We start from the raw sequence: 54,993 nt of genomic DNA on the forward strand, positions 1-54,993 counted from the left end.
GGGGGGGGGGGGGGGGGGGGGGGGGGGGGGGGGGGGGGGGGGGGGGGGGCGGCGCCCGCCCCCCCGGCCCCCCCCCCCCCCCCCCCCCCCCCCCCCCCCCCCGGCCGACTAGCCGACTACGCGATCACGCGGTCTCGGCGATGTCCGCGTAGCCCTCGATCTCCTGCGGGTTGCGCCGCCCCGGCCCGGTGTAGCGGGCCGACGGCCGCACCAGGCGGCCCGTGCGCTTCTGCTCCAGGATGTGCGCCGACCAGCCGGCGGTACGGGCGCAGCTGAACATCGACGTGAACATGTGCGCCGGGACCTCGGCGAAGTCCAGCATGATCGCGGCCCAGAACTCCACGTTCGTGGCGAGCACCCGGTCGGGGCGGCGCGCGTGCAGCTCCTCGAGCGCGGCCTTCTCCAGCGCGGCGGCCACCTCGTAGCGCGGCGCGTCCAGCTCCTTGGCGGTGCGCCGCAGCACACGGGCGCGCGGGTCCTCGGCGCGGTAGACGCGGTGCCCGAAGCCCATCAGCCGCTCGCCCTTGTCCAGGGCCTTCTTCACGTACGCGACGGCGTCGCCGGTGCGCTCGATCTCCTCGATCATGCCGAGCACGCGGGACGGCGCCCCGCCGTGCAGCGGTCCCGACATGGCGCCCACCGCGCCGGACAGCGCGGCGGCGACGTCCGCGCCGGTCGACGCGATCACCCGCGCGGTGAAGGTGGAGGCGTTCATGCCGTGCTCGGCGGCCGAGGTCCAGTAGGCGTCGACGGCCTTGACGTGCCGCGGGTCGGGCTCGCCCCGCCAGCGGATCATGAACCGCTCGACCACGGACTCGGCCTTGTCGATCTCCCGCTGCGGCACCATGGGCAGGCCCTGGCCGCGGGCGGACTGGGCGACGTACGACAGCGCCATCACGGCCGCGCGCGCGAGGTCGTCGCGGGCGGTCTGCTCGTCGATGTCCAGCAGCGGTTTCAGGCCCCACACGGGGGCGAGCATGGCGAGCGCGGACTGGACGTCGACGCGGATGTCACCGGAGTGGACCGGAATGGGGAAGGGCTCGGCGGCCGGCAGGCCCGGGTTGAAGGCACCGTCGACCAGCAGGCCCCAGACGTTCCCGAAGGAGACGTGGCCCACGAGGTCTTCGATGTCGACGCCCCGGTAGCGGAGCGATCCGCCTTCCTTGTCCGGCTCGGCGATCTCCGTCTCGAACGCGACGACCCCTTCGAGCCCGGGTACGAAGTCGGACATCAGGCGGCTCCTCAGATAGTGCGAACACGCGCGGCTCCCGGCGTGACTCGCGGTCCGGCGCGGTCATCCCCGTTGATGCCCGGCACGGCCGTTGGTCACCCGCTCGGGGACCTTCGGACCGGCCCCAAGATTTTGGCCGCTCGACCCCGACTGCGGAAGCGTGACATACGGCACACCGCCACCGGTCCGGCTGCGGCAGGATGGCCAGCGTGACCGATCAGGACATTGACCCCGCCACGATGCGCAAGCAGTACCGCTCGGAGATCGTCGACGAGGGGAGTCTCGCCGAGAGCCCGATGGACCAGTTCGCCCTCTGGTTCCAGCAGGCCGCCGACTCCCACCTCTTCGAGCCGAACGCCATGGTCGTATCGACGGCCACCCCCGACGGACGGCCCAGCTCGCGGACGGTGCTGCTGAAGCAGTTCGACGGCCGGGGCTTCGTCTTCTTCACCAACTACGCCTCCCGCAAGGGCCGTGAGCTGGCGGCGAACCCGCACGTCGCCCTGCTCTTCCCCTGGCACGCGATCGCCCGTCAGGTGATCGTCACCGGTACGGCTTCCCGTATCGGCCGCGACGAGACGGCGGCGTACTTCCGCTCCCGCCCGCACGGCTCCCGGCTGGGCGCCTGGGCGAGCGAGCAGTCCAGCGTGATCGGATCCCGCGCGGAGCTGGACGACCGCTATGCCGAGCTGGAGGCCCGCTACCCGGACGGTGAGCCGGTGCCGGTGCCGCCGGAGTGGGGCGGCCTGCGCGTGGTCCCGGAGGCGGTGGAGTTCTGGCAGGGCCACGAGAACCGTCTGCACGACCGTCTGCGCTACGTCCTGGAAGGGGACAAGTGGCGGGTCGAGCGTCTCTGCCCGTAGCCGCGCGAGGGGGAGCGGGAGCGCAGACGCAGACGACCCGCGGGCTCGGGTCTCTCCCCTGCAGTGGGAGAAGCCGGCCGGACGTACCGGCGAGCCCGCGGGTCGGGTGACTGCTTGGGATTGGCGCCTGGCGATCCCGCCGGGCACCGCACTGGGTGCGTGCGACGACGGGCGCTTAGCCCGCAGCCACCTCACGCGTCCGGTTTCCGTACATTTCGGGAACCACCTCCCTTCTCGTGTACGGCAGAGCCTAGGAGCACCTCCGGCGCGGCACAAGCAAATATTTCCCCAGGATCGAAATGGATCATTACCGGACATTCAGGGGAACGGGATGTGGGCTGCGTCACGTTCCAGTTCAATGATCTGACGTGCCGCACACGCGAACACCTGCAGGGGGTGCCAGGTGACTGCTTTCGGACGTAACGAGGCCACCGACGATCTGCTCGCAGCCTTGCTCGACGGGATGGACGCCGCACTGTGCGCGTTCGACTCCGACGGCGTGATCACCCACTGGAACCGCGAGGCCGAGCGGATCCTGGGCTGGACCGCCGCCGAAGCCGTGGGGCGCAAGGGCTTCGAGGGATGGGCGGTGCGGGCCGCCGACGCGCACGATGTCCAGGACCGGCTGATGGCCGCCCAGCACGTGCCCGGTCGGCAGGTGCACGAGTTCGCGCTGCTGACCAAGGACGGCGGGCGCGTGCTCGTGCGGACCCAGTCCGCCGGAGTCCCCGGCGCGGACGGGAAACCCGCCGGGGTGTACTGCGCCTTCAGCGAGGTGCACGCCCAGATCGACCTGGAACGCTCCATCGCCCTGAGCGAGGCACTGATGGACGACGCCTCGTGGGGCGTCGTCCTGGTCGACGTCGACCTGCGCCCCGCCGTGGTCAACGCGCACGCCGCCCAGGCCTTCGGGACCGGCCGCACCGCACTGCTCGGACGGCCGCTCGGGGAGCTGCTGGCCCAGGGCGTCGAGGAGCTGGAAGGCGCCCTCCAGCACGTGCTCGCCGAGGGGGCGCCGCCCGCGCCGGTCGAGATGTGGGTGTCGGTGCGCACGCCGGAGGGGGTGCGGCGCCGGTGCTGGCGGTGCGGGTTCCTGAGGCTGGCCTCGCCGCTCGCGGAGGAGCCCGTACCGCTGGGCGTCGGCTGGCTGTTCCAGGACGTCACCGAGGCCCGTCAGGAACAACTGGACACCGCACAGCTGCGGTTCCGTTCGCACCAGCTGCACCGCGCGGGACGGGCCGCCGCCGAGTGCGAGGACCCGGCCGAGGCGGCCGCCGTACGCCTGGACTTCGCCCTCGCCGGCTTCGCCGAGCAGGCGCTGCTTGACGTACTGGACCCCGCGGCCGACCCCGAGCGGCGAAGGCTCGTACGGTCCGCCGCGTCGCCGCCGGTGCTGCCCGGCCCCGGGTCGATCCCCGTCCGGTACGCGGCCGGGCATCCGGCGCTGCAGGCGCTGGACCGGATCGGCTCGGTGCGGACCAGCGGCCCGCGCGGGGAGGCGGACGCGGAGTGGGCGCGGGCCCGCCAGTGGCCCGAGGGCGCGGCGCACGCGCTGTGCACGGTGCTGCGGAGCCGGGGGCGGACCCTGGGGGCGCTGACGTTCCTGCGCGGGCCCTCGCGGGCCGCCTTCGAGCGCGCGGACGCGGCGTACGCGGAGGAGGTCGCGGCCCGGGTCGCCGCCGACCTGGACCTGGCAGCGGCCCCCGCCCGCCCGGCGAGGGACTGAGCCGGAAGCTCGGCTCCGGGCCCGGCTGTGGCGTCGGCGTCGGCTTCGGCTTCGGGGGCGGGGCGGTTTCCGGCGCGGGGAGGGGTTCAGGCCCGGGTTCAGTGCCGGAAGAAGATCCGGTCGCCGTACTCCTGCATCACGCGGCCGTTCCACTCGTGGCCGCCGTCGACGTTGCCCGAGCGCAGCAGCGGGGGCTCCACCCCGCGGGCGACGAGCTCGCCGGCCGCCGCCGCCATGACCGCCTGCATGATCGCGCTGGTCACGACGGTGGAGGCGGGGGCGAAGGGCGCGTCGATGCCGTCGATGCTCAGCTCGGCGTCACCGACCGCGATCTTGCTGTCGAGGACGACGTCGCAGTGGTCCTTGAGGAAGGTGCCCGAGACGTGCCGCGACTTCGTCCCGGTCGCGTACGCCACCGAGGTCACGCCGATGACCTTGAGGCCGATGGCGCGGGCGTTCATCGCCATTTCGACGGGCAGGGCGTTGCGCCCGGAGAGGGAGATGATCACGAGGACGTCGCCGTCGGAGGCGGGGCTGCTGTCGAGGACGGCGCCGGCCAGGCCGTCGACCCGTTCCAGGGCGCTGCCCAGGGTCGCGGGCATGACGTCGATGCCGGCCGTGCCGGGGACGGCGAGGAAGTTCATCAGGGCCAGGCCGCCGGCCCGGTAGACGACGTCCTGGGCGGGCAGCGAGGAGTGCCCGGCACCGAAGGCGAAGAGCCGGTTGCCCGCGGCGACCGCGTCGGCGACGAGGGATCCGGCCTCGGCGATGTGTGCGGCCTCCTCGTCCCGTACCCGCTCCAGCAGGCCGATGGCGGCATCGAAGAACTGACCGGCCAGCTTGCTCTCGCTCATACGCCGAGGGCCCTTCCAGGGGTGGGGAGCGTCCGTGTCCGCCGCTCACCGTGCGGTCTGGACCAAGGGCGTGTCAATACGAACGTCAATCCCGCGCCGAAAGCTCTGGTCACGTGCCCCGGACATCCCCGGACGATCTTCCCGGGGACGTCCGGGAGATGTCCGGGAGGGGTCTTGACCCCCGGTACGGGACGGTTGTCGGCCGGATGCGTCAGAATTGGGTGCAGGGCCAGCGCACGCAATCCGAGGGGCACGAATGTCCGGACTGATCGATACCACGGAGATGTATCTCCGCACCATCCTCGAGCTGGAAGAGGAAGGCGTGGTCCCCATGCGCGCCCGTATCGCCGAACGGCTCGACCAGAGCGGTCCGACGGTGAGCCAGACGGTGGCGCGGATGGAGCGGGACGGCCTGGTGGCCGTCGCCAGCGACCGGCACCTCGAGCTGACGGAGGAGGGCCGCCGGCTGGCTACGCGTGTCATGCGCAAGCACCGGCTGGCGGAATGCCTGCTCGTCGACGTCATCGGCCTGGAGTGGGAGCAGGTGCACGCGGAGGCCTGCCGCTGGGAGCACGTGATGAGCGAGGCGGTGGAGCGGCGGGTGCTGGAGCTGCTGCGTCACCCGACCGAGTCGCCGTACGGCAACCCGATCCCGGGGCTGGAGGAGCTGGGCGAGAAGGCCGAGGCGGACCCGTTCCTCGAGGACGGCATGGTCAGCCTGTCCGAGCTCGACCCGGGTAGCGAGGGCAAGACCGTGGTCGTCCGCCGGATCGGCGAGCCGATCCAGACGGACGCCCAGCTGATGTATACGCTCCGGCGGGCCGGGGTACAGCCCGGCTCGGTGGTGAGCGTGACCGAGTCGCCCGGCGGCGTCCTGGTCGGCAGTGGCGGCGAGGCCGCCGAGCTGGACGTGGAGGTCGCCTCGCACGTGTTCGTGGCGAAGCGCTGACGTCTGTCGGACGGCTTCGTCAGGTGGATTCCTCCGGACGGGACCCGATCCGCGGGTCGTGACCCGTACGGCTTGGTGCGGGCGGTCCCGGCGCCTTTCGGCGCCGGGACCGTTCCTCCCCTTGTGACCTGGAGCCCCGAGCTCTCAAGGTCGTCCCCTCGGACCGTCTTCCCCGAGCGGCCCGCCTCCCTGTTGAAAGGATCTCCATCGGCAGCGGCGGTCAATCCTTGAGCAAGGTCACTCGAAAGAGCGGTGTTGTGGGCGAGAAACCCGTTTTCGAATACGGGTTCGATAGTCTGGCGGGGAGCGAAGGGGGTGCATCTGCGGTGGTACAGCGCGTCGATGTGACAGGGGCCGAGGGCGTCCGCCTTGCCGCCTGGGAGTTCCGCGAAGCAGAGGCCGAGCCCGACCCCCGCCCCGGGGTCCTGTTACTGCACGGTCTGATGGGCCGCGCCTTCCACTGGGCCGGCACCGCCCGCTGGCTCCGCGAGCGCCGCCGCGTCGTGGCCCTGGACCAGCGCGGACACGGCCAGAGCGCCCGCCCGCCCGCCGCCCCCGACGGCACCCCGACCTCCCTGGGCCGCGAGGCCTTCGTGGCCGACGCCGAGGCGGCCGTCGAGCAGCTCGGTCTCGCTCCCGTGACCCTGATCGGCCACTCCATGGGCGCCCTCACCGCCTGGCAGCTCGCGGCCCGCCGCCCCGACCTGGTCGAAGCCCTGGTCATCTGCGACATGCGCGCCTCCGCCCTGGGCGCGGCCTCCCAGCAGGAATGGGAGGAATGGTTCCACCACTGGCCACTGCCCTTCCCCACCCAAGACGCGGCCCGCCGCTGGTTCGGCGAGGACGACCCCCGGGTGGAACGCCCCGACCCCGGCCGCGGCGCCTTCTTCGCCGAGGTCATGCACGAGGCCTCGGACGGCTGGCGCCCGCTCTTCTCCCGCCGCCAGATGCTGACGGCCCGCGAGACGTGGGTCCACGACGCCCACTGGGAGGAGCTCGCCCAGGTCGGCTGCCCGACCCTGGTGGTCCGCGGCCTGGACGGCGAACTGGGCCGGGCCGAGGCCCAGGAGATGGTCCGCGTCCTCCCGGCCGGCCAGTACGCGGAAATCCCCGACGCGGGCCACTACCTCCACTACGACCAGCCGACGGCCTGGCGTGCCGTCCTGGAACCCTTCCTGGACGGCATCAAGGCCGAAGCCCCCTGACGAGCCGCCCCGCGGGCCGCTGTCGCACCGACAAGAAACGGGCCGGTCTCCGCTCCCGCAGGGGAGGGGAGACCGGCCCGTTTGGGTGTGGTCAGCCCTTGCTGACCGCCCACAGGATCTCCGGGAGCTTGCGCGCCACGGTCGGGGCCGCGAGCCGCAGGCCCGCCCACGAGGCCAGCGCGCCCCAGGCCACGCCCAGCGGGAGCACGATCCAGGAGAGGTCTTGGTGGTCACCGAAGTTGAGCCAGATCGTGAGGGCGATCACCGGGGCCGAGACCACCGCCGACACCAGCATTCCGCCGAAGATGCCCGCCCAGGCCAGCCCGGCCTGCCCCGGGACGACGTTCTTGAAGGCGCCCTCCGACGGGATCGAGTACGGGAAGCGGGCCGAGGCCAGCGCCCCCGTGCAGAGCATCGAGCCCAGCAGTGCCAGGGCCAGGCCCGTGGCCGCGGGGAAGCGGGACCAGTCGCCGATCACGGCGGCCGTCACCGCGGTGACGAGGACCGTGTACGGGACGGTGACCATGGCCAGCGCCGCGGCCCGGGCGCGCAGTTCCACGTACGCGTCGCGCGTCGACGAGATGGTCTGCGCGACCATCCAGAACGCCGAGGTGTCCTGCCCGAACTGGTTGTACATCTGCATGCCGAGCATGCCGGCGCCGAAGGTCGCGAGGTAGACGGATCCCGTGCCCTGGAGGGCGTTGAAGACGGGAACGATCAGGCCGATCGCCAGCGCGGTCACCCAGGACGCCTTGGTCTTCGGATCGCGTACGACGTAGCGCAGCGTGCGCTCGACGGCCGCGCCCGTCCGGCCGGCCGGCAGCAGCGACCGCCGGCCGCCCACGGCACGGTTCTTCGTCGGCCGGGCGGCCCTGATGGTCGAGCCGTCCGGGGTGACCATCAGCTTGGTCAGGCTCCGCTCCCACGACCACAGGAGGGCGGCCACACCGGCCAGGGTGAGGGCCAGCTGGGCGGCCGCCACCCCGTACGCGCCCTCGCTCGCCGAGTCCACCATGCCGACGGCGGTGGCCGGCGGCAGCCAGCGCACCACGGCCACGACGGGCTCCAGCGTGGCCAGGCCGCCCGCCTGGAACAGGCTCTGACTGGCGAAGTTGGCCAGCTGCGCGCCCACCGCGATCAGCAGGCCGCTGAGCAGGGCCAGGTCGCGCCCCTTGCGGCTGGTCAGCAGCCGTACGTTGGCCGTGGCCACCGCCCGCGCGAGGGTCACGCAGCCGAGGACCAGCAGGGGCGCTGCCACCACCGCGGCCACCGCACCGGCGGCGCCGCGCGCGACGGCCAGTACCGAGCCGACGGCCAGGCAGAGCGTGAACAGCGGCCCGATGCCGACCAGCGAGGAGACGAGCAGGGCCCGTACGAGAGGACGCGGGCGCAGCGGCAGCATGACCAGCCGGCTCGGGTCCAGGGTCTCGTCGCCGGTGGGGAAGAACAGCGGCATGCAGGCCCAGCAGAGGGCCAGGATCGCGGCCAGCAGGACGACGGCGGTGCCCGCCTGGGAGTGCCCGTGCAGCAGTGCGAGCCCGAGGGTCAGGAAGAAGCCGACCACCAGGGCGAAGGCGAGCGTCGAGAAGTAGGCGGCCTTGCGCTTGGAGGAGCCCTTCAGGCCGTTGCGCAGCAGCGACAGCTTGAGCCGGACGAAGATCGGGGTCAGCGGGACCGACGGGACGGATGAGGCCCCGGTGGCGGAAGCGGTGACTATGACGGCCGGATCGGCGGCCGGGTCAGCGGCCAAGTCGGCGGACAGGTCAGCGGCCAAGTCGGTGGCCGGGTCAGCGGACGGGTTGGCGGACGGGTTGGCGGGCGAGGTCATCGCGATCCCGCCCCGGAACCGCCGCCGAGCCACTCCAGCGAGTCCCCGGCCGCGTCGCGCCCGTGCGCGCCGACCAGTTCGAGGAACGCGGCCTGCAGGGAGGGCGCGGAGCCCCGTACGTCGGCCAGCGGGCCCGCCGCGCGGATCCGGCCGGCGGCCATCACGGCCACCCAGTCGCACAGCGACTCGACGAGCTCCATCACGTGGGAGGAGAAGATGACCGTGGCACCGGAGGCCGTGTAGCGCTCCAGCACCCGGCGGATGGTCTGCGCCGACACCGGGTCGACGCCCTCGAACGGCTCGTCCAGGAAGAGCACTTCGGGGTTGTGCAGCAGCGCCGCCGCCAGACCGATCTTCTTGCGCATGCCGGTCGAGTAGTCCACGACCAGCTTGTGCTGCGAGCCCGCGAGGTCGAGGACCTCCAGCAGCTGCGTCGCCCGCTTGTCGGTCTCCTCGCCCGGCAGCCCGCGCATCCGGCCCATGTAGCCGAGCAGTTCGCGCCCGGACAGCCGCTCGAAGAGCCGCAGCCCCTCGGGCAGTACGCCGATCCGCGCCTTCACCTCGGTCGGGTCAGCCCACACGTCGTGCCCCGCGACGTGGACCCGCCCCATGTCCGGGCGCAGCAGCCCGGTCACCATCGACAGCGTCGTCGTCTTGCCCGCCCCGTTCGGGCCGACCAGGCCGATGAACCGCCCCGCGGGCAGCTCCAAGTCGACCCCGGCGACGGCCACCTGGTCGCCGAACCGCTTCCACAGACCTTCCACCCGCACGGCGAGCGGCGCGGATTGTGCGCCGCCCACTCCGTACGCTCCACCCGTCGCATCGCCCTGGTCCGGCATGCGCCTGCCTCTCATTACGTCCCCGTTGGTCGTTCCTTCCTCACCATAGGAGGAGGGGGAGAGGCCGAGCAGTTACTTATGTCATCAGTTTCCGCCCCGAAATCACAGGTCAGCCCTGGCGTCGCTTCCGGTCCGCCGCGGCCTCGCTGCCGCACGCGTACGCCAGCGCGTCGATCAGCTCCTCCGTGTCCGGCAGCCAGCGGTTCGCCGGCGTGGGCCGCCGCGCCCACTGGACCGAGCCCCGGCCGCCGAAGCGGGTGGGCGGCGCCGCCACGTACTCGCCCTCGCCGCGCGCGACCAGGTCGATCGTGGCCGGCGGCCAGCCCAGCTTGCGCACCAGGTCGGGCACCTTGACCCCGGCGCCCGGGAGGACGAAGAAGAGCATCCGGTGGTCGGGCGTGAGAGTGACCGGCCCGAGGCTGCGTTCCATCCGCTCCAGCCGCGCCAGCGCGAGGAAGCCGGCCGAGTCGGGCACGTCCAGCGCGTCGAACGTCCGGCCGGTGGGCAGCAGGATCGAGGCCTGCGGGTGCTTCGCCCAGATCCGCCGGACCTGCACCGCGCTGCCGGTGGCCTGCGCCGCCCAGTCCTTCACCGCCGGGTGCGCGCCGGGCGCGGGGCAGTCCGCCGCCCCGCAGGAGCACAGCTCACGGCCGTCTCCGGGCTCCAACCAGGTGCCGGCGAAGACATCCCAGTGCCGTTCTTCCGCGTACCGCACGGCATGGTCCAGCAGCTGCTCGCCGCGCTGCTTGGGGATGGGTGCGGTCTCCGTGACTCCGATGGTCTCTTCCACGCCCATCACAACTCCCCGGGTCACCCGGGGTTACGGGCGTAAACCAGGCGGCGGGCGGAGCATCGATCCTGCATACGGGGCGCACTGGTGCACGGGTGGGGGCGCGTAGGAGGCCGGGGCGCCGCAGTTGGGTAGCGACACGACGCAGAGCGGAAGATTCTCCGCACATCAGGCGGGAAGTGATCATTCCAACGGATCACCCGCGGTCAGCAGGGGGTTTTCATGGCAGCCAGGCCTCTCGTCGCCCGCCAGCCGAACGAACGGCTGCAGGCGCTCATCCAGGAAGCCGGGTGCTCCAACGCCGGGCTAGCCCGGCGCGTGAACATGTGCGGGGCCGAGCACGGTCTCGATCTCCGCTACGACAAGACCTCCGTGGCCCGGTGGCTGCGCGGCCAGCAGCCGCGCGGCCGGGCCCCGGGGATCATCGCCGAGGCGCTCGGGCGCAAACTGGGCCGGACCGTCACCATCGACGAGATCGGCATGGCCAACGGGAAGAATCTCGCTTCCGGCGTGGGCCTGCAGTTCTCCCCGACCGTCGTCGGCGCCATCGAGCAGGTCTGCGAGCTGTGGCGCAGCGACGTCGGCCGCCGCGACTTCCTGGCGGGCTCCAGCGTGGCCGCCTCCGCGCTCGTCGAGCCGAGCCGCGACTGGCTGATCACCGGCGCCGACACCCAGGTGGCCCGCAGCGGCGGCTCGCGGGTCGGCATGCCGGACGTCGAGGCGGTCCGCGCGACCACCGAGGCCCTCAAGGACCTCGACCACCGCTTCGGCAGCGGGCACGTCCGGCCGGTGGTCGTGCACTACCTCAACTCGGTGGTGTCCGGGCTGATCGGCGGCTCGTACCGGGAGCCGGTCGGGCGGGCCCTGTTCGCGGCGGTCGCCCGGCTGACCGAGCTGGCCGGCTACATGGCGGTGGACACGGGCCAGCCCGGCCTGGCCCAGCGCTACTACATCCAGGCGCTACGGCTGGCGCAGGCGGCGGGGGACCGGGCGTACGGGGGCTACGTGCTCGCGGCGTCCATGAGCCACCTCGCGGCCGAACTGGGCAACCCGCGGGAGATCGCGCAGCTCGCGCGGGCCGCGCAGGAGGGGACGCGCGGGCAGGTCACGCCGCGGGTCGAGGCCATGTTCTACGCCGCCGAGGCGCGCGGGCACGCGCTGCTCGGGGACACCCGGGCGACGGCGGTGCTGTCCGGGCGGGCGGTGAGCGCGCTGGAGCGGGCGGAGCCGGAGTCGGGTGACGACCCGGTGTGGATCCGGCACTTCGACGCGGCGTACCTCGCGGACGAGCTGGCGCACTGCCACCGGGACCTCGGGCAGGCGGACGCGGCGGCACGGCGGGCGGAGGAGGCGCTACGGGGCCTCCCGGCGGGGAAGGCGCGCCGCCGGGCCATCGGGCTGCTGCTGCTGGCGGCGGCGCAGGTGCAGCAGCGGGAGGTGGAGCAGGCCTGCCAGACGGCGACGAAGGCGGCGGAACTGCTGGAGGGGCTGCGCTCGAACCGGGGGGTGGAGTACCTGGACGACTTCCGGGCGCGGCTGGAGCCGTACCGGGAGGAAGCGGCGGTGCGGGAGTTCGGGGCGCGGCTGGAGGTGACGGCGTAGGCCCGGTGCGCGGTCGGCTGCCGGCCGACTGCCGGAGCTCCGCCCCGGGTCCCGCGCCTCACACGCCGGCGGGGCCGGGTCGGGGCCGGGTGGGGCCGGGCCGGGTTCGGGGTGGTCTCACGGTGGCAGTGCGTGACGGGGTAGCGTGACCCGACGGTTCCGTAGGGTCGGGCGAGTCGGAGAAGGAGTCCCGGTGACGCAGAGCGGACAAGGGGGCGCCCCCCAGCCGGGCGCCCCGTGGGGTCCGGAGTACCCCGAGCAGCCGCAGCCGCCGCACCCCGGGGCCGCGTACGGGTACCCGCAGGCCTATCCCGCCCCCGAGGGCGCCCCCGGGCACGTGGTGGGGCCCGGCTACGAGGGGCCGGGGGATCCGCACGGCTACGGCTACCCGCCGCTGCCCGAGGCCGTCACCCAGTACATACCGCCCGTACCGGCGGCCCCCGGGCAGGACGAGGCGGCGACCCAGTACATCGCGCCGGTGCCCGCGGCACCCTCGCACGACGAGGCCGCGACCCAGTACATCGCGCCCGTGCCGGCCGCCCCCGCGCACGAGGAGGCGGCGACGCAGTACATCCCGCCGGTCCCCGCCGTCGAGGGCTTCGACGGGCTCTTCCGCGGCGACAACGACACCGCCGGGCACACCCAGCACATGCCGCCCGTCCAGGAGCCGGTGCTGCGTCAGCCGCCGCGGCGGCCCCAGCAGCCCCGCCCCCAGCCTCAGCCGCAGCAGCCGCACCAGCAGTTCCAGCAGCCGCCGCAGCAGTACCAGCAGCAGCAGTACGCCCCGCCCCCGCCGCCCCCGGAGCCCGCGCGCAGGGTCTCGCCCGGGATCATCGCCGCGGTGGTCATCGGCCTGGCCGTCGTCGGGCTCGGCGTCGGCTCGCTGCTCGCCGACGACAAGCCGCAGAACAACGACCCCGGTGCGGTCGCCGGCGCCCCGACCGCGAGCGGGGCTTCCGCGGCCCCCGGCGGGGAGGCTCCGGTCGACCCGGCCCGCCCGCAGGCCGTCCAGCTGGACAAGCTCCTGGCGGACAGCAACGACAGCAGGGCCGCGGTGATCAAGGCCGTCGAGGACATCAAGGGCTGCAACAACCTCGACCGGGCGGCCGCCGACCTGCGCGACGCGGCCCGCCAGCGCGAGGAACTCGTCACCCGCCTCCAGGAGCTGAAGCTCGACAAGCTCCCGGACCACGCGAAGCTGTCCGCTTCCCTCACCAAGGCGTGGCAGTCCTCCGCGGACGCCGACAACAGCTACGCCTCCTGGGCGGAGGACGCGGACGACGACAAGTGCAAGGACGGCAAGGCCAAGGTCACCAAGAACGCCGCCGACGGCAACAGGTCGAGCGGCGAGGCGACGAAGGCCAAGGAGTCGGCCTCGGCGATGTGGAACTCGATCGCCGCCAAGTACGGCCTCACGAAGAGGGACAAGTCCCAGCTCTGAGCCGGGCCGTGCGGCTCTGAGCCGGGCCGTGCGGCCCTGAGCCGGGCCGTGTGGCTCCGAGCCGGGCCGTGCAGCCGCCGAGCCGGGCCGTGCAGCCGCCGTGCCGCTCCGGTTCACGCCGTGCGCGGGGCCTGTTCCAGGGTCGGGGTCATGTCCAGGGACTGCTCGCCGGGCTGTGCCACGAGGCGTCCGGCCTGCACGACCTGGAAGGTGACCCGGCCGTTGACGATGCGGGGGAAACCGGCGACCGCGCGCATGTCCTGGTAGCGCCAGCTCAGGTCCGGGGTCAGGCCGCCGGTCTTGACGGGCAGTGCCTCGTTCAGCGACCGCTTGACCGTGCGGGCGGTGACGGCCCCGTCGTCCTCGAAGCGCTCGAGGATCTCGCTGAGCACGGTGTACGCGATCCAGGTGGTCTGCGTACCACTGTCGTCGGGGTCGACGTTGTCGTCGCCGAAGGCGAACTCGGAGACCACCTTGCGCATGGGCTCCCAGAGGGGGTCGGCGGACACCGGGTACCAGCTGGTCAGGTACGCGCCCTCGAAGGGGCTCTCCTTGCCGCCCGTGCGGTTCACCAGGGACTGGCTGACACTGCCCAGGACGGATGAGATCTGCGGCTTCTTGCGCTGGGCGTCGGTCCGGCGGAAGGCGTCGAAGAACGTCTCGGTGCGCTCGCCGAGGACCGCGGTCACGCAGCCCTTCTCCTTTTCCTTCTCCTTGCCGTTGCCGCTGGTGTGCGCGAGGGCCTCGCGGGCCTGGGGTACGAAGTCGGCGGAGTCCTCGGCGGCCCGGATGTCGGAGGCGTCGGGCATCTTGTTGGCCCGCAGTCCGGCGTTGAGCAAGACCGGCAGGGTGTCGCCCGCGAGGGTGTCGGGGCGGACCAGGGCGACCTGGTCGCAGGCGCGGCCCAGCTGGTGGCCGGCGCCGGCGATGAGGACGGGCTGGCCGCCGTTGACCGGGTAGGACAGGGGGGACTGGAACTCCTCGGAGGAAACCCCGTAGCCGCCGATGAAGGGGATGCCCTCCGCCTCCAGCGGGGCCATGAAGGCGCGGCCGTGCTGGCTGTAGGAGCCGACGACGGCGACCGCCTTCTCGGCGACGGCCTTGCGGGCGCAGTCGGCGGCGCCGGTGGGCGTGTTCTTCTCGTTGCAGGTCAGTACGCGCAGTTTGCGGCCGTTGATACCGCCCTTGGAGTTCACCCAGCGTTCGTAGGCCTTGGCCATGCCTGTCATACCAGGCATATTGGTCGCTTTGGTGTCTTCAGGGGCGAACGTCATGACGGTGATCGTCTCCCCGGAGCCCCCCGAGCTCCCGGGGAGCGCCCCGCACCCGGCGATGAGGCACGAACCCATCGCCGTGGCCACGAAGGTGCGGGAGAGGGATACGGCGCGTCGCGAGATGGTCATGTCCATGCACCATTCCGCCCCACCGGTAACTGTCGAGTGAGATGGACGCAACATCCGGTGACGCCCAGGTGAATTGCGGGGGCGTCGTGCCCCGTAGGCGCTTCAAGATCGCACTGAACAGGAACGTACGATCGAAAGCGTGACATTCGCCCAAGGTTCGAAGAACTCTTCCCGACGCGGTGGCCGCTCCTCCACCATGGGCGGCATGCCCCTCAATGACATGCCGTGGTGGCGCTGGCGCGGCAACGTGCGCTCGGCGCTGCACATGCTCTCCGATCCGGCCTTCCACGAGGACACCTGGCTGACCGGCGACGAGGCGTACGGCGACGTCACCGACGCCGTCTACCGGCTCGTCGAGGACACCTGGCTCGACAGCTGGTCCGCCGAGAAGTACGTCGGCACGATCTTCCGCGACTCCCAGGAGGCCACCCTCGTCGACCTCGCCGTGCTGCGGGTGCTCCGGATCCTCCACCAGGTCGGGCCCGACGCCCCCGTCTCCGCCTACCTGGAACACCACGCGTGGCCCGAGGCGGTACGTGCCGCGCGCGAGGCTCACGTACGGCTGGCGGAAGCGGACGGGGACGACCCCGACGTGCGGCCCACCTCGCTGGACATGTTGAAGATCCTCACCCGCGTGGTGTGAAAGGCTGTGCGGTCATGAGCGACCCGCACACCGAGGCCCAGGCCCAGCCCCAACCCCAGTACGTCCTGACCATGTCCTGCCCCGACAAGCAGGGCATCGTGCACGCCGTGTCGAGTTACCTCTTCATGACCGGCTGCAACATCGTGGACAGCCAGCAGTTCGGAGACCGGGAGACCGGGCTCTTCTTCATGCGGGTGCACTTCGAGGCCGAGCCCCCGGTGACCGTCGAGAAGCTGCGCGCCAGCTTCGCCGCGATCGGCGACTCGTTCAAGATGGACTGGCAGATCCACCGCTCCGAGGAGCGCATGCGGATCATCCTCATGGTGTCCAAGTTCGGGCACTGCCTGAACGACCTGCTGTTCCGCTCGCGGATCGGCGCCCTGCCGGTCGAGATCGCGGCCGTCGTCTCCAACCACACCGACTTCGCCGAACTGGTCGGCTCCTACGAGATTCCGTTCGTGCACATCCCGGTGACCAAGGACACGAAGGCGGAGGCGGAGGAGCGGCTCCTGGAGCTCGTGCGCGCCGAGAACGTCGACCTGGTGGTGCTGGCGCGGTACATGCAGGTCCTGTCGGACAAGCTGTGCACGGAGCTGAGCGGGCGGATCATCAACATCCACCACTCGTTCCTGCCGAGCTTCAAGGGCGCGAAGCCGTACCACCAGGCGCACGCGCGCGGTGTGAAGCTGATCGGCGCGACCGCGCACTACGTGACGGCGAACCTCGACGAGGGGCCGATCATCGAGCAGGAGGTCGAGCGGGTCGGGCACGAGGTGACGCCGGACCAGCTGGTGGCGATCGGGCGGGACGTGGAGTGCCAGGCGCTCGCGCGGGCGGTGAAGTGGCACAGCGAGCACCGCGTGCTGCTGAACGGCGCACGCACGGTGGTCTTCGCCTAGGCCTTCTTCGGGCGGGCGGTCTTGGTGGGTCGGCCCGCGTTGTCCGGCGCGGTGCATCGCACGGCGGAGGACCGCAGCTCGTACGGGGCCGTACTCGCGCGATACGACAACGCGGCGAGGCGCCCTGCCGGGCAGCGCGGGCCCGCGGAGATCGCCCGGGCAGGGGCCGGCCTCCACAGGGCCTGAGCCCGCGCATGTCGGCGGGAGGCGCGGTGGACCCGTGCGGGTCGGCTGCCGGGGCGCTGCCCCGGCTCCGCGCCTCGAACGCCGGCGTGGCTGGATCGCGTCAGGCGTCAGGGGCTTCCACGCCGCAGTAGCCCGCGAAGGCCGCCAGGATCTCGTCCTCCGAGATGCGGCCGTCGCCGTCGGTGTCCAGGGCCTCGGCCACCTGGGTGGCCAGCTCCGGGGCGGTGCCCAGGACCCGCAGGACCCGGGCCGCGTTCGGCGGGGTCGCACCCGCGCCGTCCTCGTCCGCCACCGCGATCACGGCCCGCAGGAACGGCCGCGCGATCTCCGCGAACCGATCCGGGTTGTCCCGCAGCCGCTTCGCGGCCCCGGTGATGAACTCCTCGCGGGACACCCGCTGGTCCCCGTCGACGTCCGCGATGCCGGCCATTCCCTGCCAGAAGGCCTCGGCGCCCGCGAAGACGGCCTGGCCCCTGTCCGACCGGGCGGTGGTACCGAATTCGGCCAGGACGGCCTTCGCTGCCGCGCTGAAGTCCTCCCGGTCGATATACCCGGACCCGTCCTGGTCGAAGGTGGCGAATCGGGCGGCGATCTTGCGCTCGTATTCTGCGCTTTCCATGTTCGGCGTTCCGCCTTCACTTGTGCAGTGGGGTTCAGATCAAGACAAGGCAGGAGCGTAAGGCCTTCGTGGCCTGTGCGTTAAGCGAAGCGGCCAAGGAGGCGGCCGCATCGAACCCGCGCACGGGGAGCGCGGTGGGGCGCGTACACCTGTCCCCATGTGCCCTCCGCCGTACAAGCGTTACCACCACACCACCCCTACCACCGTTCACGCCCTGCCACGGCCCTATCACGCAGGGCGCACTTCCAGGGTGAGGTTCTCCCAAAACAGGCGCGATCCGCCATGTGCCCACTACATTCGATGCGTCGACACACGGCTGGGGGCATTCATGCCGAAGGACGCACCACCGCGCTGGGACCGCCGCATGCAGCAGCGGCTCGCCCGTGGCGAAGCCGCCGCGCTCGGGGAACTGTACGACCGCTTCGCCTCGCTCGTGCACAGCCTGGCGCACCGGGTGCTGGGCGACGAGAAGGCGGCGGACCGGATCACCCGCGAGGTCTTCGGCTACATCTGGGAGAACCCGGACGCCTACGACCCCAAGCAGGGCTCCATGCGCTCCTGGGTCGCCCGGATCACCCAGGGCCAGGCGGTGGCCCGGCTGCGCCAGGCCGAACTGGGCCGGGGCTCCCGCGAGGAGCTGGAGCAGAAGGTGCGCAGCGCCAACGCGGCCGCCCGCGCGGACTACATCGTCACCTCGATGCCCGCGCCGCTGCGCGCCGCGCTGGAACTCGCGTACTTCAAGCGGCGCGACTACCGGCAGGCCGCCGCCGACCTCCAGATCAGTGAGGACGAGGCGCGGCGCAGGCTGCGACTCGGGCTGCAGTTGCTGTCGACCGCCAACGCCCTCCCCCAGGAGGACACCGCCCGGTCCGGATATGGAACCACTCGATGAACGGCCCTGCCCAGTCGCCCGATGACGGATACGAGCGTCCCGGCGGCCAGGCGCGGATACCCGGCCCGCGCGGCGCAGCCGACGACCTCGATCCGGGACACGCACCGCAGCCGCTACTGCCCGCACCGGTGCCGGAGCCGACACGGCTTCCGAGGTCGCTTCCGATGCCGCTTCCGACGTCGCCGCCCTCGCACGCCGTACTGAAGTCCCTGCTCGGGGCGTGGGCGCTGGCCGCCTGCTCGGCCGAGGAGACCCAGGCGGTGGAGGACCACCTCACCGAGTGTGCGCCGTGCGCGGAGGAGGCGCTCCGGCTGCGCGACGCGGTCGGGCTGCTGCACCCCGAGGAGAACCTCGACCTGAAGCCGCTGCTGCGCTCGCGCGTCCTGGAGGACTGCCTGGGCAAGCGGCCGGCGCGCATTCCGGTGCCGGTGTGGGCGAGCCCGTACGACACCGAGACGGCGCGGCTCGACGCGCTGCTGCAGGACTTCGGGGACTCGGAATGGCACACCCCCGTGCGGCTCAAGTGGTTCGAGGAGGAGCGGCGCAGGTCGCAGCGGACCACGGTGGCGGGGGTGATCGGTCATCTGCTGACGGTGGACGGGCTGATCGCCTCGGCGCTGGGGCTGGACGACCCGCTGGGTCCGGACGCGCCGAAGGGCGGGCCGACCGTGCGGACGGAGCACTTCTGGGGTGCGTCGCCGCATCCGATCACTCGGCAGGTCCGCGATCCGTGGCGGGAACAGGGCCACACGCTGGTGCGCACGGTCTCCTTCGCCGGCCGGGGCGTCGCCGAGCTGGCGGTGGACTACGGCGGTTTCGCACTGCCGCTCGGGGACGCCTTCCTGGAGCGGGCCTTCGAGTGCTGGGTGCACGCGTGGGACATCGCGGAGGCGGTGGACTACCCGTACGAACCGCCGTCCGGGCCGCACCTGCACCGCATGATCGACCTGGCGGCGCGGCTCCTGCCGAGCGCGCTGGCGCAGCGGAGGCGCGCGGGCCTGGCGGCCCCGCCGCGGGGCCTGGTCGCGGCGGGCGCGCCCGGCCGGACCCTGCACCTGGAGATCGAGGGCGCGGGTGGCGGCGGCTGGGACATCGCACTGGATTCACCGGCGGCAAAGCCGTCACCGGAGCGCACGGTGGCGGAGATCGCCCTGGACGGCATCGAGTTCTGCCAGCTGGCGGCCGGCCACATCTCCCCGGAGGAGGCGGCGGTGGGCCAGCACGGCGACCGCGAGGCGATCCGCGACGTCCTCTTCGCGGCGGCGTCACTGAGCCGGTTGTAGGGGGGCCTGGCCTGGGGGGTACGGATCCACGCGGGCGGGGCCTTCACCCCCGCGGCACCCCCACCCCGGGTGCGGGGGTGGCTTCGGGTGGGCGGGAGCTGCTCGGGCGGCATCGGGGATGGGTAGGGGGGTTTCCCGTCAGTCTCTTCGTCTCTCCGGTTCGGGCCGGTCCCTCAAGGGCGCTCGTTCCTCGCGTCGCTTCGCGATGGCCTTCGGCCACCCTTGACCGACCGTCCCGCCCCGGAAAGTCGAAGACTGTCGGGAAGCCCCCAAAAGAACGAGCCGGGCCATGGACAAAGGGGCGGCCTCGTCGGAGACGCCCGCCCTTGCCGGGCGCAAGCAGCCACGTCCGAGAGGCGGGGCCCATGGTCGCCGTGGGCCGGGTTGGTGGGGCGCGCCACATCGCTACGCGCTCCTCACCTCTCAGCGTCTCCAGCCCGTCGTGGGCCGGGCATGGGCCGCCTCAGATCGCCACGCGCTTCTCCCCGGCCGCGACCGACGCCTGTCCGGGCTGATCAGGCCCTCAGTCCAGGCAGAATTCGTTGTCCTCCGGGTCGGCCATGACGATGATTCCCTCATCCATGTCATTGCCTTCGATCCGGTACAGCCTCTTCGCTCCCAGCGCCTCCAGCCGGGTTGCCTCCTCCTCCAGCTTGGCCATCCGCGCGTCGCCCTTCAGGCCGGGTGCTGCGCGGACGTCCAGGTGCAGGCGGTTCTTGGACGTCTTTCCCTCCGGGACCTTCTGGAAGAAGACCCTCGGCCCCTTGCCGTCCGGATCCGTGATGGCCGACCGGCTGTTGTGCAGTTCGGGAGGTACGCCCCACGCCGTGAGCGCGGTCGGCCAGTCGGGGAACCCTTCGGGCGGCGGCTGGACGCGGTAGCCCAGTGCTCGGGCCCAGAACACCGCCTGCGCACCCGGGTCGGCGCAGTCGTAGGTGACTTGGAATTCCTTGGCCATGATTCCTCCAACCGCTCGGTACCTGTCCGTGCCGAGCGTCCCCATCCTCCTCTCGGGCGAGCAGAGTTCAACCCAATTCGCCCGATACGAACGATCATGTTCGCAAGAAGATGGCGCCTGACGGTGCCCCTAGCCAGCGGGCTCGACGTTGGAAGCCGCTGTGGTGAACTCACGGCCGGATGCGCGACGGATGTAGGCCAGTTCAACCCAGTATTCGATGGCCGAATCCGAAACGTTCTCGTTGATCACGGCCATCAGTTCACCCTCAACGCCGGAGGCGACGTCACGGACGCGCCGGCGCAGGAGCCGGTGAGGGACGTATGCGTAGTGCTCACTCATCGGCCGCTTCTTTCAGGGTGCTGAGGAAGCGCTTCCAGCCGACCATCGCCCGGTCAAGAAGGTTGGCACTCAGCTCCCCTGTGAGGGGCGCTTCCGCGGAAGCGTCGTCTTGCGCGTCGACGCTGAACACATCAAGGCGCTGCAGCATGGCGCTCACTCCTCCGTGGTGCGTGGGTCATGCGTCGATGTTCCTGCCCTCGTATGAGCGTTGCTACTGCGTTCACGGGACGTTTGGGACGTTGCGTCGGTACGGTTCGTCCGTCCCTGACGGGTCGTGGAGGCGAACCATGAATCACGCGCTGCGCCGGGCGATGGCGAATGCCAAGATGACCGAAGCGCACCTCGCAGAAGCCTGCGGGGTCGACGTGAAGACGGTCGGTCGATGGATCACCGAGCCGAACCGCATTCCTCATGCTCGCCACCGCTGGGCGGCCTGTGAGGCGTTAGGGGAGGAGGAGGCAGCTTTGTGGCCAAACGCCGTACGGTCGGCACTCACCACCGGGCCTGACCGAGAGATTGTCCAGGTCTTCCCATATCGCTCGGCCGCGCCGGCGAGCCTGTGGAAGTCCCTCGTGACGAAGGCGCAGCGCGAGCTCGTGTTTGCCGGATACACCAACTACTTCCTCTGGCTGGAGCAGGCGAACCTGGCCAGTGCCCTGCGGCGCAAGGCGGAGAGCGGATGCCGAGTGCGATTCCTGGTCGGTGACCCGGACAGTCCGATCACCGCGGCGCGCGAGGCTGAGGAAGGCGTGCCGCTGACGTTGTCCACCCGTATCGCCGTCACGCTGAACGAGCTGGAGAAGCTGCGCAACGTCAGCGGCATCGAGGGCCGGTTCGAGACCGGGCACGTCAATCTTTCCGTCTTCCGGTTCGACGACGAGATGATCGTTACTCCCATCCTGGCGCGTAGGGTTGGTCACGATTCGCCGATGATGCACCTGCGGCGCAAACAAGCGGACGGCATGTTCGACCGCTTTGCCGCCCACGTCGAAGAGCTGTGGAGTCGTGGACGCGACATCCGGGAGGTGGGGCAGGGTGCCCAGGCGTGACTACGAGGGCGACCCCAACGCCCCTCTGGCGAACAGCTTGGTGCCGGCCGCATCGGCGATTGTCGTCGATGACGACGGTCGAGTGCTGCTGCAGCGACGCACGGACAACGGTGCGTGGGCTCTGCCGGGCGGCAAGATGGAGCTCGGGGAGAGCATCGGCGACTGTGCGGTCCGGGAGACCCTCGAGGAGACCGGCATCGAGGTTGAGGTCGTGGGGATCGTCGGCACGTACACGAACCCGGGACATGTCTTCGCCTACGACGACGGAGAGGTGCGGCAGGAATTCTCGATCTGCCTTCTCGCCCATCCCACTGGGGGGAACCTCCGGAGATCCGACGAGTCGCTTGAAGTTGGGTGGTTCACACCCGAGGCCACTGACGACCTCCCCATGGTGCCCAGCATCCGCAAGCGCATCAACGACTGGCGAGCCAGCCGAGGGCCTGTCGTTCGTTGACGTCCGCCCTGATCAGCCACCGACGGGTGGCAGGCGCTGAGACGTGAGGAGCGCGTAGCGATTGGACGCGCCCACCGACCCGGCCGGTGGCGGTCATGGGCCCCGTCTCTTGGTCGTGCCTCTCCCCCGACTGGGCCGGGCGTCTCCGACCGCCCCGTCCCTAAAGGCTCCGCCCGGCTCGTTCTTTTGGGGGCTTCCCGGCAGTCTTCGACTTTCCGGGGCGGGACGGTCGGTCAAGGGTGGCCGAAGGCCATCGCGAAGCGACGCGACGAAGGAGCGCCCTTGAGGGACCGGCACGAACCGGAGAGTGATGAGACTGACGGGACCCCCCCATACCCATCCCTGATGCCGGTCAAGTGGCTCCCGCACACCCGAAGCCACCCCGCACCCCTCCGACCCCGCCCGGGTGACTTCCGCCGTGTCGAAGCCACCGCGTCCCGTGGGGGCAGGGCTCGTACCTGCCGTTGCTACGCGTACCGCTCCCGCAGCTTGTACTTGAGGACCTTGCGCAGGGTTTCGTTGCGGGGGAGGGACTCCAGGAGTTCCAGTTGCTCCGGGAGTTTGTGGGGGGAGAGGCCTTCCGTGCGGAGGTGGGCCGTCAGCTGGGGGAGGGTCAGGGGGGCTGCTCCCGGGGGCTGTTCCACCACCGCGCAGACGCGTTCGCCGCGGGTCGGGTCCGGGAGGCCGATGATCGCGACGTCCGCGATGCCCGGGAGGCGGTGCAGGAGGTCCTCGATCTCCTTCGCCGAGATGTTCTCGCCCTTGCGGATGATGACGTCCTTGCTGCGGCCGGTGAGGACCAGGTAGCCGTCCTGGGTGAGGTGGCCGAGGTCGCCCGTGATCAGGTAGCCGTCGGGGTCGAAGACCTCCGCCGACTCGCCGCGGTTCAGGTAGCCCTGGCAGACCGCCTCGCCGCGCAGCCGTACCTCCCCGTCGGTGTCCGGGGGCAGCGGGGTGCCGTCCGGGGCCGTGATGCGGACGGACATGGCTGCCGGGGGCCGGCCCTCGGTGGTGGCGAGGTTCTCGGGGGTGTCGTCCGGGGCGCCCATGGTGATCATCGGGACCTCGGTCATGCCGTAGCCGTGGGTCAGCTGGCAGCCCAGTTCCCGTACGACGGCGTGGTAGATCTCCGGCGGTTTGGGGGCGCCGCCGCCCGCGAGGAGGCGGAGGGTGGGGACGAGGGGGACGTCCGGGGCCTTGCGCTGCTCGGTCAGGAACAGGGAGTAGAAGGCCGTTGATCCGCCGGCCACGGTGACGCCGTGGCGGCGGTAGCCGTCCAGCGCGTCCGGCATCGCGAACTTCTCGAACAGGACGGCGGGGAAGCCGTACAGGAGCAGCATCACCAGGTAGTCCGGGCCGCCTATGTGCGCGTACGGGAAGGCCACCGAGCCCACGTCGGAGGGGTCCAGGCGCAGGGCGTGCGCGAGGCAGGAGCCGCCCGCGATCAGGGAGCGGTCGGTGTGCAGGACCCCCTTGGGGTCGGAGGTGGTGCCGGAGGTCCAGTAGATCCACCGGACGTCGGTGCCGGAGGCGGGTGGCGGTGGGAGCAGCGCCGGGTCGCCGTCCGGGAGCCGGTCGTACGCCTCGAAGACGCCGCGGGCGCCGAGGCGCCGGGCCATCTCCGCGTGGTCGAAGCCCCGCCAGGTTCCGGGGACGGCGAAGTACTCGGCCTTGGACTCGCGGAGGGCGAAGCCGACCTCGCGGTCGCGGTAGAAGGGGATGACGGGGGTCTGGACGGCGCCGATCCGGGCGAGGGCGGCGGAGAGCAGCACGGTTTCGATGCGGGTGGGGAGCTGCCAGGCGACGACCGTGCCGGGGCGCACGCCCATGGCGTACAGGCCGGCGGCGGCGCGCTCCGCGCCGTCGTGGAGCTCCCCGAAGGTGAGCCGGCGGTCGTGGGCGGGGTCGTCGGCCGCCCCGATCAGGGCGGGGGTGTCCGGGGTCAGGGCGGCCCGGCGGGTGATCAGGTCCCACAGGGTGCGGGAGCGGCTCAGTTCTGTCGCGGTCGCGGTGTCCGTCATCCCAGACCTCCCGGTAGCTGACGGATAGTCAGATCAAGCGCAGAGCGTAGAGCGCTGACGCTTGTCGGTCCAGGGGTGGCGGGGCTAGCTTGTTTCTGACGATCCATCAGATCGCGGATTGGGGAGACCATGGAACTGCCTCGGATCATCAGCGTCGACGACCACGTGATCGAGCCCGCGCACCTGTTCGATGTCTGGCTGCCCGCCAAGTACCGCGACCGCGGACCCAAGGCACTCACCGCCGGCATCGGCGAACTCGCCTACACCGGCGGCAAGTACGTCATCACCATGGACCCCGACGGCCCGCCGGCGGACTGGTGGATCTACGAGGACCTGAAGTTCCCGTACAAGCGCAACATCGCCGCGGTCGGCTTCGACCGCGACGACATGACCCTGGAGGGCATCACCCGCGCGGAGATGCGCCGCGGCTGCTGGGATCCCAAGGCGCGCCTCGCGGACATGGACCTCAACCACGTCGAGGCGTCGCTGTGCTTCCCGACGTTTCCGCGCTTCTGCGGGCAGACCTTCGCCGAAGCCCACGACAAGGAGGTCGCCCTCGCCTGCGTGCGCGCCTACAACGACTGGATGGTCGAGGAGTGGTGCGGCGACAGCGGCGGCCGGCTGATCCCGCTGTGCATCATCCCGCTGTGGGACATCGACCTCGCCGTCGCCGAGATCCGGCGCAACGCCGCCCGGGGCGTGAAGGCCGTGACCTTCTCCGAGATCCCCACCTACCTGGGGCTGCCGTCCATCCACACCGGCTACTGGGACCCCTTCTTCGCCGTCTGCCAGGAGACCGGCACGGTGGTCAACATGCACATCGGGTCCAGCTCCCAGATGCCCGCCGCCTCCCCCGACGCACCGCCCGCCGTCCAGGCCTCGCTCAGCTTCAACAACGCGATGGCCTCGATGATGGACTTCCTCTTCAGCGGCGTCCTGGTGAAGTTCCCGGCGCTCAAGCTCGCCTACAGCGAGGGCCAGATGGGCTGGATCCCGTACGCCCTGGAGCGCGCCGACGACGTCTGGCAGGAGCACCGCGCCTGGGGCGGGGTCCGCGACCTGATCCCCGAGCCGCCGTCCACGTACTACTACCGGCAGATGTTCTGCTGCTTCTTCCGCGACAAGCACGGAATCGCCTCGCTCGACGTCGTCGGACGCGACAACGCGACCTTCGAGACCGACTACCCGCACGTGGACTCGACCTTCCCGCACACCAAGGAGGTCGCCCTCGACCACGTGAAGGGGCTGGACGAAGAGACGGTCTACAAGCTGATGCGCGGCAACGCCATCCGCATGCTCGGCCTCGACCTGGACCGCTGATGGACCTGACCCATACCGAGGAAGAGCAGGACTTCCGGGCCGGGCTGCGCGCCTGGCTCGCCAAAGTGCTCCCCGAGCTGCCCGCCAAGCCGTCCCCCGGCGACTGGCCGGGCCGGCGCGCGTACGACCTCGGCTGGCAGCGCAGGCTGTACGAGGCCGGGTACGCGGGCCTGCACTGGCCCGTGGACGCGGGCGGCCGCGGGGCCACCCCGACCCAGCACCTGATCTTCCTGGAGGAGACCGAGCGCGCCGGAGCCCCGTACGTCGGCGCGAACTTCGTCGGGCTGCTGCACGCCGGCCCGACCATCGCCGCCGAGGGCACCGCGGCGCAGCGGGCGCGCTGGCTGCCGCCCGTGCTGCGCGGCGACGAGGTGTGGTGCCAGGGGTTCAGCGAGCCGGACGCGGGTTCCGACCTGGCCTCCCTGCGGACGCGGGCGGTGCGCGACGGCGACGACTACGTGATCACCGGGTCGAAGATCTGGACCTCGCACGCGGAGGTCGCCGACTGGTGCGAGCTGCTGGTGCGGACCGATCCCGAGGCGCCCAAGCACCGGGGGATCTCCTGGCTGGCCATGCCGATGGACGCGCCGGGGGTGACCGTACGGCCGCTGCGCACGCTCGCCGGGTCGACGGAGTTCGCGGAGGTGTTCCTCGACGAGGTGCGCGTCCCGGTGGCCAACCGGGTCGGCGCGGAGCACGACGGCTGGCGGGTCACGATGGTCACGCTGTCCTTCGAGCGGGGTACCGCCTTCGTCGGCGAGGTCGTCGCCTGTCGCCGGACCCTGGGGGAACTGGCCCGGACGGCGAAGGCCAACGGCCGGTGGGACGATCCGGTGCTGCGGCGCAGGCTGGGGCGGCTGTACGGGGAGTTCGGCGCACTGTGGCGGCTCACCCAGTGGAACGTCAGCGAGGCCGAGCGGTCGGCGGGCGGTGTCCCCGGTATCGGCGGTTCCGTCTTCAAGCTCGCCTACTCGCACGCGCGCCAGGAGCTGTACGACACGGCGGCGGAGGTCCTCGGAGCCGCGTCGCTCTCCCTGGAGGAGGAGTGGACCCTGGACCGGCTCTCCTCCCTCTCGTACACGATCGCGGCGGGCACCTCGCAGATCCAGCAGAACATCGTCGCCGAGCGGATCCTCGGCCTCCCGAAGGGCCGGTGAGGGGCATGGACTTCCAGCCGACCGAGGACCAGCGGGACCTGCGGGCGGGCGTACGGGACCTGCTGGCGGGGCGGTACGGGCGCGAGGCGCTGCGGGCGTCGGTCGACGCGGGGGCCGGCGTCGACCGCGCGCTGTGGCGGGAGCTGGGCGAGGCGGGCTTCTTCGCGCTGCGCCTGCCGGAGTCCGAGGGCGGGGTGGGCCTGGGGCTGCCGGAGGCGGTACTGGTCTTCGAGGAGGCCGGCCGGGCGCTGGTGCCGGGGCCGCTGGTGGCGACGCACCTGGCGGCCGGAGTGGTCCCGGGGGCGGCGGCGGGGGCGGCGGTGGTGAGCGCCTTCGACCTGGGCGGGCCGCTGGTGACCCACCTCGGGGAGGCGGACGCGGTGCTGGGGGCGGCGGTGGTGCCGGCCGGCGAGCCGGTGGCCTCGGTGGACCCGCTGACGCCGCTGCACCGGGTGGCGGCGGTGGGTGACGTCTCGGCGTACCGCGAGGCGGGGGCGCTGCTGACGGCCGCGCTGCAGCTCGGGAGCGCGCTGCGGACGGTGGAGCTGGCGGTGCGGTACGCGGGGGACCGCGAGCAGTTCGGGCAGCCGATCGGGGCGTTCCAGGCGGTCAAGCACCTCGCCGCGCAGATGCTGGTGCGGGCGGAGGTGGCCCGTACGGCGGTCTACGCGGCGGCGGTGACGGGGGACCCGGGCGAGGTGGCCGCGGCGAAGCTCCTCGCGGACGGGGCGGCCGTACGGAACGCCCGGGACTGCCTGCAGGTGCACGGCGGGATGGGCTTCACCTGGGAGGCGGACGTGCACCTGCACCTGAAGCGGGCCTGGGTGCGGGCCGAGCAGTGGCGGACGGCGGCGCAGGCGGAGGAACTGCTGGCGCGGGAGCTGCTGGACGCGGCGGGGTAGCCCGACCGGGCGGGGCGGGGCGGGCGGGCCGGGCTGGCGGGTCGGCCGGGCCCGGGCCGGAGGCCTTCGGGCGACGTTGCTCACCGTGACGCGAAGGCACGGGAAGGACGGCATGGGACGCATGTCCGATTACAGAGAGTTGATATCGGTTTGTGTCCTTCGCCCGCCTCATTGCGGCCCGGAAGCGGGGGCCTGCTCCGGTACGCTCCCACGAATGCGAGCGGTTGAGCGGCGCGAGCGTCGCACAGTATGCACCACGCCCACTCCTTCGCGCGGGAATATGCCCGAAGCGCTTGTTGTGGTGACTGTATGTCAACCATGCTGCTCCGCAAGGGGATCACACTGGGTGATCCCGTCCTGTCGCGAGGCGAAGTGTCCGCCGGTTCGGATGGTGTGAGCGGTGCAGGTGCTTCAGGTTCAGCTGGAGGTCGGAGCGGATCCCGCCGAGGTCGGCCGGGCCCGCCGGTGGGCCCGGTCCCGGTTGGCGGGGTCGGGCATAGGGGACGACGAGCCGCTCGCCGAGACGCTGATCCTGCTGATCTCCGAGCTGGTCACGAACGCGGTCGTGCACACGGGCTGTCCGGCCGTGCTGCGGATGCTGTTCGGGGGGCCGGGGGTGCGGGTCGAGGTGGCCGACGCGAGCGACCGGGCACCGGCCCGCCGGCAGGCCTGCGGCGAGGACACGGGCGGGCGCGGCCTGGAGCTGGTCGACGGGCTGGCGGACCGCTGGGGCTGGCAGCGCGAGGGCGCGGGCAAACGGATCTGGTGCGAGATCGACCGCGCGCAGAAATCGGCCTCGGACCGTGTGTCCGAGCGGCCCTCGGACGGCCCGTCGGAATGTCACACCCCCAAGCGGGAACCGCGCGTGTACCTCTAACGAGGTGTTGACGGTTCGTCACATCTTGATCACCCTGGTGTGGAGCGATTCGACGCGAGGGGACGCCAAGGACAGGCCTTGACGAGTGCGGGTCGTGGGGTGGCGGCTGCCGTGCCGCGCTCGGGGCGTGCATGAGCGTCGCCGCCACCCGCAGAACCTGCCGGGCCTCCTCCCGCGGGAGGAGGCCGGACCGGGCCGCCGGTCCCGGGCGGACGCGAGGCCCTCGTGCCCGTGGGCGATGTGCCGTACCGGGGCGGATTTCTAGCCTCGGGGCATGCGATCACACGAAGCGGCCGATGCGCCGCACGCCGCCGACCGTACCCCCGGAACCGGAACCGGACAGGGAAGCGGACATGGAAGCGGAAGCGGTCCCGTCGCGCGCCGGGCCCTGGCCGTGGGCCTCGCCCTCGCGGCCTGTCTCACCGCCACCGCCACCCCCGCCCTGGCCGCCGGAGCCGCCTCCCGGGCCGAGGACTCCGCCGGGGACCGCGTGGGGGCCGGGCTGGAGCGGTACTACCAGCAGCGCCCCGCCTGGGGCAGTTGCTCAAAGGGCCCCGACGACGCGAGCGGCCGTGAGCTGGACCGGGCCGGCGTGCAGTGCGCGGACGTGACCGTCCCGCTGGACTATTCCGCCCCCCGCGGCCGCACCATCACCGTGGCGGTCTCCCGGCTGAAGGCCACCGACACCCGCCACCGCATCGGCGCGATCCTGCTGAACGTCGGCGGCCCCGGCGGCCCCGCCGTGGACGCACCGCCGCAAGCCCGCGCGGCGATGAAGGAGGTCGGCGCGCGCTACGACATCGTCGGCTTCGACCCGCGCTTCGTCGGCCGCAGCACCCCGCTGGACTGCGGCTGGCCCCTCGGCATGACCTGGTTGTCGGCCGGCGCCGACCGGGCGGGCTTCGACCGCCAGGCAGCCCTGCAGAAGGGCCTGGCCGACAAGTGCCGGGCCACCGACGCCTCCGTGCTGCCGCACATCAGCACCCGCAACACCGCCCGCGACATGGACGTCATCCGCGGCGCGCTCGGCGAGCGGAGGATCTCCTACCTGGGCTACTCGTACGGCACCTACCTGGGCACCGTCTACACCCAGATGTTCCCCGGCCGCTACGACCGGATGGTGCTGGACGGCGCGATCGATCCGGGCGACTACCGCGCGCGGCTGCTGGAGGGCACCGAGCGCGAGAACGAGCAGGCGCTCTCCGCCTGGGCCGCGTGGGCGGCCCTGCGCCACGACACCTACCGCCTCGGCCGCACCCGTGCCGAGGTGCTCGCCACCGTCGACGGCGTCGTCGCGGCGTCCGCGCGCGGCCCGCTGACCATCGGCTCCGGGGCCGATGCCTTCCGGATCGACGACAGTCAGGTGCCGCTCCTCCTCTTCTCGGGGATCGCGGACGACACCGAGCCCGCGCGGGCGTCCTTCGCCGCCCTGCTCTCCGTACTGACCGAGGCCGCCGAGGGCAGGCCGACCACGCTGCCGGCGGGGCTCGCCCCGGGGCTGCGGTACGCGTTGCGCGGTGAGGGCGAGCCCACGGGCGTGCAGTCCGCGGTCATCTGCGGGGACGTGGCGGCCCCGCGCGATCCCGAGCGGTACTGGCGGGACATCGAGCGCAGCCGCGCCGCGCATCCGCTGTTCGGCCCGCTGACCCACAACATCAACCCGTGCGCGTTCTGGGACCGGCCGCGCGAGGAGCCCACGCGGGTGCGGAGCGATGCGGCCGCGCTGATCGTGGCGGCCACCGGTGATCCGCGCACCACGTACAAGGGCAGCGTCGAGCTGCGCAGGCAGCTGCCGAGCTCCCGGATGATCACTCTCGACGGGGCCCACCGGCATGCCGTCTACGGGCTCTACGGCAACGCCTGCGTGGACGACCAGGTCAACCGGTACCTGGCCACCGGCACCCTGCCGGCGAAGGACCGGACCTGCGTGAAGCGCACCCCGTAGGGCCGCTCAGAGGTGGGTCAGGAGGTCGTCGAGCGGAGCCGGTACCCGCTCGGGGTCGAGGGCCTCGGCGAGGAGGTGGCCGTAGCGGATCTTGCGGCCCTTCTTCGTGCCGAGGAAGCGCCGCAACTGCTGCTGGGGGGCCCGGCCGTGCTGTGCGGGCTGGCGTACGAAGGTCTGCCAGGAGCGGAGGTCGCCCTCGGCCAGGAGGATCTCCTCGATCCTCGGTATGCCCAGTGCGCGGATGAGCTCGTCCTCGAGGTCCGCCACGCACACGAAGAAGCCCTGGCGCGGCGCCCCGGCCCGCTCCAGCGCACGGTCGTAGAAGGGCTGTTCGTTGACGTCGCACAGTCCGGCCAGGCGCAGTCCGAGGCCGGGCGGTCCGAGGAGGCCGGTGTAGCGGGCCACGCTCATCGCGCCGCCCATCGATACGACGCACACGCCCTCGGCGGCGAGGTCGCGGCCGCGCCGTGCGGCCAGTGCCTCGACGGCCGCGAGGTCGCTCGGTCCTTCCAGCAGCACGGCCGTCCGTACTCCCAGTTGCCCGGCCAGCTCGCTCGCCACCTCGCCGGGGCCGCCGCCCGCCCAGTCGTCGACCGCATCCCGCAACGCCTGCATGTCCGCCATGGGGTGAGTCTGCGCCTCCGCGGGTGCCGGGGCACGCACTTTTCGGCGGCCACGGCCGCCCGCCGTCCCGGGCGTCGTGCCGGGACAGCGGGTGGCCGACTTCCAGGCCGTCTAGCCGTCGGTGCAGATCACGTCGTAGGGGCGGCCGATGGCCAGGGTCAGCTCGATGGGGTCCGTGGTGCCGGAGGGGCACTCGGACTTCGTCTTGACCAGGCCGAGGACCTTCTGGGCGCCGGAGCCGCCGCAGGCGACCTCCTTGGCCTGAGAGGTCACGCAGTCGCCCTTCACCAGCTGGCCGCCGCCGGCGCCCGCGTCGCCGGGGTGGTCGCTCGACAGGTTGCGGCCGCAGACGGTGTTGGTGGGGATGCCGCTCGACTTGCCGCCGCCGTAGGAGATGCTCACGTCGATCATCAGGTCCGTGCCGGGCGGGCACTGGATCGCGCCCGGCAGGATGCTGGCCTCCTTGATGTCGATGGCCTTGAAGGTGGCCCCGGAGTCGGAGCAGCCCGTCCGCTTGTAGCCGTCGGGGGTCTTGGCCGGGTCGGGGCCGCCGCAGTCGCCGACCTTCCAGGCGCTGGAGGTGTCGGAGGAGGACTCGGGGGATCCGGGGTCCTTCGCCGTGGGCTTGGCGGAGGGGGACGCCGAGGGGGGCGCCGACGGCTTGCTGTCGTCCTTGTTGACCGACTGCAGGGCGAAGTAGCCGCCGACGATGATCACGGCGAGGACGATGACGGCGACGACGTTGCCGCCCGAGCGGCGCCTCGGGGGTGGCGGCGGCGTTACCTGGTACGGGTTGGCCATGCGGGCTTCTCCTGCGGGGAAGGTGGTGGGGACGGGGTGTGACGCGCGTACGGTGACGCGTCATGTCCACCTCATGGTTCCACTGCGCACGGTTCGCGCGTGGCCGGGGTCGTCCGGCCCGCCGCCCGCCGCGCCGGGTTCAGAGAACGGCCACCGGGGCCACCGGGGTGCCGGTGCCGCCGACGAACGGTTCCGGCATCGCGGAGAGGAGGAACGCGTACCGGTTTTCTTCTGCACAGGCTGTGGACAACTTTTCGAGGTTCCAGTTCTGGCCCTGATGCATACCCATTTCGACCAGATCGAGAGCATGGACGGGCAGCCACAGGTTCTCGATTTCCGGCGGGAAGATCTCGAAGGTCAGGGTGTCGTTCGCGACGGCCGCCACGTCCCGCGCGTGGAACCACTCGGGCGTGCGGACGGACAGCCCGGGCGAGGGGAAGCCGTAACCGTGCTTGTCGCCCGCCAGGTAGACCTGGATCTGGCCGGTGCGGACCAGGACGATGTCGCCGGGGCGCACGGTCACCCCGCCGAACTCCTCGGCCTCCGCCAGGTCCCCGGGGGTCACGGCGTGGCCGCCCGGCAGCCGGTCCAGCCCCTTCGCGCGCGCGACGTCGAGGAGCACCCCGCGCGAGACGATGTGACCGGCCTTGTCGATGCCGCTGAACTCGGCGCGGCCGTGCGCCGTGATGGTGCCGGCCGGGCGGCCGTTGTAGATCTTCCCCGAGTGGGAGACGTGGGTGAGGGCGTCCCAGTGGGTGCCCGCCTGGAGGCCCATGCTCACGGCGTCGTCGCTGCACGCCACCGTGCCGGGGCCGAAGAGCTCCTGGTTGATCTGCACCATCGTGTGCAGCGGGTTGATCCGGCCGGGGATCATGCCCACCTGGACCCCGTCCTCCTTGAGCGGGAGGGCGAGCGGGATCCGGCGGCCGGTGCGTATCTCCGCCGCGGCGCCCCGGACCACCTCGTCGGTGATCAGGTTCAGGGTGCCGATCTCGTCGTCGGCGCCCCATCGCCCCCAGTTGTTGACGCGCTTGGCGATGTCGTGGAACTCGGCGGGCAGGGTCATGGGCGTCGACAGCTCCTTGCGTGGATGCGGTGGTTACGACGGCAACGAGGTCTTGTGCAGGTGCATCTGACTACCCATAGAATCTAACGGTCCGTCAGAAATCGCGGGAAGGGGCCGGACGTGGGGAACTTCTTGGCAGGCAAGGTCGTCGCCGTCACCGGCGCCGGCCGGGGCATCGGGCGGGCCGTGGCACTCGCCGCGGCCGCCGAGGGCGCCAAGGTCGTCGTCAACGACTACGGGGTCGGGATCGAGGGCGCGGAGCCCACCAGCGAGATCGCCGACGGCGTGGTGAAGGAGATCCAGGCCGCCGGTGGCGAGGCAGTCGCCGTCGCCGACGACATCTCCACCATGGCGGGCGGCCAGCGCCTCGTCGACACCGCGCTCGCACAGTTCGGCCGCCTCGACGGTGTCGTCTGCGTGGCCGGCATCCTGCGCGAACGGATGCTCTTCAACATGGCCGAGGAGGAATGGGACCCGGTCATCGCCACCCACCTGAAGGGCACCTTCACCGTCTTCCGCGCGGCCTCCGCCGTCATGCGCAGGCAGGGCTCGGGCACCCTGATCGGCTTCACCAGCGGCAACCACCAGGGCTCCGTCGCCCAGGCCAACTACAGCGCCGCCAAGGGCGGGATCATCTCGCTCGTCCGCTCCGCCGCGCTGGGCCTGGCCAAGTACGGGGTGACGGCCAACGCCGTCGCACCCGTCGCCCGCACCCGCATGTCCGCGAACGTCCCCATGGAGCTCAAGGAGATCGGCGAGCCCGAGGACGTGGCGGCCCTCGTCACCTACCTGCTCAGCGACCGGGCCAGGGCCGAGGACATCACCGGGCAGGTCTACACGATCGCCGGCCCGAAGATCGCCGTATGGGCGCAGCCGCGCGAGCTGCGCGCCGGATACGCCGAAGGCTCCTGGACGCCGGAGAAGATCGCCGACTTCCTGCCCGGCACGGTGGGCACCGACCCGATGCCGATGCTCGCGCAGCTGGAGGCCATGGCGAAGGCGGCGGCCGCCAAGGACCGCCCCAACGCGTAGGCCCTGTCCGGACCAAGGGGGAGCGGCGTGGACTTCAGTTTCGGGGCCGAGGACGAGGAGCTGCGCGGGCACGCCCGGGCGTGGCTGACGGAGCACCTCGTGGGCCCGTACGCGCAGGTCATCGGCCTCGGCGGGCCGGGCAGCGAGCACGAGGGCGTCGAAGCCCGGCGGGCGTGGGAGCGCGAGCTGGGCCGGGGCGGCTGGATCGGGCAGGGCTGGGAGGCCGACGGGTGGGGGAACCGCAGGCTGTCCCTGACCGGCCAGGTGGTGTGGGCCGAGGAGTACGCGGCCCTGCGCGCGCCCGGCCGGGTCGGCCACATCGGCGAGAACCTCCTCGCCCCGACGCTCATCGCCTACGGGACGCCCGCGCAGCGGGACCGCTTCCTGCCCGGCATCGCGCGGGGCGAGGAGCTGTGGTGCCAGGGCTACAGCGAGCCGGGCGCCGGTTCCGACCTCGCGGGGATCCGTACGGCCGCGGTACGGGACACGGCCGACGGGCTGTACCGGGTGACCGGGCAGAAGATCTGGACCTCGCTCGCCCGCGACGCCGACTGGTGCTTCGTCCTGGCCCGCACCGAGCCCGGCTCGCGCCGCCACCGGGGGCTGTCGTTCCTGCTCGTCCGGATGGACCAGCCCGGCCGGGTGGAGGTCCGGCCGATCCGGCAGATGTCGGGGACGAGCGAGTTCAACGAGGTGTTCTTCGACGGGGCGGTCGCGGCGGAGGTCGTCGGCGCCGAGGGCGGCGGCTGGACCGTGGCCATGGGCCTGCTCGCCCTGGAGCGGGGGGTCTCGACCCTCGTCCAGCAGATCGGGTTCGCGGCGGAACTGGAGCGCGTACTGGCCGCGTACGCGGCGCGAGCCGCCTCGGGCGCCGGGGACCCCGTACTGGGGGACCGGCTGGTCCGGCAATGGGCCGAGCTGCGCACCATGCGGTGGAACGCGCTGCGCACCCTCGGCGCCGAGCCGGATGCGGGCGCGCCGAGCGTGGCCAAGCTGCTGTGGGGCGGGTGGCACCGGCGGCTCGGGGAGCTGGCGGTGGAGGTCCGCGGCGCGGCGGCCACCGCCGGTCCGGCGGGCTGGGCGCCCGGGCTCCCGTACGAACTCGGACTCGACGAGGAGCAGCGCCTGTTCCTGTTCACCCGTGCCGACACCATCTACGGCGGCTCGGACGAGATCCAGCGGAACATCATCGCCGAGCGTGTGCTCGGCCTGCCTAAGGAGCCCAGGTGAGAGGCGTCGTGTTCGACGGCAAGCAGGCCCAGGTGGTCGACGACCTGGAGATCCGGGATCCGGGGCCGGGGGAGGTGCTGGTCGCGATCGGGGCGGCCGGACTGTGCCACAGCGACCTGTCGGTGATCGACGGGACGATTCCGTTCCCGCCGCCGGTGGTGCTGGGGCACGAGGGCGCGGGCATCGTGGAGGCGGTGGGCCCGGGCGTGACGCACGTGACTCCGGGCGATCATGTGGCGCTGTCCACCCTCGCCAACTGCGGGGCGTGCGCGGACTGCGACCGGGGCCGGCCGACGATGTGCCGCAAGGCGATCGGGATGCCGGGGCAGCCGTTCTCGCGGGGCGGGAAGCCGCTGTTCCAGTTCGCCTCGAACTCGGCCTTCGCGGAGCGCACGATCGTCAAGGCCGTGCAGGCCGTGAGGATACCGGCCGACATTCCGCTGACGTCGGCGGCGCTGATCGGCTGCGGGGTCCTCACGGGGGTGGGGGCGGTCCTGAACCGGGCGCGCGTCGACCGCGGTGAGACGGTGGTCGTCATCGGCACCGGCGGCATCGGGCTCAACGTCCTGCAAGGGGCCCGGATCGCGGGTGCCACGACGATCGTCGCCGTGGACGCGAACCCGGCGAAGGAGGCGGTGGCCCGGCAGTTCGGCGCCACGCACTTCATCGACGCGTCCGCGGTGGCCGACTCCTCGGCGGCGGTGCGCGACATCCTGCCGACCGGCGCCGACCACGCCTTCGAGTGCGTGGGCAACGTCAAGCTGATCCGTCAGGCGATCGACCTCCTGGACCGGCACGGGCAGGCGGTCCTGCTGGGCGTGCCGGGCTTCCAGGAGGAGGCGTCGTTCCTGGTGTCGTCCATGTACCTGGACAAGACGATCATGGGTTGCCGGTACGGGTCCTCGCGCCCGCAGCGCGACATCGCCCTGTACGCGGAGCTCTACCGGCAGGGCCGGCTGCTGCTGGACGAGCTGGTGACAGAGGTCTATCCGGTCGAGGACTTCGCCAAGGCCGTGGACGACGCCCACCACGGGCGGGTGGCGCGCGGGGTCCTCACCTTCTGAGACCCCGACGGGCGGCTCCGGGGTCCGGCCCCGGGGCCGGACCCCGGAGCCGCCCCCTTCGTGAGACGCGGCGTCAGCCGGGCGCGGCGTCAGCCGGGCGGGATGTCAGCCGGGCGGGGCGTCAGCCGGGCGGGATGTCAGCCGGCCAGGCGCCCGAAACGGCCCTTGTGGAAGAGGAGCGGCTCGCCCTCGCCGGCCGCGCCCATGGCGACCACCCTGCCCACGACGATGAGGTGGTCCCCGCCGGTGTGGACGGCCTGGATCCGGCAGTCGATCCAGGCGGGCACGGCGTCGAGCTGCGGCGATCCCGTGACGGGGGCGGGGGCGTGGGTGACCCCGGCGAACTTGTCCGCGCCGCTGACGGCGAAGGACCGGCACAGCTCGCCCTGTTCGGCCCCGAGGATGTTGACGCAGAACACCCCGGCGCGGGCGATCCGCGGCCAGGTGGTCGACGTACGGGCCACCATGAACGTGACCAGGGGCGGGTCGAGGGACAGCGAGGCGAAGGACTGGCAGGCGAAGCCGGCCGGGCCCTCCTCGCCCTCGCCGGGCGGTGCGGTGATGACGGTGACCCCGCTGGCGAAGTTCCCGAGCACGGCCCGGAATTCGGCGGGGGACACCGGCGCGCGCTCGTTTTCGCCGACGGCGCGCAGGTCGGGACGCGGCAGGGCGTCGACGGGCTCGGGTTCCCGCTGCGCCGAGGCGGAGGTGGGGGAGCCGACTGACCTGAGGTATCGGACGACGGTGGCCGCCATCCCTGCATGTCCCATCACACCAGTGATTGAAGCTGACGGTTCGTCAGATAGGAAGGGGTGAGGTGGGAGGTCCTGTTGATTGAACGCGTTCAAGGTGGGCCGGCGCCGAGAGGACGGGTTCGACTACGTCGTGACGCGCTGCACCACCGCCGGCATCCGGCGGGAACGGCCGGCCGATCCCCGCTTCCGCCAGCGCGCCGGAGTGGACCTGATCGTCAAGGACTGCGCCGGCCGGGAGCGGACCCGGCAGGTCGCCGGAGCGTGGACCGGCCCGAACTCTTCCAGGTGGTCGGCGACCCGGACCTGGGCGACCTGCGGCTCCTGCGCCGCGTGACACTGGCTCCGTGATCCTGGCGACCGGTTCCGGACCCCGCCGGCTCGTGTGCCCGTACACCCACACGAGTGAAACCCCTCGCCTCCGTGGGCCCGTGCACCCGGGCGCGGGTGGAGGCTCGGCATCGTGGCAGCGACCTCGTACCGCCGCCGTACCCCGGGAGGACCCCATGCTCGGCACCGACTTCACCACCGGCTCACCCAACTGGCTCGACCTCGGCAGCCCCGATACCGACGCCGCCGCCGCGTTCTACGGCGCGGTCCTCGGCTGGGAGTTCGCCTCCGCCGGACCCGAGGCGGGCGGGTACGGCTTTTTCCGGGTCGATGGCAAGACCGTCGCCGCGCTCGGGCCGCTCACCGAGGAGGGGGCGACCTCCGCCTGGATGCAGCACTTCATGACCCCCGACATCCAGGCCACCACCGAGGCCGTCCGCGCCGGCGGCGGCCGGGTCCGGATGGAGCCCATGGACGTCATGGGCGAGGGCTGGCTGGCCCAGTTCACCGACCCGCAGGGCGCCCAGTTCGCCTGCTGGCAGCCCGGCAAGACGTCCGGCCTCCAGCTCACCACCGCCGAGAACTCGCTCGTGTGGACCGAGCTCCACACCTCGAACCCCGTCGCGGACATCGCCTTCTACACCGGGCTGTTCGGCTGGCGCAGCGCGGAGATGCCCGCCCCCGGCATGACGTACATGGTCCTCAGCACGGCCGAAGGTGACCAGGAGGACGCCTCCTTCGGCGGGGTCGCCCCGCACATGGGGGAGGGCGCGGAGTCGCGCTGGACACCGTACTTCCACGTGGCGGACGTCGACGCCACCGTCGCGGCGGCCAAGGCGAACGGCGGATCGGTGGTCATGCCGGCCGCCGACGTCCCGCAGGTCGGACGGATCGCGTGGCTGGCCGACCCGGCCGGAGCGGTGTTCGCGCTGCTCAAGCCCGACCCGCAGATGTAGCGGCCAGGTCAGCGGCCGAGGTACTTGGGCGTGCGGCGCTCCACGAAGCTCGCCACGCCCTCGTTCGCGTCGGCGGTGGTCATGTTGATCTCCTGAGCGGTGGCCTCGGCGGCGAGCGCGGCCGCCCGGTCGCCGTCCAAGGAGGCGTTGACCAGCTGCTTCGTCATGGCGAGGGCCCGGGTGGGCCCCTGGGCCAGCCGCTCGGCCCACGCGCGGGCGGTCTCCTCCAGCTCCTCGGCGGGCACCACCCGGTTGACCAGGCCCAGGCGCTCGGCCTCGGCGGCCGGGACCGCGTCGCCGAAGAACATCAGCTCCTTGGCCTTCTGCGGTCCCACGAGCCGGGGCAGCAGGTACGCGCCGCCGCCGTCGGGGACCAGGCCACGGCGCACGAACACCTCGATGAAACGGGCCGGTTCGGCGGCGATGACGAGGTCGCAGGCGAGGGCGAGGTGGGCGCCGATGCCGGCGGCGGTGCCGTTGACGGCGGCGAGGACGGGCTTCTCGCAGTCGAGCACGGCGGTGATCAGGCGCTGCGCGCCGAGCCGGATCATGCGGGCGACGTCGCCCGCGACGCGCTCACCGCCGGCCGCGCCGCTGCGCAGGTCGGCGCCCGCGCAGAAGCCCTTGCCGGTGGCGGTGACGACGACGGCCCGCACGGCGGGGTCGGCGGAGGCCTCGGCGAGCAGCGCGATGACGCGCTCGCGCTGGTCCCGGGTGACGGCGTTCATCGCCTCGGGGCGGTTGAGGGTGATCCAGGCGACGCCGTTCTCGATGCGGTGGAGGACTTCGTCCTCCGTGATGCCGGTCATGGATGAACTCCCGTTCGGGGTGGGTCCGGTGTGGGGTCCGGGCGCGGCGCCGTTGCGGGGGCGATGCCCCCGAACCCCCCGCGCCTCAAACGACGGCGGGGCTGAAGATCGTCAGCGGCAGATGGCGAGGGCGTCCAGGGCCACCGCCCCCTGGCCCCGCGGGAGGACCATCAGGGGGTTGATGTCCAGCTCGGACAACTCGTCGCCCAGTTCCAGGGCCATCCGCTGGATGCGCAGGACGACCTCCACCAGGGCGTCCACATCGGCCGGCGGAGCCCCCCGCACGCCATCGAGCAGCGCATGCCCGCGCAGCTCCCTCAGCATCGCCCGCGCCTGGTCCTCCCCGAACGGCGGCACGCGGACCGCCGCGTCGTGCAGGACCTCCACCAGGACCCCGCCCAGCCCGACGGTGACGGTCGGGCCGAAGAGGTCGTCCTGGGTGACGCCGACGACCATCTCCACCCCCCGCTCCACCATCTGGCAGACCAGGATCCCGTCGAGCGGCACGTTCTCGTAGCGCGCGATGTCGGTCAGTTCCCGGTACGCGTCGCGGATCTGGCTCGCGGAGGTGAGGCCGATCTTCACGAGGCCGAGCTCCGTCTTGTGGCCCAGCTGCGGGCCCGAGGCCTTCATCACCACCGGGTAGCCGACCAGCCCGGCCGCCCGGACCGCCGCCGCCGCGCTCGTCACCAGCTGCTCGCGGGGGACCCGTATCCCGTAGGCGCGCAGGAGCTGCTTCGCGGCGTGTTCGCTGAGCTGCTGGGACGGCCGCATGAGGGCCTGCGCCTTGCGGTACGAGGGGGAGGGCGTGCGCGGTGCGTCCTCGAAGGGGGAGCGGTATCCGGCGGTGAAGCGGTGGTGGCCGAGGTAGGCGCGTACGGCGGTGATGCAGTTGCCGAAGGTACGGAAGGTGGCCACGCGGGAGGAGCCGAGGAGCGTGGTGCGGTAGGCGTCCTCGGTGCCGACGGGGGAGCCCCAGATGACGCAGACCAGCTTGTCGCTCTGCTCGGCCGCGTCCACCAGGTCCTGGGCGAGCTTGTCGCTCATGGGCGGGAAGGGGCCGGTGATCGGGCAGATCAGGACGCCGACCTCGGGGTCGGCGAGGATCGCGTCGATGATCTTGCGGCCGCGCCAGTCGCCGACCGGGTGGCCGCCGTTGTCCACGGGGTTGGCGACGTTCAGGTAGCCGGGGATCCACTGGTGGAGCTCGTCCTGCTTGGCCTGCGAGAGGGTGGGCAGGGTCAGGCCCGCCTCCGTGGCCAGGTCGGAGAAGTGGGCCCCGGTGCCGCCGGAGATGGAGTACACGACGACCCCGTCCGCCTTCGGCTTCCGGGCCCGGGCGAGGAGCGCGGCGGTGTCCTGGAGCTCGTCGAGGCCGTCGACGCGGATGACGCCGAACTGCCGCATGGCGGCGTCCACGACGGTGTCGGCGCCGGTCAGCTTCCCGGTGTGGGAGGCGGCCATGCGCGCGCCGGTCTCGGTGCGGCCGACCTTGACGGCGACGACGGGGACGCCGTTGCGGGCGGCCCGGTCGGCGGCGAGGAGGAAGGAGCGGCCGTCCTTGAGCCCCTCCACGTAGCAGGCGATGGCCCCGACCTCGGGCTGCTCGGCGAAGTAGGAGATGAAGTCGGAGGTCTCCAGGTCGGCCTCGTTGCCGGTGGGCGCCCAGTGGGAGAGCCGGATGCCCAGCTCCTGGAGGGTGTAGACGGGCCGGCCCTGGTGGCCGGACTGGGTGATCAGGGCGATCGCCGGGCCGTCGAGGTCCTCGCGGAACTTCTCGAAGGCGTTGAGGTTGGTGTTGGGGCCCAGCAGGCGCAGGCCCGAGCGCCGGACGGCGGCGCCGAGCCGTTCCTGGGCGGCGGCGCCCGCGTCTCCGGTCTCGGCGAAGCCTGAGGCGAACGCGACGGCGAACTTGACCTTGGTCTCGGCCAGTTCCTCGATGACGGGGAGCGGGTCGGCGACCAGGAGGACGGCGAGGTCCACCTGTTCGGGCAGGTCGGCCACGGAGGCGTGGCAGGTCAGCCCGAAGACGGTGGTGCGAGTGGGGTGGACGGGGTGGATCCGGGCGCCGACGCGCTCCGCCCAGGCGATGAGCTGACGGGTGATGCCGGTGTTGGCTCTGCCCTCGGCGTCGGAGGCGCCGATGACGGCTACGGACTCGGGCCGGAAGAACCGGTCCAGGTCGGGCACGTCGGCGTGCAGCGGTCGTCCGCTGACGTCCACGGGGACCGCGTCGTCGGCGGAGGGGGCCGCCGACGAGTGGACGGCGGTCCTGGGTGACTCCCCGCAGGCCTCGACACGTGCGCGGAAGTCGGTGGTGAGGGTGCCGTGAGTAGATCCAAGCATCGTTGCCGCCCGCTCCTGCTCGATGAACCTCGATGGAACTCAATAACTGACGTGCAGTCAGATTACTGAACTGACGTGTCGTCAGGAACAGGGCTGCGCAGGAAAGCTGTGGAGGTGGTGTGGTGAACGGTGACAGATGCCGCCGGGACGGGTCCAGGGCGCGATTCGGCCGACGTCGGGTCGGCGACCGGGCGCCCGACCTCGGGTCGACGACCGGGCGCCCCCCGCGGCCCGGGCGGGCGCCTTCGCCTCACGCGTGCCAGAGGGCGAACAGGCCGGCGAAGAAGGCCAGGGCGAACATCGGGACCCACCACGGCGCGGATCCCGCCTCCCGCGTCGAGCGCGACACACGGGCCAGCAGCCGGGCGTTCAGCAGCCCGGCGGTCAGGCAGTAGAGCGCCCAGAGCGGCTCGAACAGCCAGGCGGGCGACTCGAAGTAGAAGTTGTAGCCGAGCAGCCAGAAGTCGAGCTGGGTGACGGCGAGCAGGAGGTGCACGACGAGGAACCAGGGCATCGTCAGGACCACCGCGATGCTGCGGATCAGCCAGCCGCCCTCACCGAGCCCCACGCCGCCGGTCATGGACCACACCGCGCACACCGCGAGCAGCGCCACGTACCCGCGGGACAGCGGCTCGCTCCAGGCGGTCAGGGCGGCAGCCCGGATCCGTGCCGCGGCGTTCGTGCCGAGGAGCTTCACGCGGCACCCGCCCGCGCCCGGCGGGCGACCGCCTTGGCGATCTTCTCCGCGTCCATGGCCATCTCCCGGAACATCCCGCTGATGGGGTTGGAGAAGCCGGTGAAGTACAGGCCGCGCGCCTGCTCCGGGGTGCGGGCCCCGTGCGTACGGGGGCGGCCGCGCTCGTCGAGCACCCCCAGGTGGCCGACCAGGCCCTCCAGGGCCCGGCGGTAGCCGGTCGCCGCGACCACCACCTCCGGGGTGATCCGCGAACCGTCCGCGAGCACCACCTCGGCGCCGTCGAAGGACTCGACGGCGGCCACCGGCTCCACCCTGCCGCTGCGGACCGCGTCGATCAGACCGACGTCCTGAACTGGTATCGACCCCTGCTTCACCCTGCTGTACAGGCCGGTGGCGGGGCGCGGGAGACCGTACGCCGACAGGTCCGGTACGGAGGCCCTGGCGACGAGCGCGCCCAGCCGGTCCACCAGCCGCGCGGGCAGCCTGCGGACGAGGATCCCGCTGCGCTGGGCCGGCCAGCCGGCGGTGGAGCGGCGCATGATGTGCGGCGCGGTGCGCACGGCGAGCCGTACCCGCGCCGCGCCGCCCTCGACGAGGTCGACGGCTATCTCGGCGCCGGTGTTGCCGACGCCGACGACGAGGACGTCCTGGCCCGCGTACGGCTGGGGGTTGCGGTAGTCGCATGCGTGCAGCAGCCGGCCGCTGTACGTGTCCCGGCCGGGCCAGTCGGGGAGCGCGGGCGTGTGGTTGTATCCGGTGGCGATGACGACGGCCGCGGCGGCCAGCTCCCGCCCGCCGGTGGCGTGCAGGATCCAGCCGTCCTCACCCTCGGGGGCGGGCCCGGTGGCTCCGGTGGTTCCGGTGGCTCCGGTGGCTCCGGCGGGCTCGATCCGGGTCACCTCCACGCCGGTGACCAGCTCCAGCTCGTGGAACTCGGCGTACTTCTCCAGGTAGCGCACGACGTCGTCGCGGGAGACCCAGCGCCCGAAGCGGCGCGGCATGGCCAGGCCCGGGAGCGCGGAGAGGCGGCGCGTGGTGTGCAGGCGCAGCCGGTCGTAGTGCCGCCGCCAGGACGTGCCGACCGCGTCGGACTTCTCGACGACCACCGCGCGGACCCCGCGGGCGCGCAGCGCGGCGGCCGCGGCGAGGCCGCCGGGACCGGCCCCGATGACGTACACGGGGCGGGGCTGGGTGGTCATGTCGGGTGCTGTCGGGTCTCCGGGCATGAGGTGTGATCGTATCGCCACGCTGGGTTGATGGGTCTCGGTCGGGCGGGGAATCGATTGCGGATCGATCACGGGCGCGCGCGGCGCCCGCGGGCGGTGGACCCGCGTCCGGCCGGGGCCTTGCGCGATCGCCCCGGATCCGCTCAACTGACGTACCGTCAGATAGAGCGTGCGCGTCGATCGCGAGAGGGGTGGGGGCTGCCGATGCAGACCATCTGGCTCAGTGGAGCCGAATGGCTCGCCGTGCTCCGGATAGGCCTCGGCCTGTGGTGGCTGGAGAGCTGGCGGCACAAGGACAAGAAGGGCTGGTTCGAGCGCGGCACCGGCATCGCCTGGGCCGCCGACGTCGCTGGCAAACACCGCTGGACCTTCGTCAAGGGCGGCTTCGAGCGCGTCGTCGCACCACGGCCGAAGGCGATGGCGTACATCGTCGTCTACGCGGAACTCGCCCTCGGGCTCGGCCTGGTGCTCGGCTTCCTGACCCCCGTCGCACTGGTCGGCGGACTCCTGCTGAACCTGCTCTACCTGGTGCTGATGATCCACGACTGGGCCGAGCAGGGGCAGAACGCGATGATGGCGCTCATCTCGCTCGTCGCCCTCCTCGCCATGTCCTGGCAGACCTGGTCCCTCGACGCGGCGATCGGATGGTTCCTGTGACCGGCACCGTGCGCTACGACCTCCCCGAGGCGGACGAGTTCACCCGGCCCTACTGGGACGCGGCGGCCGAGGGCCGGCTCCTGCTGCGGCGCTGCGCCGACTGCGGGCGGGCACACCACTATCCGCGCGAGTTCTGCCCGTTCTGCTGGGCGGGCGAGGAGCGGGTGACGTGGGAGACGGCGAGCGGCCGGGCGACCCTCTACACCTGGTCGGTGATCCACCGCAACGACCTCCCGCCCTTCGGTACGCGCGTCCCGTACACGGCGGCTGTCGTCGACCTGGCGGAGGGCCCGCGGATGATGACCGAGGTGGTGGCCTGTGAGGCGGCGGACCTGCACATCGGCATGCCGCTGACGGTCACCTTCCGCGAGGCGGCGGACGGCGTGTGGGTGGCGGTCTTCCGGCCGGCGCCGGACTGACCGGGTCAGGGCCAGAGCAGCTCGCGTTCCCAGGACCCGCCGGCCGTACGGGAGTACCGCAGGCGGATGTGCCGGCGGGCGGCGTCCCCCTGGAAGAACTCCACCTCGGCGGGCTCCAGTACGTACCGCGTCCAGGTCGGGGCCGGCGCGTCCGGCTCGGCTCCGGCCCGCTCCCAGGCGGCCGCCGAGACCCGCGCCAGCTCCTCCACGGAGCCGAGCACCTCGCTCTGGCGCCCCGTGAGCGCGGCGGCGAGCGCACCCCGCGAGCGGACCGCCAGGTCCGCCCGGCTCTCCTCGGGCCCGCAGGCGCCGACCCGACCCCGGACGCGGACCTGGCGGCCCACGGAGGGCCAGTAGAACCCGAGAGCCGCCTCCGGCTGCCCCGCCAGCTGCACGCCCTTGGCGCTGGTGGCGTGCGAGGCGAAGTGCCAGCCCCGTGCGTCGGCGTCGTGCAGCATCAGCGTCCGCACATCGGGCCGCCCGTCTCCATCCACGGTGGCCAGACTCATGGTGTGCGGCTCGAGCTGCCCCGCGCGTGCGGCATGCACGAACCACTCCCGGAAGAGGGCCAGGGGCTCACCGGGCGCGGTGGTGGTGTCGAACCCGGGGAGCGGGGAGTCCCACACGCGCAGGGAACGCAGGGTGGCGCGGAATTCGTCGGCGGTGGTCGGGCCGGTTTCGCGGGTGCCACCGGTCTCGGGGGTACCGCTGATGTCGCTGCTCATGCGGGCCATGGAACATCAGGGGCGGGGTGGGGCGGAAGTCACCCGGCCGGGGTCGGGGGGTGTGGGGGTGGCTTCGGCGGTGGAACCGGGGTGGGTGGGGTCGGTGGCGGTCGACGGGGGCTTCGGGGGGTGGGAGCTGCTGGGGCGGGATCGGGAGGTGTGGGGGTGGCTTCGGGTGGGCGGGAGCTGCTCGGGCGGCATCAGGGATGGGTATGGGGGTTTCCCGTCAGTCTCATCGTCTCTCCGGTTCGGGCCGGTCCCTCAAGGGCGCTCCTTCGTCGCGTCGCTACGCGATGGCCTTCGGCCACCCTTGACCGACCGTCCCGCCCCGGAAAGTCGAAGACTGTCGGGAAGCCCCCAAAAGAACGAGCCGGGCGGAGCCTTTAGGGACGGGGCGGTCAGAGATGCCCGACCCGGTCGGGCGCAAGAGGCACGACCGACAGGCGAGGCCCATCACAGCCATCGGCCGGATCGGGGAGCGCGTCCAATCGCTACGCGCTCCTCACCTCTCAGCGTCCGACGACCGTCTTGGGCTGGGCATAGGCCGCCCACGACCTCGGTTCGGTGCCCGCTATGCGTCCGACGACCGCCTTGGGTTGGGCATAAGCCGCCCACGACCTCGGCTCTACGCGCGACATGCGTCCGACGACCGCCTTGGGTTGGGCATAAGCCGCCCACGACCTCGGCTCGGCGCCAGACATGCGTCCGACGACCGTCTGTGGCTGGGCAGAAGCCGCCCGCAGCATCAGCACTCTCTCTTTGACTGCGACCGACGGCCGTCAGGGGCCGTTGCGAGGAGCGGTCGGCTGATTCCTCGGCTCAGCCGAGGTGGGGGCGGGTCAACGCGAGGACGGCACCACAAACCCACACCCAAATAAGGTCAATTGGGGCAAACGGTCAGCCTTCTGGGCCGCACACACTCACTGACCCGAGCTCACCTCGACATAGCCGCCGTCTGACGCGCCTCCACCCCCCAACAGCCGTCAGACGCATCGCATGAGGAGCGCCCAAGGGTCGTGGGCGGCCTATGCCCAGCCGCAGACGGTCGCCGGACGCACAGCGGGCACCGAACCACGGTCGTGGACGGTCTTTGCCCAGCCCCGGGAGGTCTCGGACGCATGTCGAGCGTCGAAGCGAGGTCGTGGGCGGCGTATGCCCAGCCACAGACGGTCGTCGGACGCATAGCGGGCACCGAACTGAGGTCGTGGGCGGTCTATGCCCAGCCCAAGACGGTCGTCGGACGCTGAGACGTGAGGAGCGCGTAGCGATGTGGCGCGCCCCACCGACCCGGCCGACGGCGGGCATGGGCCCCGCCTGCCGGACGTGGCCTCTTGCGCCCGACCGGGCTGGGCATCTCCGACGAGGCCGTCCCTTTGTCCTTGGCCCGGCTCGTTCTTTTGGGGGCTTCCCGACAGTCTTCGACTTTCCGGGGCGGGACGGTCGGTCAAGGGTGGAGCGCAGCGACATCGCGAAGCGACGCGAGGAACGAGCGCCCTTGAGGGACCGGCCCGAACCGGAGAGACGATGAGACTGACGGGAAACCCCCATACCCATCCCTGATGCCGTTCAGCTGGCTCCCGCCCTCCCGGAGCCGCCCCCACACTCTGCTGCTCCCGCCGGTTCGGCTCCCGCCCACCCGAAGCCGCCCCACACCCTCCCGCTCCCGCCCGCCCGGCCCCGCCGCCAGCGCCCCCGCCGCGCCCGCCGACCCCGCCACGCCCCGCCGCGCCTCCCCGCCCCGAAGGGTTTCCCCCGGGCCGATGAGTTTTCCGTCCCGCAGGAGTCATACCTACGGAAGCCGCACACACCCACACCCGCACCCGCACCCGCACCCGCACACACCCGCCCCGCCCCGCCCCGGAGGATCCGCATCATGGCCGAGACAGTCAAGGGCCCCGCCAGCTACTTCCCCTCGATCGAGAAGAAGTACGGACGTCCGATCGGGGAGTGGCAGGACCTCATTCGGTCCTCGCCGCTGTCCAAGCACATGGAGCTCGTTTCGTGGCTCAAGGCCGAGCACGGCCTGGGGCACGGTCACGCCAACGCGCTCGTCGCCCACACGCTCGCCGAGGGCAAGTAGCGGCGGCCCCGCCCCCGGGCGGGGGCCGCTCACCCCCGCCCCAGCAGGACCGTTCCCGACGAGCAGAACCAGCCGCCCGTGCCCGAGGCCAGGGCGACCTCCGGGAGGCGGCCGCCGGGCTTGGTGACCTGGCCCGGGCCCGCCTCGCCGCGGAGTTGGCGGACCGCCTCGACCAGGAGGAACAGGCCGCGCATCCCGGGGTGGCAGGCCGACAGGCCGCCGCCGTCGGTGTTGACCGGGAGTTCCCCGTCGCGCAGCAGGCGGCCCTTCTCCACGAACGCCCCGCCCTCGCCCTTCGCGCAGAAGCCGAGGTCCTCCAGCGTCACCAGGGTCATGTAGGTGAAGGCGTCGTAGATCTCCGCGAGGTCCACGTCCGCCGGGGTGAGGCCGGCCCGCTCGAAGGCGATGCGGCCCGAGACCGCCGCCGGGGACACGGTGAAGTCCTCCCACTCCGACATCGTGGTGTGGGAGACGGACGTACCCGCGCCCAGCACCCAGACGGGGGCCTTCGCGGTGTCCGGTACGTAGTCCTCCGCCGCCAGGAGCACCGCGCAGCCGCCGTCCGAGCGGATGCAGCAGTGCAGCTTGGTGAAGGGGTCGGCGATCATCTCCCCGGACAGGACGTCCTCGACCGTGATCGGGTCGCGGAACATGGCGTCCGGGTTCGTGGCCGCGTTCGCCCGGGCCTGTACGGCCACCGAGGCGAGCTGCTCGAGGGTCGTGCCGTACTCGTGCATGTGGCGGCGGGCGGCCATGGCGTACTTGGAGATCAGCGTGTGGCCGTACGGGACCTCGAACTGCAGCGGTCCCCGCGCCCCGAAGGAGAGGTTCGACGTGCGGCGCCGCGCCTTGATGTCGGCCCGGGCCGTGGAACCGTAGACCAGGAGCACGGCGTTGGCGTGCCCGGCGGCGATCGCGTCCGCCGCATGGGCGGCCATGACCTCCCAGGTCGAGCCGCCCACGGAGGTGGAGTCGACCCAGGTGGGGCGCAGGCCCAGGTACTCGGCCACCTCGACCGGTGCGAGGGTGCCGAGGCCGGCCGAGGCGAAGCCGTCGATGACGGAGCGGTCGAGGCCGGAGTCGGCCAGGGCGCGGCGGGCGGCCTGCGCGTGCAGGGCGTAGGGGGTGGGACCGTCGACCCGGCCGCAGTCCGAGAGGGCGACGCCGACCACCGCCACCCTCCGGCGGCCACGGGGCGTCGGTCCGGGCGTGGGACCAGGTGTGGGTCCCAGTGTCGTTCCAGGCGTGGGTCCAGGTGTGGGTCCGGGCGTGGGTCCAGGTGTGGGTGCAGGCATGAAGGGACGGTATATCTGACGGAACGTCAGATGCTAGACCCCTCCGCGCAACCCGCCCTCGCCGCCCCCTGTGCATCTGGTGCCGCCGGGCCTAACATGACGGCCCGTCAGATACGGGGAGGAGCCCGACGATGGATGCCGCCTTCACCGCGGAGCAGGACGAGATACGCCGTACCCTGCGCGAGATCCTGGGCAAACGCTGCGGCCCCGACGAGGTCAAGGCCGCCGTCCGCACCACCGCCGGACACGACCGCGAGCTCTGGCAGCAGCTCGCCCGGCAGCTCGGGCTGCCGGGCATCGCCGTCGCCGAGGAGTACGGCGGTGTCGGCTGCACCTCCGCCGACCTGGCCCTGGCCTGCGAGGAGACGGGGCGGGCGCTGCTGCCCTCGCCGCTGCTGGCCACCGCCGCGCTGTGCGCGCCCCTGATCACCGCCCTCGGCACCGGCGCCCAGCGCTCCGCGCTGCTCCCGCCGCTGGCGACGGGCGGGCTGACCGCCGCCCTCGCCGTCAGCGGCCCGGCACTGGCCACCGCCCTCGCGCTGACCGGCGAGGACGCCTCCGGGCAGTGGTCCGGCGGCGGCCGCGCGGGCGGCGTCCAGGCCCGTGCCGGCGCCGCCGACGCCGACGCCGGAGGCGGTTGGCGGCTGTACGGGGAAGCCGCCCAGGTGCTCGACGGGCACAGCGCCGGTCTGCTGCTGGTCGCCGCGCACACGGGCGGCTTCGCCCGTAGCCGCACCCTGCTGTTCCTCGTGCGGGAGGACGCGCCCGGGCTCGTACGGTCCCGGCAGGCCGTGCTCGACGAGACCCGCCCACAGGCCAGGATCCAACTGAGGCACGCCCCGGCGGAGTTGCTCGGCGACGAGGGGGCCGATGTGCTCGGCGCGCTCGCCGCCACCGGGCGTACGGCCTCCGCCGTGCTGGCCGCCGAGGCGGTCGGCGCGGCCGGACAGGCGCTCGCCCGTACGGTCGACTACGTACGCCAGCGCGAGCAGTTCGGCCGGGCGATCGGGTCGTTCCAGGCGGTCAAGCACCGGCTCGCCGACCTGTACGTACAGGTGCAGGCGGCCCGCTCGGCGGCCTACTACGCGGCCTGGGACCCGGACCAGGGCGGCCTCGCGCTCGCCCAGGCCCTGGAGGCCCTGCGGATGACCGCGGGCGAGGCGATCCAGCTGCACGGCGGCATCGGCTTCACCTGGGAGCACGACGCGCACCTCTACTTCAAGCGGGCGGCGGCCGACGAGCTGCTGTTCGGCCCGGTCCACCGGCTGCGGGCGCACGCCGCCGACCGTGCGGGTCTGTTCACGGATCCGGCCGCCGTCCCTCCTGCGGACCGCCCGGCCCGGCCCGCACCCACGCCCCCGCCCGCACCCCCCGCCACGTCCACGTCCAAGCCCCCGTCCCCGCCCGCCCAAGAGAAGGTGGCCGTCTGATGGCTTCCGGCGTCAAGCTGATGCAGAAGGTCTCCTCGACCATGCTCTTCGCCAAGATCGCGCCGCACTTCATCCCCGCCATGGACAAGGCGGTGCACAAGCTGACCCGCGGCAAGGTCATCCTGAGCGCCCAGATGCTGCCGGGCGTGATCCTCACCGCCAAGGGCGCCAAGACCGGCGAGCCGCGCACGACCCCGCTCGCCTGCATGCCGGAGGACGGCGGGACGACGTGGATCCTGATCGGCTCCAACTTCGGCCGGCCGGGGCACCCGGCATGGACCGGGAATCTGGTCAAGCACCCGGACGCGGACGTGAGTTGGCAAGGCCGGGACATTCCCGTCCGGGCCCGGCTGCTGGCGGGTGAGGAACGCGCGCAGGCGTGGCGGGCGGTGCTGAGGTTCTGGCCGCCGTACGCGACGTACCAGGCGCGCATCGAGCGCGAGATCCGGCTGTTCCGCCTGGAGCGTCGCTGATCGCAGGCGTGATCGGCGTGGGTGGGGTGTGATCGGGCGGTCGGGCAGGCGCGTGCAGGGTCGGGCAGGGTCCGGGCAGGTGCGTGCAGGGTCGGGCAGGGTCCGGGCAGGTGCGTGTGCAGGGGTCGGGCGAGGTCGGCGGGCCCCTGGAGGGCGTCCGGGGGCCGCCGCTACTTCGTCGGCTTCTTGCCCGTGATGCCGAGGTGGACGAGCAGCGCCAGATTCGGCTTGAGCTCGGCCTGCTTGACGCCCCAGGTCTGGAAGCCCTTCTGGTGCGAGGCGACCGCGGCCAGCATCGCGACCAGCGAACCGGCCATCGCCGCGGGGCTGATGTCCTTGTCGACCTTGCCCTTGGCCTGGAGCTCCTTCATCGATTCCGTGAGGGAGTTGGTGACCGAGTTCAGGATCTTCATGCGGATCTTGTAGAAACGCTTGTCGCCTTCGGCCGCGCCGAGGTCGACGACCCGCAGGATCGCGTCGTTGCGGCGCCAGAACTCCAGGAATCCTTCGACGAGTTCCTCGGCAGCGGCCCATCCGGACTTGCCGACCCAGGTCCGGCCCTCGACGAGCGACGTCAACTGCGCGCCCTCGGTGGCCATTTGTTCGGCGATCTCCAGGACGGCGCCCTCGACGTCCGGGAAGTACTGGTAGAAGGTCGCGGGGGAGGTACCGGCCTTGCGGGCGACGTCGATCACTTTGACGTCGCGGTACGGCGAGGAGCTGAGCATCTCGCTGAGGCAGTCGAGCAGCTTCTGCCGCGTCGCCTGGCCGCGCCGGCCGGCGACACGCCCGTCGACGGTGCGTACTTGTCCTGTCATGCCGTCAGCTTACCGAGGGGTGATCGGCGCGCTATTCGGCCGCCTGCAAATGGGGTTACGGGGTCCCTGGCCTGGGCGGAAGTTGCTCCCGGGCGGCCGCTGAGGGGCATTCCGGCCGGGATCGCGGCCCTGCGCGGCCCCCACCGGACCGTGGCCGCGCCCCGGCGGCCCCCGGGAACCCGGCCCGGGCGTGTCGCCCGGTTCCGCGAGATTTCCCCCGATTAGTCTTATCAACAGGCTGTGGACAAGTTTTCGGGCAGATCATGGCTGGGAGAGGTGGGAGGGTACACACCCCCGCACAACGGAAGGAAACGGGCCCATGGCCGCATTCGCGGAAGGCGCACCCTGCTGGGTGGACGCCTCGCTTCCGGACGTCGAGGCGGGCAAGCGCTTCTACGGTGAGCTCTTCGGGTGGACCTTCGCCGACAGCGCGGGCGCCGAGTACGGCCACTACACCCAGGCCTACAGCCGCGGCCGCAACGTCGCCGCCCTCGCCCCCAAACCCGACGGCCGGATGCCCACCGTCTGGGGGATCTACCTCTACACCACCGACGCGTACGCCTGCGCGCAGCGCATCCGTGCCGCCGGCGGCCAGATGGTGATGGACCCGATGCCGGTCGGCCCGTACGGCACCGCCGCGATGGCCGCCGACCCCGGCGGAGCCGTCTTCGGCCTGTGGCAGCCCGGCACCCACCACGGTTTCGACGCCCAGCAGGAGCCGTACACGTACTGCTGGAGCGAGGTCTACACGCGGGCCCGCGACGCCGTCGACGTCTTCTACGCCAAGGTCTTCGGCTACGTCCCGCAGGACCAGGACGACGCCGGCGTCGAGTACCGGATCTGGTCCCCGCCCGGGACCGCGCCCGGCACGGACACGGCCGTCCTGGGCCGCAGCCTGATCACCGACGCCTTCCCGGAGATCATGCCCGCGCACTTCCTCGCCTACTTCGCCGTCCCGGACTGTGACCAGTCGGTCGCCATGGTCCAGCGGCTCGGCGGCCGGGTCACCGCAGACCCCTTCAACACCCCCTACGGGCGCATCGCGGTCGTCGCCGACAACCAGGGGGCGGTCTTCGGGCTGCTGTCGGAACCCCGGACGAAGCCGGAGGCGTAGGCCTTCCCGGACGGATCGCCGAGCAGATCACACCGCCCTCCTCGACGTGCCGGGGCCGGACCGGGTCCGGGCCTGACAGAATCGGGGTTGCTCGACCCGGGTGGCGCCCGGGGTGAGACGCTGCACGGGGCAGGGCCCCGTGCCGGCGGAAGCGGGCCCGGTGAGTGGCCCGTACGGGGAGGTGTGGAGGCGAGTGGTGGAGCAGCTGACGCAGCACGACCCGAGACGGATCGGCCCCTTCGAGGTGCTGGGACGGCTCGGCGCCGGCGGCATGGGGCTGGTCTATCTCGCGCGGTCCGCGTCCGGACGGCGGGTCGCGATCAAGACGGTGCGGACCGAGCTCGCCGAGGACCAGCTCTTCCGCGTCCGCTTCACGCGCGAGGTGGAGGCGGCTCGCGCCGTCTCGGGCTTCTACACCGCGGCCGTGGTCGACGCCGACCCGCGCGCCGCCGTCCCGTGGCTGGCGACCGCGTACGTCCCGGCGCCCTCCCTGGAGGAGATCGTCCACGAGTGCGGGCCCATGCCCGCCCAGGCCGTACGGTGGCTCGCGGCCGGTATCGCCGAGGCCCTGCAGTCCATCCACGGGGCCGGCCTGGTCCACCGCGACCTGAAGCCGTCCAATGTGCTCGTCGTCGAGGACGGCCCGCGCGTGATCGACTTCGGTATCGCGAGCGGTGTCTCCAACACCCGTCTCACCATGACGAACGTCGCCGTCGGCACCCCCGCCTACATGTCGCCCGAGCAGGCGAAGGACTCGCGCAGCGTCAAGGGCGCCAGCGACGTCTTCTCCCTCGGCTCCACCCTCGTCTTCGCCGCCACCGGGCACCCGCCGTACCACGGGGCGAACCCGGTGGAGACGGTCTTCATGCTGCTGCGCGAGGGCCCCAACCTGGAGGGGCTCCCCGCCGAGCTGCGGCCGCTGATCGACTCCTGCATGCAGATGGACGCCACGCTGCGCCCCACCCCGGCCGACCTGCAGGCGCAGCTCGCCCCGCACCTGTTCGACGGGGGCGACGACAGCGGGACCGCCTCCGCGTGGCTGCCCACGCGGGCCGTCGCGATGATCGAGGCCCGGCGCGCGGGGCACCGTACGCCGCCCGCCCCCGTGGCGGCGGCGCCCGGGCCGAACTCCGGGGGCCGGGGAGCGGCCTCCGAGGCCGCCACGCACCGCCGCCCGCGCGGGGTCGACTCCTGGGTGGACCCGCGGACCGGCCAGGCCGTCCCGCAGCGCCCGCACCACCCGCCGATGTCCCCGGTGCCCTCCGGCGAGCCGGTGCGCCTGGGCGGCTCGCCGGTGCCGATCGGGCCCGGTCCGCGCGCGACGGCCGCCGCCCCGGCCGCGCACGCCTCGGCCTCCGCCTCGGACTCGGCGACCGGCTGGATCCGTCCGCCCGGCGGGTCGGTTGCCACCCCCTCGGCGGTGCAGCCCGTACCGAGCCAGGGCCCGGCCCCGGACAGCGGCCGCTGGCGGCCGTGGCGCTTCCGCATGTCCAACGAGGTCTGGGGCACCCCGACCGTCGCCGGGAACCTGCTCTACGTGACCTCCTTCGAGGTCCACGCGCTGGACGTGGCGAGCGGCCGCCGCCAGTTCAAGACCCGCGACGTCGCCTGGTCCATGGCGGTCGCCGACGGCCGGATCCACGCCTCGGACGGCCCCTCCCTCTACGCGCTCGACGCCGGTGACGGCTCCGAGCGGTGGCGGCTGTCCACCGACGCCTGGGTGTACGCGCTGCGCGCCGAGCGCGGCACGGTCGTCACCGCCACCCGCGGGGGCGGCGTACAGGGCCGTGAGGCGTCGAGCGGCCACAAGCTGTGGGAGCTGTCCGGCGCGCAGAGCGACTTCGAGACCGCGGAGGCGGCTCCCGTCCTGCACGACGGCACGGTGTACGTGTGGCAGGACGCCCGGTTGCGCGCGCTGGACGCCCGCAGCGGCCGCGAGTCCTGGTCGTACCCGATCGGCGACGCGGCCTCCTGCGGGAACGTGCCCGTCCGGGTCACTCCGGCCCCGGACGGCAACGTCTACATCGCGGCCGGCACCCGGGTCCTCTCGGTGGACCGGGCCTCGGGCCGGGTCCGCTGGCACTTCGAGGCCCCGGCGGTCTTCCTGGCGCCCCCGGCCTTCGCGCCGGGCGCGGCGATCACGGGCGGCGGGGTCTACCTCGTCGACTACCTGGGCACCGTGTACGCCCTCGACGCGGCCACCGGCCACGACCGCTGGCGGATCGCGACGGAGGCACGCCAGTCCGCGGATCCGGTGGTGGTCGCGAACGGCAACGTCCACCTGGGTGCGGGCAGCGCGCTGTACACGCTCGACGCGGTCACCGGCACCCCGAAGTGGCGGTTCGCGGCGGGCGGCGAGATCACCGGCCTGCCGGCGGTCGCGGACGGCCGGGTGCACTTCGGGTCGGCCGACCACTGCCTGTACACGCTGGACGCGGCGGGTGGCCAGCTCCGCTGGAAGCTGGCCACGGGCGGCGAGATCACGGGCGCCCCGGTGGCGGACGCGGGGGTGGTCTACGCGTGCAGCAAGGACCGCTGCGTGTACGCCCTGGACGCGGCGAAGGGCACGGGCACCCGTACGAGCGGCTGACCTGCCGGGAGGCGGGGCTGCGGCCCCGCCTGGTAGCGCACCGCACCGGGAGTGACAGGATGGACCCCATGAGCGACAACGTCTACTTCGACATCACCATTAACGGCGCCCCCGCCGGCCGCATCGTCTTCGCCCTCTTCGACGAGGTCGTCCCGAAGACGGCGCGCAACTTCCGCGAGCTGTG

At 72.4% G+C, this 54,993-nt stretch carries 52 protein-coding genes (1 of these 52 only partly in view); 30 read left to right on the plus strand and 22 right to left on the minus strand.

What is annotated here, in order from left to right; all coding sequences use genetic code 11:
- Positions 1-124: 124 nt before the first annotated feature.
- The gene (locus ACGFZK_RS35600; RefSeq protein ID WP_030390669.1) at positions 125-1,231 is read right to left on the minus strand and encodes a citrate synthase 2; all 1,107 of its coding nucleotides are present in this window, start codon (positions 1,229-1,231) and stop codon (positions 125-127) included.
- Between the two features lie 200 nt (positions 1,232-1,431).
- On the opposite strand from ACGFZK_RS35600, the gene pdxH reads away from it, so the two are divergent.
- The gene (gene pdxH / locus ACGFZK_RS35605) at positions 1,432-2,094 is read left to right on the plus strand and encodes a pyridoxamine 5'-phosphate oxidase (protein ID WP_393852969.1); all 663 of its coding nucleotides are present in this window, start codon (positions 1,432-1,434) and stop codon (positions 2,092-2,094) included.
- Positions 2,095-2,497: 403 nt separating this feature from the next.
- Complete coding sequence (locus tag ACGFZK_RS35610; RefSeq protein WP_393852970.1) at positions 2,498-3,820, plus strand: PAS domain-containing protein; 1,323 nt, start codon at positions 2,498-2,500, stop codon at positions 3,818-3,820.
- Positions 3,821-3,918: 98 nt separating this feature from the next.
- Here ACGFZK_RS35610 and ACGFZK_RS35615 read toward each other — a convergent pair whose 3' ends face one another.
- Positions 3,919-4,674, minus strand: coding sequence for an SIS domain-containing protein (locus ACGFZK_RS35615; RefSeq protein ID WP_393852971.1), 756 nt, complete (start codon positions 4,672-4,674; stop codon positions 3,919-3,921).
- A 256-nt stretch (positions 4,675-4,930) separates the two neighbouring features.
- On the opposite strand from ACGFZK_RS35615, the gene ACGFZK_RS35620 reads away from it, so the two are divergent.
- Both ACGFZK_RS35620 and ACGFZK_RS35625 read left to right on the plus strand, forming a co-directional pair.
- A complete protein-coding gene (locus tag ACGFZK_RS35620) occupies positions 4,931-5,623 on the plus strand; it encodes a metal-dependent transcriptional regulator (protein ID WP_202201040.1) in 693 nt (230 codons plus the stop codon).
- Positions 5,624-5,949: 326 nt separating this feature from the next.
- Entirely contained in the window at positions 5,950-6,828 is an 879-nt protein-coding gene (locus tag ACGFZK_RS35625; protein WP_393852972.1) for an alpha/beta fold hydrolase, read from the plus strand.
- A 91-nt stretch (positions 6,829-6,919) separates the two neighbouring features.
- On the opposite strand, the gene ACGFZK_RS35630 is transcribed toward ACGFZK_RS35625, so the two are convergent.
- The 3 genes from ACGFZK_RS35630 to ACGFZK_RS35640 form a co-directional block, all read right to left on the minus strand.
- Entirely contained in the window at positions 6,920-8,545 is a 1,626-nt protein-coding gene (locus ACGFZK_RS35630; RefSeq protein ID WP_393853015.1) for a transporter, read from the minus strand.
- A 107-nt stretch (positions 8,546-8,652) separates the two neighbouring features.
- Positions 8,653-9,495, minus strand: a complete 843-nt coding sequence (locus ACGFZK_RS35635) for an ABC transporter ATP-binding protein (protein WP_393852973.1) — start codon at positions 9,493-9,495, stop codon at positions 8,653-8,655.
- A 109-nt stretch (positions 9,496-9,604) separates the two neighbouring features.
- Positions 9,605-10,285, minus strand: coding sequence for a bifunctional DNA primase/polymerase (locus ACGFZK_RS35640; RefSeq protein WP_393853016.1), 681 nt, complete (start codon positions 10,283-10,285; stop codon positions 9,605-9,607).
- Between the two features lie 222 nt (positions 10,286-10,507).
- Here ACGFZK_RS35640 and ACGFZK_RS35645 point away from each other — a divergent pair, with 222 nt between their 5' ends.
- Together ACGFZK_RS35645 and ACGFZK_RS35650 are read left to right on the plus strand one after the other, a co-directional pair.
- The gene (locus ACGFZK_RS35645) at positions 10,508-11,887 is read left to right on the plus strand and encodes a transcriptional regulator (protein WP_393852974.1); all 1,380 of its coding nucleotides are present in this window, start codon (positions 10,508-10,510) and stop codon (positions 11,885-11,887) included.
- Between the two features lie 193 nt (positions 11,888-12,080).
- Positions 12,081-13,328: a hypothetical protein gene (locus ACGFZK_RS35650; protein WP_393852975.1), complete on the plus strand. Its 1,248-nt coding sequence runs from the start codon at positions 12,081-12,083 to the stop codon at positions 13,326-13,328.
- Positions 13,329-13,441: 113 nt separating this feature from the next.
- On the opposite strand, the gene ACGFZK_RS35655 is transcribed toward ACGFZK_RS35650, so the two are convergent.
- Entirely contained in the window at positions 13,442-14,731 is a 1,290-nt protein-coding gene (locus ACGFZK_RS35655; protein ID WP_393852976.1) for an ABC transporter substrate-binding protein, read from the minus strand.
- A gap of 196 nt (positions 14,732-14,927) precedes the next feature.
- Between ACGFZK_RS35655 and ACGFZK_RS35660 the strand changes: the two genes are divergently transcribed.
- Positions 14,928-15,374, plus strand: coding sequence for a hypothetical protein (locus tag ACGFZK_RS35660; protein WP_393853017.1), 447 nt, complete (start codon positions 14,928-14,930; stop codon positions 15,372-15,374).
- A gap of 14 nt (positions 15,375-15,388) precedes the next feature.
- On the plus strand, positions 15,389-16,273 hold the full coding sequence (gene purU, locus ACGFZK_RS35665; RefSeq protein WP_393852977.1) for a formyltetrahydrofolate deformylase: 885 nt from the start codon (positions 15,389-15,391) through the stop codon (positions 16,271-16,273).
- Between the two features lie 286 nt (positions 16,274-16,559).
- Here the strand turns inward: purU and ACGFZK_RS35670 are convergent, their stop codons facing one another.
- The gene (locus ACGFZK_RS35670) at positions 16,560-17,078 is read right to left on the minus strand and encodes an EF-hand domain-containing protein (RefSeq protein ID WP_393852978.1); all 519 of its coding nucleotides are present in this window, start codon (positions 17,076-17,078) and stop codon (positions 16,560-16,562) included.
- Positions 17,079-17,406: 328 nt separating this feature from the next.
- Here ACGFZK_RS35670 and ACGFZK_RS35675 point away from each other — a divergent pair, with 328 nt between their 5' ends.
- Together ACGFZK_RS35675 and ACGFZK_RS35680 are read left to right on the plus strand one after the other, a co-directional pair.
- Positions 17,407-17,970: a sigma-70 family RNA polymerase sigma factor gene (locus ACGFZK_RS35675; protein ID WP_030390653.1), complete on the plus strand. Its 564-nt coding sequence runs from the start codon at positions 17,407-17,409 to the stop codon at positions 17,968-17,970.
- The gene (locus ACGFZK_RS35680) at positions 17,967-19,253 is read left to right on the plus strand and encodes a maleylpyruvate isomerase N-terminal domain-containing protein (protein WP_393852979.1); all 1,287 of its coding nucleotides are present in this window, start codon (positions 17,967-17,969) and stop codon (positions 19,251-19,253) included. Before ACGFZK_RS35675 ends, ACGFZK_RS35680 begins: the two co-directional genes overlap by 4 nt.
- 523 nt (positions 19,254-19,776) lie before the next feature.
- On the opposite strand, the gene ACGFZK_RS35685 is transcribed toward ACGFZK_RS35680, so the two are convergent.
- The 3 genes from ACGFZK_RS35685 to ACGFZK_RS35695 all read right to left on the minus strand — a co-directional run bounded on the left by ACGFZK_RS35685 (position 19,777) and on the right by ACGFZK_RS35695 (position 20,698).
- Positions 19,777-20,211 (minus strand): VOC family protein, encoded by a 435-nt coding sequence (locus ACGFZK_RS35685; protein WP_393852980.1) that lies wholly within the window; start codon positions 20,209-20,211, stop codon positions 19,777-19,779.
- 129 nt (positions 20,212-20,340) lie between these two features.
- Positions 20,341-20,550, minus strand: a complete 210-nt coding sequence (locus tag ACGFZK_RS35690) for a hypothetical protein (protein ID WP_393852981.1) — start codon at positions 20,548-20,550, stop codon at positions 20,341-20,343.
- Positions 20,543-20,698, minus strand: a complete 156-nt coding sequence (locus ACGFZK_RS35695) for a hypothetical protein (protein ID WP_393852982.1) — start codon at positions 20,696-20,698, stop codon at positions 20,543-20,545. The genes ACGFZK_RS35690 and ACGFZK_RS35695 overlap by 8 nt, the downstream gene beginning before the upstream one ends.
- A 139-nt stretch (positions 20,699-20,837) precedes the next feature.
- Here ACGFZK_RS35695 and ACGFZK_RS35700 point away from each other — a divergent pair, with 139 nt between their 5' ends.
- Positions 20,838-21,599 (plus strand): XRE family transcriptional regulator, encoded by a 762-nt coding sequence (locus ACGFZK_RS35700; RefSeq protein ID WP_393852983.1) that lies wholly within the window; start codon positions 20,838-20,840, stop codon positions 21,597-21,599.
- The gene (locus tag ACGFZK_RS35705) at positions 21,586-22,053 is read left to right on the plus strand and encodes an NUDIX domain-containing protein (protein ID WP_393853018.1); all 468 of its coding nucleotides are present in this window, start codon (positions 21,586-21,588) and stop codon (positions 22,051-22,053) included. Before ACGFZK_RS35700 ends, ACGFZK_RS35705 begins: the two co-directional genes overlap by 14 nt.
- A 467-nt stretch (positions 22,054-22,520) precedes the next feature.
- Here ACGFZK_RS35705 and ACGFZK_RS35710 read toward each other — a convergent pair whose 3' ends face one another.
- The gene (locus ACGFZK_RS35710; RefSeq protein WP_393852984.1) at positions 22,521-24,074 is read right to left on the minus strand and encodes a class I adenylate-forming enzyme family protein; all 1,554 of its coding nucleotides are present in this window, start codon (positions 24,072-24,074) and stop codon (positions 22,521-22,523) included.
- Between the two features lie 129 nt (positions 24,075-24,203).
- On the opposite strand from ACGFZK_RS35710, the gene ACGFZK_RS35715 reads away from it, so the two are divergent.
- From ACGFZK_RS35715 to ACGFZK_RS35735, 5 genes are all read left to right on the plus strand, one after another.
- Positions 24,204-25,394 (plus strand): amidohydrolase family protein, encoded by a 1,191-nt coding sequence (locus ACGFZK_RS35715; RefSeq protein ID WP_393852985.1) that lies wholly within the window; start codon positions 24,204-24,206, stop codon positions 25,392-25,394.
- The gene (locus ACGFZK_RS35720) at positions 25,394-26,551 is read left to right on the plus strand and encodes an acyl-CoA dehydrogenase (protein ID WP_393852986.1); all 1,158 of its coding nucleotides are present in this window, start codon (positions 25,394-25,396) and stop codon (positions 26,549-26,551) included. Before ACGFZK_RS35715 ends, ACGFZK_RS35720 begins: the two co-directional genes overlap by 1 nt.
- Before the next feature lie 5 nt (positions 26,552-26,556).
- Positions 26,557-27,453, plus strand: a complete 897-nt coding sequence (locus ACGFZK_RS35725) for an acyl-CoA dehydrogenase family protein (RefSeq protein ID WP_393852987.1) — start codon at positions 26,557-26,559, stop codon at positions 27,451-27,453.
- Positions 27,454-27,853: 400 nt separating this feature from the next.
- The gene (locus tag ACGFZK_RS35730; protein ID WP_393852988.1) at positions 27,854-28,330 is read left to right on the plus strand and encodes an ATP-binding protein; all 477 of its coding nucleotides are present in this window, start codon (positions 27,854-27,856) and stop codon (positions 28,328-28,330) included.
- A 274-nt stretch (positions 28,331-28,604) separates the two neighbouring features.
- Positions 28,605-30,275 carry an alpha/beta hydrolase gene (locus ACGFZK_RS35735; protein WP_393852989.1) on the plus strand — a complete coding sequence of 557 codons (1,671 nt, stop codon included), beginning with the start codon at positions 28,605-28,607 and terminating at the stop codon, positions 30,273-30,275.
- 6 nt (positions 30,276-30,281) lie between these two features.
- On the opposite strand, the gene ACGFZK_RS35740 is transcribed toward ACGFZK_RS35735, so the two are convergent.
- The 3 genes from ACGFZK_RS35740 to ACGFZK_RS35750 form a co-directional block, all read right to left on the minus strand.
- Positions 30,282-30,899, minus strand: a complete 618-nt coding sequence (locus ACGFZK_RS35740) for a TOPRIM nucleotidyl transferase/hydrolase domain-containing protein (RefSeq protein WP_393852990.1) — start codon at positions 30,897-30,899, stop codon at positions 30,282-30,284.
- 111 nt (positions 30,900-31,010) lie between these two features.
- Positions 31,011-31,700, minus strand: coding sequence for a hypothetical protein (locus ACGFZK_RS35745; protein WP_393852991.1), 690 nt, complete (start codon positions 31,698-31,700; stop codon positions 31,011-31,013).
- A gap of 139 nt (positions 31,701-31,839) precedes the next feature.
- Positions 31,840-32,766: a cyclase family protein gene (locus tag ACGFZK_RS35750; protein WP_393852992.1), complete on the minus strand. Its 927-nt coding sequence runs from the start codon at positions 32,764-32,766 to the stop codon at positions 31,840-31,842.
- Between the two features lie 120 nt (positions 32,767-32,886).
- On the opposite strand from ACGFZK_RS35750, the gene ACGFZK_RS35755 reads away from it, so the two are divergent.
- Genes ACGFZK_RS35755 through ACGFZK_RS35765 form a run of 3 tightly spaced genes read left to right on the plus strand, consistent with a single transcriptional unit; the run spans position 32,887 to position 36,092 of the window.
- Positions 32,887-33,798, plus strand: a complete 912-nt coding sequence (locus ACGFZK_RS35755; protein WP_393852993.1) for an SDR family oxidoreductase — start codon at positions 32,887-32,889, stop codon at positions 33,796-33,798.
- Between the two features lie 27 nt (positions 33,799-33,825).
- Positions 33,826-35,028, plus strand: a complete 1,203-nt coding sequence (locus tag ACGFZK_RS35760) for an acyl-CoA dehydrogenase family protein (RefSeq protein WP_393852994.1) — start codon at positions 33,826-33,828, stop codon at positions 35,026-35,028.
- Complete coding sequence (locus tag ACGFZK_RS35765; protein WP_393852995.1) at positions 35,025-36,092, plus strand: Zn-dependent alcohol dehydrogenase; 1,068 nt, start codon at positions 35,025-35,027, stop codon at positions 36,090-36,092. The genes ACGFZK_RS35760 and ACGFZK_RS35765 overlap by 4 nt, the downstream gene beginning before the upstream one ends.
- A 137-nt stretch (positions 36,093-36,229) precedes the next feature.
- Here the strand turns inward: ACGFZK_RS35765 and ACGFZK_RS35770 are convergent, their stop codons facing one another.
- A complete protein-coding gene (locus ACGFZK_RS35770; protein ID WP_393853019.1) occupies positions 36,230-36,847 on the minus strand; it encodes a flavin reductase family protein in 618 nt (205 codons plus the stop codon).
- A gap of 79 nt (positions 36,848-36,926) precedes the next feature.
- Between ACGFZK_RS35770 and ACGFZK_RS35775 the strand changes: the two genes are divergently transcribed.
- Together ACGFZK_RS35775 and ACGFZK_RS35780 are read left to right on the plus strand one after the other, a co-directional pair.
- Positions 36,927-37,181, plus strand: a complete 255-nt coding sequence (locus ACGFZK_RS35775; RefSeq protein WP_393852996.1) for a hypothetical protein — start codon at positions 36,927-36,929, stop codon at positions 37,179-37,181.
- A 169-nt stretch (positions 37,182-37,350) separates the two neighbouring features.
- A complete protein-coding gene (locus ACGFZK_RS35780; RefSeq protein ID WP_393852997.1) occupies positions 37,351-38,130 on the plus strand; it encodes a VOC family protein in 780 nt (259 codons plus the stop codon).
- An 8-nt stretch (positions 38,131-38,138) separates the two neighbouring features.
- Here the strand turns inward: ACGFZK_RS35780 and ACGFZK_RS35785 are convergent, their stop codons facing one another.
- From ACGFZK_RS35785 to ACGFZK_RS35800, 4 genes are all read right to left on the minus strand, one after another.
- Positions 38,139-38,939 carry an enoyl-CoA hydratase/isomerase family protein gene (locus ACGFZK_RS35785; protein ID WP_393852998.1) on the minus strand — a complete coding sequence of 267 codons (801 nt, stop codon included), beginning with the start codon at positions 38,937-38,939 and terminating at the stop codon, positions 38,139-38,141.
- Between the two features lie 111 nt (positions 38,940-39,050).
- The gene (locus tag ACGFZK_RS35790; protein WP_393852999.1) at positions 39,051-41,285 is read right to left on the minus strand and encodes an acetate--CoA ligase family protein; all 2,235 of its coding nucleotides are present in this window, start codon (positions 41,283-41,285) and stop codon (positions 39,051-39,053) included.
- 250 nt (positions 41,286-41,535) lie between these two features.
- The gene (locus ACGFZK_RS35795) at positions 41,536-41,982 is read right to left on the minus strand and encodes a hypothetical protein (protein ID WP_393853000.1); all 447 of its coding nucleotides are present in this window, start codon (positions 41,980-41,982) and stop codon (positions 41,536-41,538) included.
- Positions 41,979-43,208, minus strand: a complete 1,230-nt coding sequence (locus ACGFZK_RS35800) for a flavin-containing monooxygenase (protein ID WP_393853001.1) — start codon at positions 43,206-43,208, stop codon at positions 41,979-41,981. Before ACGFZK_RS35800 ends, ACGFZK_RS35795 begins: the two co-directional genes overlap by 4 nt.
- A 204-nt stretch (positions 43,209-43,412) precedes the next feature.
- Between ACGFZK_RS35800 and ACGFZK_RS35805 the strand changes: the two genes are divergently transcribed.
- Together ACGFZK_RS35805 and ACGFZK_RS35810 are read left to right on the plus strand one after the other, a co-directional pair.
- Positions 43,413-43,865 carry a DoxX family protein gene (locus tag ACGFZK_RS35805; RefSeq protein WP_393853002.1) on the plus strand — a complete coding sequence of 151 codons (453 nt, stop codon included), beginning with the start codon at positions 43,413-43,415 and terminating at the stop codon, positions 43,863-43,865.
- Positions 43,853-44,284 carry a Zn-ribbon domain-containing OB-fold protein gene (locus ACGFZK_RS35810; RefSeq protein ID WP_393853003.1) on the plus strand — a complete coding sequence of 144 codons (432 nt, stop codon included), beginning with the start codon at positions 43,853-43,855 and terminating at the stop codon, positions 44,282-44,284. The genes ACGFZK_RS35805 and ACGFZK_RS35810 overlap by 13 nt, the downstream gene beginning before the upstream one ends.
- Before the next feature lie 5 nt (positions 44,285-44,289).
- On the opposite strand, the gene ACGFZK_RS35815 is transcribed toward ACGFZK_RS35810, so the two are convergent.
- The gene (locus ACGFZK_RS35815; RefSeq protein WP_393853004.1) at positions 44,290-45,009 is read right to left on the minus strand and encodes a pyridoxal 5'-phosphate synthase; all 720 of its coding nucleotides are present in this window, start codon (positions 45,007-45,009) and stop codon (positions 44,290-44,292) included.
- A gap of 1,873 nt (positions 45,010-46,882) precedes the next feature.
- Between ACGFZK_RS35815 and ACGFZK_RS35820 the strand changes: the two genes are divergently transcribed.
- Positions 46,883-47,089 carry a DUF4287 domain-containing protein gene (locus ACGFZK_RS35820; RefSeq protein WP_393853005.1) on the plus strand — a complete coding sequence of 69 codons (207 nt, stop codon included), beginning with the start codon at positions 46,883-46,885 and terminating at the stop codon, positions 47,087-47,089.
- Positions 47,090-47,118: 29 nt separating this feature from the next.
- On the opposite strand, the gene ACGFZK_RS35825 is transcribed toward ACGFZK_RS35820, so the two are convergent.
- Complete coding sequence (locus tag ACGFZK_RS35825; protein ID WP_393853006.1) at positions 47,119-48,261, minus strand: acetyl-CoA acetyltransferase; 1,143 nt, start codon at positions 48,259-48,261, stop codon at positions 47,119-47,121.
- Between the two features lie 254 nt (positions 48,262-48,515).
- On the opposite strand from ACGFZK_RS35825, the gene ACGFZK_RS35830 reads away from it, so the two are divergent.
- Positions 48,516-49,814 (plus strand): acyl-CoA dehydrogenase family protein, encoded by a 1,299-nt coding sequence (locus ACGFZK_RS35830; RefSeq protein WP_393853007.1) that lies wholly within the window; start codon positions 48,516-48,518, stop codon positions 49,812-49,814.
- Entirely contained in the window at positions 49,814-50,287 is a 474-nt protein-coding gene (locus ACGFZK_RS35835) for a nitroreductase family deazaflavin-dependent oxidoreductase (protein WP_393853008.1), read from the plus strand. The genes ACGFZK_RS35830 and ACGFZK_RS35835 overlap by 1 nt, the downstream gene beginning before the upstream one ends.
- Before the next feature lie 170 nt (positions 50,288-50,457).
- On the opposite strand, the gene ACGFZK_RS35840 is transcribed toward ACGFZK_RS35835, so the two are convergent.
- Positions 50,458-51,105: a TetR family transcriptional regulator gene (locus tag ACGFZK_RS35840; RefSeq protein WP_030013555.1), complete on the minus strand. Its 648-nt coding sequence runs from the start codon at positions 51,103-51,105 to the stop codon at positions 50,458-50,460.
- A gap of 319 nt (positions 51,106-51,424) precedes the next feature.
- On the opposite strand from ACGFZK_RS35840, the gene ACGFZK_RS35845 reads away from it, so the two are divergent.
- The 3 genes from ACGFZK_RS35845 to ACGFZK_RS35855 form a co-directional block, all read left to right on the plus strand.
- The gene (locus ACGFZK_RS35845; protein WP_393853009.1) at positions 51,425-52,219 is read left to right on the plus strand and encodes a VOC family protein; all 795 of its coding nucleotides are present in this window, start codon (positions 51,425-51,427) and stop codon (positions 52,217-52,219) included.
- A gap of 193 nt (positions 52,220-52,412) precedes the next feature.
- Positions 52,413-54,809, plus strand: a complete 2,397-nt coding sequence (locus ACGFZK_RS35850) for a serine/threonine-protein kinase (protein WP_393853010.1) — start codon at positions 52,413-52,415, stop codon at positions 54,807-54,809.
- 68 nt (positions 54,810-54,877) lie between these two features.
- Positions 54,878-54,993, plus strand: the beginning of a protein-coding gene (locus tag ACGFZK_RS35855) for a peptidylprolyl isomerase (protein WP_393853011.1). It continues 385 nt past the right edge of the window; 116 of the gene's 501 nt are visible here — the first part of the coding sequence; the start codon lies at positions 54,878-54,880; the stop codon falls past the right edge of the window.

It is taken from the genome of Streptomyces sp. NPDC048257 (genome assembly GCF_043201855.1).
Classification (GTDB): Bacteria; Actinomycetota; Actinomycetes; order Streptomycetales; family Streptomycetaceae; genus Streptomyces.

Coding starts and splice junctions, on each gene's coding strand:
- ACGFZK_RS35845 (WP_393853009.1), top strand. CDS start 51,425: ATGGCCGCATTCGCGGAAGGCGCACCCTGCTGGGTGGACGCCTCGCTT.
- ACGFZK_RS35785 (WP_393852998.1), bottom strand. CDS start 38,939: ATGACCGGCATCACGGAGGACGAAGTCCTCCACCGCATCGAGAACGGC.
- ACGFZK_RS35790 (WP_393852999.1), bottom strand. CDS start 41,285: ATGCTTGGATCTACTCACGGCACCCTCACCACCGACTTCCGCGCACGT.
- ACGFZK_RS35780 (WP_393852997.1), top strand. CDS start 37,351: ATGCTCGGCACCGACTTCACCACCGGCTCACCCAACTGGCTCGACCTC.
- ACGFZK_RS35620 (WP_202201040.1), top strand. CDS start 4,931: ATGTCCGGACTGATCGATACCACGGAGATGTATCTCCGCACCATCCTC.
- ACGFZK_RS35840 (WP_030013555.1), bottom strand. CDS start 51,105: ATGACAGGACAAGTACGCACCGTCGACGGGCGTGTCGCCGGCCGGCGC.
- ACGFZK_RS35830 (WP_393853007.1), top strand. CDS start 48,516: ATGGATGCCGCCTTCACCGCGGAGCAGGACGAGATACGCCGTACCCTG.
- ACGFZK_RS35735 (WP_393852989.1), top strand. CDS start 28,605: ATGCGATCACACGAAGCGGCCGATGCGCCGCACGCCGCCGACCGTACC.
- ACGFZK_RS35655 (WP_393852976.1), bottom strand. CDS start 14,731: ATGACCATCTCGCGACGCGCCGTATCCCTCTCCCGCACCTTCGTGGCC.
- ACGFZK_RS35725 (WP_393852987.1), top strand. CDS start 26,557: ATGGACTTCCAGCCGACCGAGGACCAGCGGGACCTGCGGGCGGGCGTA.
- ACGFZK_RS35675 (WP_030390653.1), top strand. CDS start 17,407: ATGCCGAAGGACGCACCACCGCGCTGGGACCGCCGCATGCAGCAGCGG.
- ACGFZK_RS35750 (WP_393852992.1), bottom strand. CDS start 32,766: ATGACCCTGCCCGCCGAGTTCCACGACATCGCCAAGCGCGTCAACAAC.
- ACGFZK_RS35700 (WP_393852983.1), top strand. CDS start 20,838: ATGAATCACGCGCTGCGCCGGGCGATGGCGAATGCCAAGATGACCGAA.
- pdxH (WP_393852969.1), top strand. CDS start 1,432: ATGGCCAGCGTGACCGATCAGGACATTGACCCCGCCACGATGCGCAAG.
- ACGFZK_RS35745 (WP_393852991.1), bottom strand. CDS start 31,700: ATGGCCAACCCGTACCAGGTAACGCCGCCGCCACCCCCGAGGCGCCGC.
- purU (WP_393852977.1), top strand. CDS start 15,389: ATGAGCGACCCGCACACCGAGGCCCAGGCCCAGCCCCAACCCCAGTAC.
- ACGFZK_RS35835 (WP_393853008.1), top strand. CDS start 49,814: ATGGCTTCCGGCGTCAAGCTGATGCAGAAGGTCTCCTCGACCATGCTC.
- ACGFZK_RS35800 (WP_393853001.1), bottom strand. CDS start 43,208: ATGCCCGGAGACCCGACAGCACCCGACATGACCACCCAGCCCCGCCCC.
- ACGFZK_RS35695 (WP_393852982.1), bottom strand. CDS start 20,698: ATGCTGCAGCGCCTTGATGTGTTCAGCGTCGACGCGCAAGACGACGCT.
- ACGFZK_RS35820 (WP_393853005.1), top strand. CDS start 46,883: ATGGCCGAGACAGTCAAGGGCCCCGCCAGCTACTTCCCCTCGATCGAG.
- ACGFZK_RS35600 (WP_030390669.1), bottom strand. CDS start 1,231: ATGTCCGACTTCGTACCCGGGCTCGAAGGGGTCGTCGCGTTCGAGACG.
- ACGFZK_RS35815 (WP_393853004.1), bottom strand. CDS start 45,009: ATGAGCAGCGACATCAGCGGTACCCCCGAGACCGGTGGCACCCGCGAA.
- ACGFZK_RS35615 (WP_393852971.1), bottom strand. CDS start 4,674: ATGAGCGAGAGCAAGCTGGCCGGTCAGTTCTTCGATGCCGCCATCGGC.
- ACGFZK_RS35645 (WP_393852974.1), top strand. CDS start 10,508: ATGGCAGCCAGGCCTCTCGTCGCCCGCCAGCCGAACGAACGGCTGCAG.
- ACGFZK_RS35805 (WP_393853002.1), top strand. CDS start 43,413: ATGCAGACCATCTGGCTCAGTGGAGCCGAATGGCTCGCCGTGCTCCGG.
- ACGFZK_RS35690 (WP_393852981.1), bottom strand. CDS start 20,550: ATGAGTGAGCACTACGCATACGTCCCTCACCGGCTCCTGCGCCGGCGC.
- ACGFZK_RS35740 (WP_393852990.1), bottom strand. CDS start 30,899: ATGGCGGACATGCAGGCGTTGCGGGATGCGGTCGACGACTGGGCGGGC.
- ACGFZK_RS35635 (WP_393852973.1), bottom strand. CDS start 9,495: ATGCCGGACCAGGGCGATGCGACGGGTGGAGCGTACGGAGTGGGCGGC.
- ACGFZK_RS35680 (WP_393852979.1), top strand. CDS start 17,967: ATGAACGGCCCTGCCCAGTCGCCCGATGACGGATACGAGCGTCCCGGC.
- ACGFZK_RS35810 (WP_393853003.1), top strand. CDS start 43,853: ATGGTTCCTGTGACCGGCACCGTGCGCTACGACCTCCCCGAGGCGGAC.
- ACGFZK_RS35670 (WP_393852978.1), bottom strand. CDS start 17,078: ATGGAAAGCGCAGAATACGAGCGCAAGATCGCCGCCCGATTCGCCACC.
- ACGFZK_RS35720 (WP_393852986.1), top strand. CDS start 25,394: ATGGACCTGACCCATACCGAGGAAGAGCAGGACTTCCGGGCCGGGCTG.
- ACGFZK_RS35685 (WP_393852980.1), bottom strand. CDS start 20,211: ATGGCCAAGGAATTCCAAGTCACCTACGACTGCGCCGACCCGGGTGCG.
- ACGFZK_RS35715 (WP_393852985.1), top strand. CDS start 24,204: ATGGAACTGCCTCGGATCATCAGCGTCGACGACCACGTGATCGAGCCC.
- ACGFZK_RS35770 (WP_393853019.1), bottom strand. CDS start 36,847: ATGGCGGCCACCGTCGTCCGATACCTCAGGTCAGTCGGCTCCCCCACC.
- ACGFZK_RS35660 (WP_393853017.1), top strand. CDS start 14,928: ATGGGCGGCATGCCCCTCAATGACATGCCGTGGTGGCGCTGGCGCGGC.
- ACGFZK_RS35710 (WP_393852984.1), bottom strand. CDS start 24,074: ATGACGGACACCGCGACCGCGACAGAACTGAGCCGCTCCCGCACCCTG.